Annotated in this window: 48 protein-coding genes and 1 pseudogene (1 of these 49 running past the window's edge); 38 read left to right on the top strand and 11 right to left on the bottom strand. The window is 72.1% G+C overall.

Annotated features, from left to right (window positions below; all coding sequences use genetic code 11):
- Positions 1 to 33, top strand: partial view of a carbohydrate-binding protein gene (locus JFN87_RS04400; protein WP_209338521.1) — the final stretch only. It extends 1,254 nt beyond the left edge of the window; only the last 33 of its 1,287 coding nucleotides appear in the window; its start codon lies beyond the left edge, outside the window; it ends in the stop codon at positions 31 to 33.
- Between the two features lie 95 nt (positions 34 to 128).
- On the opposite strand, the gene JFN87_RS34480 is transcribed toward JFN87_RS04400, so the two are convergent.
- Positions 129 to 707: a DMT family transporter gene (locus tag JFN87_RS34480; RefSeq protein WP_372449178.1), complete on the bottom strand. Its 579-nt coding sequence runs from the start codon at positions 705 to 707 to the stop codon at positions 129 to 131.
- A gap of 85 nt (positions 708 to 792) precedes the next feature.
- Positions 793 to 1,068: pseudogene (locus JFN87_RS34475) on the bottom strand (EamA family transporter); the annotation flags it as partial.
- Positions 1,069 to 1,149: 81 nt separating this feature from the next.
- Between JFN87_RS34475 and JFN87_RS04390 the strand changes: the two are divergent.
- From JFN87_RS04390 to dxs, 12 genes are all read left to right on the top strand, one after another.
- Complete coding sequence (locus JFN87_RS04390) at positions 1,150 to 2,085, top strand: LysR family transcriptional regulator (RefSeq protein WP_209338520.1); 936 nt, start codon at positions 1,150 to 1,152, stop codon at positions 2,083 to 2,085.
- Between the two features lie 173 nt (positions 2,086 to 2,258).
- On the top strand, positions 2,259 to 5,051 hold the full coding sequence (locus JFN87_RS04385; protein WP_209338519.1) for an aconitate hydratase: 2,793 nt from the start codon (positions 2,259 to 2,261) through the stop codon (positions 5,049 to 5,051).
- 204 nt (positions 5,052 to 5,255) lie between these two features.
- Positions 5,256 to 6,866, top strand: a complete 1,611-nt coding sequence (locus tag JFN87_RS04380) for an MFS transporter (RefSeq protein ID WP_209338518.1) — start codon at positions 5,256 to 5,258, stop codon at positions 6,864 to 6,866.
- A 5-nt stretch (positions 6,867 to 6,871) separates the two neighbouring features.
- Positions 6,872 to 7,414 carry a TetR/AcrR family transcriptional regulator gene (locus JFN87_RS04375; protein WP_307865297.1) on the top strand — a complete coding sequence of 181 codons (543 nt, stop codon included), beginning with the start codon at positions 6,872 to 6,874 and terminating at the stop codon, positions 7,412 to 7,414.
- Between the two features lie 1,075 nt (positions 7,415 to 8,489).
- A complete protein-coding gene (ngcE, locus tag JFN87_RS04370) occupies positions 8,490 to 9,941 on the top strand; it encodes an N-acetylglucosamine/diacetylchitobiose ABC transporter substrate-binding protein (protein WP_209338517.1) in 1,452 nt (483 codons plus the stop codon).
- Positions 9,942 to 10,084: 143 nt separating this feature from the next.
- Positions 10,085 to 11,008, top strand: a complete 924-nt coding sequence (locus JFN87_RS04365; protein WP_209338516.1) for a carbohydrate ABC transporter permease — start codon at positions 10,085 to 10,087, stop codon at positions 11,006 to 11,008.
- Positions 11,008 to 11,928, top strand: coding sequence for a carbohydrate ABC transporter permease (locus JFN87_RS04360; protein WP_209338515.1), 921 nt, complete (start codon positions 11,008 to 11,010; stop codon positions 11,926 to 11,928). The genes JFN87_RS04365 and JFN87_RS04360 overlap by 1 nt, the downstream gene beginning before the upstream one ends.
- Positions 11,929 to 12,156: 228 nt before the next feature.
- The gene (locus JFN87_RS04355) at positions 12,157 to 13,356 is read left to right on the top strand and encodes an ROK family transcriptional regulator (RefSeq protein WP_209338514.1); all 1,200 of its coding nucleotides are present in this window, start codon (positions 12,157 to 12,159) and stop codon (positions 13,354 to 13,356) included.
- 122 nt (positions 13,357 to 13,478) lie between these two features.
- Positions 13,479 to 14,603 carry a sugar ABC transporter substrate-binding protein gene (locus JFN87_RS04350; RefSeq protein ID WP_209338513.1) on the top strand — a complete coding sequence of 375 codons (1,125 nt, stop codon included), beginning with the start codon at positions 13,479 to 13,481 and terminating at the stop codon, positions 14,601 to 14,603.
- A 217-nt stretch (positions 14,604 to 14,820) separates the two neighbouring features.
- Positions 14,821 to 15,612 (top strand): ATP-binding cassette domain-containing protein, encoded by a 792-nt coding sequence (locus tag JFN87_RS04345; RefSeq protein WP_209338512.1) that lies wholly within the window; start codon positions 14,821 to 14,823, stop codon positions 15,610 to 15,612.
- Complete coding sequence (locus JFN87_RS04340) at positions 15,609 to 16,898, top strand: sugar ABC transporter permease (RefSeq protein WP_209338511.1); 1,290 nt, start codon at positions 15,609 to 15,611, stop codon at positions 16,896 to 16,898. Before JFN87_RS04345 ends, JFN87_RS04340 begins: the two co-directional genes overlap by 4 nt.
- A 368-nt stretch (positions 16,899 to 17,266) precedes the next feature.
- Positions 17,267 to 19,180 (top strand): 1-deoxy-D-xylulose-5-phosphate synthase, encoded by a 1,914-nt coding sequence (dxs, locus tag JFN87_RS04335; RefSeq protein ID WP_209338510.1) that lies wholly within the window; start codon positions 17,267 to 17,269, stop codon positions 19,178 to 19,180.
- Positions 19,181 to 19,512: 332 nt separating this feature from the next.
- On the opposite strand, the gene JFN87_RS04330 is transcribed toward dxs, so the two are convergent.
- Together JFN87_RS04330 and JFN87_RS04325 are read right to left on the bottom strand one after the other, a co-directional pair.
- A complete protein-coding gene (locus JFN87_RS04330; protein ID WP_209338509.1) occupies positions 19,513 to 20,304 on the bottom strand; it encodes an RluA family pseudouridine synthase in 792 nt (263 codons plus the stop codon).
- A gap of 2 nt (positions 20,305 to 20,306) precedes the next feature.
- Positions 20,307 to 20,684: a PIN domain-containing protein gene (locus tag JFN87_RS04325; protein ID WP_209338541.1), complete on the bottom strand. Its 378-nt coding sequence runs from the start codon at positions 20,682 to 20,684 to the stop codon at positions 20,307 to 20,309.
- A gap of 108 nt (positions 20,685 to 20,792) precedes the next feature.
- Here JFN87_RS04325 and JFN87_RS04320 point away from each other — a divergent pair, with 108 nt between their 5' ends.
- Together JFN87_RS04320 and JFN87_RS04315 are read left to right on the top strand one after the other, a co-directional pair.
- Complete coding sequence (locus JFN87_RS04320) at positions 20,793 to 21,965, top strand: PLL family lectin (protein ID WP_245178713.1); 1,173 nt, start codon at positions 20,793 to 20,795, stop codon at positions 21,963 to 21,965.
- Between the two features lie 430 nt (positions 21,966 to 22,395).
- Complete coding sequence (locus JFN87_RS04315) at positions 22,396 to 24,132, top strand: alpha/beta hydrolase (protein ID WP_209338508.1); 1,737 nt, start codon at positions 22,396 to 22,398, stop codon at positions 24,130 to 24,132.
- Positions 24,133 to 24,164: 32 nt separating this feature from the next.
- Here the strand turns inward: JFN87_RS04315 and JFN87_RS04310 are convergent, their stop codons facing one another.
- The 3 genes from JFN87_RS04310 to hemG all read right to left on the bottom strand — a co-directional run bounded on the left by JFN87_RS04310 (position 24,165) and on the right by hemG (position 27,452).
- Positions 24,165 to 25,064: an SURF1 family cytochrome oxidase biogenesis protein gene (locus JFN87_RS04310; RefSeq protein ID WP_209338507.1), complete on the bottom strand. Its 900-nt coding sequence runs from the start codon at positions 25,062 to 25,064 to the stop codon at positions 24,165 to 24,167.
- 147 nt (positions 25,065 to 25,211) lie between these two features.
- Positions 25,212 to 25,943: a hydrogen peroxide-dependent heme synthase gene (gene hemQ / locus JFN87_RS04305; RefSeq protein ID WP_372449177.1), complete on the bottom strand. Its 732-nt coding sequence runs from the start codon at positions 25,941 to 25,943 to the stop codon at positions 25,212 to 25,214.
- Between the two features lie 57 nt (positions 25,944 to 26,000).
- A complete protein-coding gene (hemG, locus tag JFN87_RS04300) occupies positions 26,001 to 27,452 on the bottom strand; it encodes a protoporphyrinogen oxidase (RefSeq protein WP_209338505.1) in 1,452 nt (483 codons plus the stop codon).
- 85 nt (positions 27,453 to 27,537) lie between these two features.
- On the opposite strand from hemG, the gene JFN87_RS04295 reads away from it, so the two are divergent.
- Both JFN87_RS04295 and JFN87_RS04290 read left to right on the top strand, forming a co-directional pair.
- The gene (locus JFN87_RS04295; protein WP_209338504.1) at positions 27,538 to 28,914 is read left to right on the top strand and encodes an FAD-dependent oxidoreductase; all 1,377 of its coding nucleotides are present in this window, start codon (positions 27,538 to 27,540) and stop codon (positions 28,912 to 28,914) included.
- A 208-nt stretch (positions 28,915 to 29,122) separates the two neighbouring features.
- Positions 29,123 to 30,094: a chitinase gene (locus JFN87_RS04290; RefSeq protein WP_209338503.1), complete on the top strand. Its 972-nt coding sequence runs from the start codon at positions 29,123 to 29,125 to the stop codon at positions 30,092 to 30,094.
- Between the two features lie 98 nt (positions 30,095 to 30,192).
- Here the strand turns inward: JFN87_RS04290 and hemE are convergent, their stop codons facing one another.
- On the bottom strand, positions 30,193 to 31,266 hold the full coding sequence (gene hemE, locus JFN87_RS04285; protein ID WP_307865296.1) for a uroporphyrinogen decarboxylase: 1,074 nt from the start codon (positions 31,264 to 31,266) through the stop codon (positions 30,193 to 30,195).
- A gap of 91 nt (positions 31,267 to 31,357) precedes the next feature.
- Here hemE and JFN87_RS04280 point away from each other — a divergent pair, with 91 nt between their 5' ends.
- From JFN87_RS04280 to JFN87_RS04230, 11 genes are all read left to right on the top strand, one after another.
- Entirely contained in the window at positions 31,358 to 32,053 is a 696-nt protein-coding gene (locus JFN87_RS04280) for a DUF3000 domain-containing protein (RefSeq protein ID WP_209338501.1), read from the top strand.
- 544 nt (positions 32,054 to 32,597) lie between these two features.
- Positions 32,598 to 33,266 carry a response regulator transcription factor gene (locus JFN87_RS04275; protein ID WP_030901040.1) on the top strand — a complete coding sequence of 223 codons (669 nt, stop codon included), beginning with the start codon at positions 32,598 to 32,600 and terminating at the stop codon, positions 33,264 to 33,266.
- 91 nt (positions 33,267 to 33,357) lie between these two features.
- Positions 33,358 to 34,653, top strand: a complete 1,296-nt coding sequence (locus JFN87_RS04270; RefSeq protein ID WP_209338500.1) for an HRDC domain-containing protein — start codon at positions 33,358 to 33,360, stop codon at positions 34,651 to 34,653.
- 196 nt (positions 34,654 to 34,849) lie between these two features.
- Positions 34,850 to 36,070, top strand: a complete 1,221-nt coding sequence (locus JFN87_RS04265) for a thiolase family protein (RefSeq protein WP_209338499.1) — start codon at positions 34,850 to 34,852, stop codon at positions 36,068 to 36,070.
- A complete protein-coding gene (locus JFN87_RS04260; RefSeq protein ID WP_209338498.1) occupies positions 36,067 to 38,202 on the top strand; it encodes a 3-hydroxyacyl-CoA dehydrogenase NAD-binding domain-containing protein in 2,136 nt (711 codons plus the stop codon). The genes JFN87_RS04265 and JFN87_RS04260 overlap by 4 nt, the downstream gene beginning before the upstream one ends.
- Positions 38,203 to 38,373: 171 nt before the next feature.
- Positions 38,374 to 39,201 (top strand): SGNH/GDSL hydrolase family protein, encoded by an 828-nt coding sequence (locus JFN87_RS04255; protein WP_209338497.1) that lies wholly within the window; start codon positions 38,374 to 38,376, stop codon positions 39,199 to 39,201.
- Between the two features lie 3 nt (positions 39,202 to 39,204).
- On the top strand, positions 39,205 to 40,449 hold the full coding sequence (locus tag JFN87_RS04250; RefSeq protein WP_209338496.1) for an acyltransferase family protein: 1,245 nt from the start codon (positions 39,205 to 39,207) through the stop codon (positions 40,447 to 40,449).
- A gap of 62 nt (positions 40,450 to 40,511) precedes the next feature.
- Positions 40,512 to 41,069, top strand: coding sequence for a GerMN domain-containing protein (locus JFN87_RS04245; protein ID WP_209338495.1), 558 nt, complete (start codon positions 40,512 to 40,514; stop codon positions 41,067 to 41,069).
- Between the two features lie 37 nt (positions 41,070 to 41,106).
- Complete coding sequence (locus tag JFN87_RS04240; protein WP_209338494.1) at positions 41,107 to 41,799, top strand: response regulator; 693 nt, start codon at positions 41,107 to 41,109, stop codon at positions 41,797 to 41,799.
- Positions 41,796 to 43,232 carry an ATP-binding protein gene (locus tag JFN87_RS04235; RefSeq protein ID WP_209338493.1) on the top strand — a complete coding sequence of 479 codons (1,437 nt, stop codon included), beginning with the start codon at positions 41,796 to 41,798 and terminating at the stop codon, positions 43,230 to 43,232. Before JFN87_RS04240 ends, JFN87_RS04235 begins: the two co-directional genes overlap by 4 nt.
- Positions 43,229 to 43,735 carry a hypothetical protein gene (locus tag JFN87_RS04230; protein WP_209338492.1) on the top strand — a complete coding sequence of 169 codons (507 nt, stop codon included), beginning with the start codon at positions 43,229 to 43,231 and terminating at the stop codon, positions 43,733 to 43,735. Before JFN87_RS04235 ends, JFN87_RS04230 begins: the two co-directional genes overlap by 4 nt.
- Positions 43,736 to 43,753: 18 nt before the next feature.
- On the opposite strand, the gene JFN87_RS04225 is transcribed toward JFN87_RS04230, so the two are convergent.
- Positions 43,754 to 44,470: a peptidyl-tRNA hydrolase gene (locus JFN87_RS04225; protein WP_209338539.1), complete on the bottom strand. Its 717-nt coding sequence runs from the start codon at positions 44,468 to 44,470 to the stop codon at positions 43,754 to 43,756.
- Between the two features lie 81 nt (positions 44,471 to 44,551).
- On the opposite strand from JFN87_RS04225, the gene JFN87_RS04220 reads away from it, so the two are divergent.
- Both JFN87_RS04220 and JFN87_RS04215 read left to right on the top strand, forming a co-directional pair.
- On the top strand, positions 44,552 to 45,229 hold the full coding sequence (locus tag JFN87_RS04220; protein ID WP_209338491.1) for an AIM24 family protein: 678 nt from the start codon (positions 44,552 to 44,554) through the stop codon (positions 45,227 to 45,229).
- 28 nt (positions 45,230 to 45,257) lie between these two features.
- Positions 45,258 to 45,428, top strand: coding sequence for a hypothetical protein (locus tag JFN87_RS04215; RefSeq protein WP_209338490.1), 171 nt, complete (start codon positions 45,258 to 45,260; stop codon positions 45,426 to 45,428).
- A 41-nt stretch (positions 45,429 to 45,469) separates the two neighbouring features.
- Here the strand turns inward: JFN87_RS04215 and JFN87_RS04210 are convergent, their stop codons facing one another.
- Together JFN87_RS04210 and zapE are read right to left on the bottom strand one after the other, a co-directional pair.
- Positions 45,470 to 45,895 carry an OsmC family protein gene (locus JFN87_RS04210; RefSeq protein WP_030901007.1) on the bottom strand — a complete coding sequence of 142 codons (426 nt, stop codon included), beginning with the start codon at positions 45,893 to 45,895 and terminating at the stop codon, positions 45,470 to 45,472.
- Positions 45,896 to 45,970: 75 nt separating this feature from the next.
- Positions 45,971 to 47,053 carry a cell division protein ZapE gene (gene zapE, locus JFN87_RS04205; RefSeq protein WP_209338538.1) on the bottom strand — a complete coding sequence of 361 codons (1,083 nt, stop codon included), beginning with the start codon at positions 47,051 to 47,053 and terminating at the stop codon, positions 45,971 to 45,973.
- A 37-nt stretch (positions 47,054 to 47,090) separates the two neighbouring features.
- On the opposite strand from zapE, the gene JFN87_RS04200 reads away from it, so the two are divergent.
- The 8 genes from JFN87_RS04200 to narI all read left to right on the top strand — a co-directional run.
- On the top strand, positions 47,091 to 47,903 hold the full coding sequence (locus tag JFN87_RS04200) for a pyrimidine reductase family protein (RefSeq protein WP_209338489.1): 813 nt from the start codon (positions 47,091 to 47,093) through the stop codon (positions 47,901 to 47,903).
- Between the two features lie 210 nt (positions 47,904 to 48,113).
- Positions 48,114 to 48,566: an indole-3-glycerol phosphate synthase gene (locus tag JFN87_RS04195; RefSeq protein ID WP_209338537.1), complete on the top strand. Its 453-nt coding sequence runs from the start codon at positions 48,114 to 48,116 to the stop codon at positions 48,564 to 48,566.
- Positions 48,567 to 48,629: 63 nt separating this feature from the next.
- Positions 48,630 to 50,054, top strand: coding sequence for a UDP-N-acetylmuramate--L-alanine ligase (murC, locus tag JFN87_RS04190; protein ID WP_209338488.1), 1,425 nt, complete (start codon positions 48,630 to 48,632; stop codon positions 50,052 to 50,054).
- A gap of 11 nt (positions 50,055 to 50,065) precedes the next feature.
- Entirely contained in the window at positions 50,066 to 50,491 is a 426-nt protein-coding gene (gene msrB, locus JFN87_RS04185; RefSeq protein ID WP_307865295.1) for a peptide-methionine (R)-S-oxide reductase MsrB, read from the top strand.
- Positions 50,492 to 50,737: 246 nt separating this feature from the next.
- Positions 50,738 to 54,469, top strand: a complete 3,732-nt coding sequence (locus JFN87_RS04180; RefSeq protein WP_307865294.1) for a nitrate reductase subunit alpha — start codon at positions 50,738 to 50,740, stop codon at positions 54,467 to 54,469.
- A 1-nt stretch (position 54,470) separates the two neighbouring features.
- On the top strand, positions 54,471 to 56,282 hold the full coding sequence (narH, locus tag JFN87_RS04175; RefSeq protein WP_372449176.1) for a nitrate reductase subunit beta: 1,812 nt from the start codon (positions 54,471 to 54,473) through the stop codon (positions 56,280 to 56,282).
- On the top strand, positions 56,279 to 56,923 hold the full coding sequence (gene narJ / locus JFN87_RS04170; RefSeq protein ID WP_209338486.1) for a nitrate reductase molybdenum cofactor assembly chaperone: 645 nt from the start codon (positions 56,279 to 56,281) through the stop codon (positions 56,921 to 56,923). The genes narH and narJ overlap by 4 nt, the downstream gene beginning before the upstream one ends.
- Positions 56,920 to 57,671: respiratory nitrate reductase subunit gamma (gene narI / locus JFN87_RS04165; RefSeq protein WP_209338485.1), on the top strand; the 752-nt coding region annotated here is incomplete at its 3' end. The genes narJ and narI, both read left to right, overlap by 4 nt.

Genomic DNA, 57,671 nt, shown 5'->3' with positions numbered 1-57,671 from the left:
TGGGGCGTCTGGCAGGACGAGGGGGCCTGCTGACCCGCGTCACCCGGCCGCGCGCTGACCGGCACTGTGCCCCGTACGCCCGAGCAGGGCGTACGGGGCACACGCCTGTTGCCCGGCGGGGCGGCGGGTCAGGTGCCGGCGGGTGTCGTGACCGTACGTCTGCCGCTCTCTGCCTTCTCGTGGACCGTGGCGCGGTGCCCGCGCTCGATCGCCTGGCCCCAGTAGGTCCCGGCGAGCATCAGCAGCGCACCGGCGGCGGCGACGGCGGTGAGGCGCTCGCCTCCCAGGACGACGCCGATGGCGGCGGCCCACACGGGCTCGGTGCCCAGCAGGAGACTGGCCCTGCTCGCCGAGGTGCGCTGGACGGCCCAGGTCTGGGCGAGGAACGCGAAGACGCTGCACCCGAGGGCGAGATAGGCCAGTTCACCCCAGGTGGCGGCGGACGCGTGGGCAAGAGCCGGCAGCCCGCCGGCGGGCGTCAGGCACAGCAGAGTCCCGACGGCGGTCTGTACGGAGGTCAATTGCAGGGGCCGCAGGGAACGGTCCGCGGTGAGCCGGCCGACGAGCGCCACGTGGCCCGCCCTGACCACGGCGGCGGCCAGCATCAGGGCATCGCCCGTCCCGGGGGCGTGCAGGCCGTTGCCGGAGGTGAGCAGTCCGACCGCCACGACGCACACGCCCGCGGCGAGGAAGAAACGGGGCGGCACCGTGCCTCGGCCCCCCCGAGCGGTCGAGCAGCGGCGTGATCACCAGGGTCAGGCTGATGAGCAGCCCCGCGTTCGCCGCGCTGGTGTGTGCGACGCCGTACATCTCGAGCACCAGCACGGCGGCCTGCGTCAGCCCGAGGGCGCCACCCACGCGGACCTCCCGCCGCGTCCACCGCTCCCGCCGCCCGCGTGCGGCGGCGAGGACGAGGGGGATGCACGCCAGCGCGGAGATCAGGTAGCGGATGAACAGCACGGTCATCACCGGGGCCGCTGCCGTGGCGGTCTTCGCCGTCAGATAGCTCGAACCCCAGACCAGGGCGACCAGCAGGAGCACCAGATCGGTGCGGCGTGTGTCGGGCATGTGTCCCACCGTGCCCGAGCAGCCCGATGAAGCCAAGCACCACTTACTCAACCAACTCTTAAGGGAAGCTACACTGATGCGATGGACGAGAGGCAGTTGCGGGTCCTTCGCGAACTGGGCGAACTGGGCAGCGTCACCGCGGCCGCCGAGGCGCTGCGGGTCACGCCGTCGGCGGTCTCGCAGCAGCTGAGGCTGTTGCAGCGCTCGGTGCCGGTGCCGCTCACCGTGCGGGAGGGCAGGCGGCTGGTGCTCACCCCGGCGGGGCAGGCCCTGGCCTCGGCCGCGATCGGCGTCGAGACCGCGCTGGCACGGGCGCGTCGCAGCGTCGACGAGTTCGTCGGGCAGGCCGACGGCCTCGTGTCGGTGGCGGCCTTCCACAGCGCCGCCGCGGCCTTCTGGCCACACCTGCTGCGTGCGCTGGCGGCGCCCGGCTCCCCGCGGCTCGCCCTGGCCGACGAGGACGTCGCGCAGAGCGGCTTCCCGCCGCTGACCCGCGACCACGACATCGTGCTCGCTCACCGGCTCGACCACGCCGCGCCGTGGCCGCGCACCGTGTCCGTCACCCCGCTGCTGCACGAACCCCTCGACGTCGCACTGCCGGCCGGGCACCCGCTGACCGCCAGGGCGAGCCTGACGCCCGGCGACGTGGCGGAGGAGCCCTGGATCACCGTCCATGACGGCTTCCCGCTGATGGCCACCATCGACGCCGTCTCGGCCGCGGCCGGCCGCCGCCTCCATCTCGCCCACCGGATCAACGAGTTCGCCGTGGTGGCCGAGGTGGTGGCCGCCGGCGGCGGTATCGCCCTGATGCCGCGCTGGACGGCCCGCCCGCACCCTCAGGTGGTCCTCAGGCCACTGACCGGCGTGCACGCGCGGCGCCATGTCGACGCACTCCACCGCCCCGAACGCACGGCACGCACGGCCGTCGAATCCGTGCTCGGCCACCTGCGGACAGCGGCGGCGTCCATCAGCAGCCAGAACGCACCACCGGTCGCGCGCCGGGCCGCGCGCGCATGACCATCGCGCGGTCATGTACTAGAGTTATCTCGACATCGAGATACTTATACAAGGCGTACCGCGGCCCGGCGTTACAGGTGAGGCGACCCTAAGTAAGTCTTACCTCAGCGGATCGGTGACGACTCGTGGCGGCAGCATGGCGGAGGTACGCGCACATCAAGAAGGAGACTGTCGTGTCGGCCAACAGTTTCGACGCCCGCAGCACGCTGCGCGTGGGCGACGAGTCGTACGAGATCTTCCGGCTGGACAAGGTCGAGGGCTCCGCGCGCCTCCCTTACAGCCTGAAGGTCCTCCTGGAGAACCTGCTTCGCACCGAGGACGGGGCGAACATCACCGCGGACCACATCCGCGCGATCGGCGGCTGGGACTCCCAGGCCCAGCCCAGCCAGGAGATCCAGTTCACGCCCGCCCGTGTGATCATGCAGGACTTCACGGGCGTGCCCTGCGTCGTCGACCTCGCCACCATGCGCGAGGCCGTCAAGGAACTGGGCGGCGACCCGGCGAAGATCAATCCGCTGGCCCCCGCGGAGCTGGTCATCGACCACTCCGTGATCGCCGACAAGTTCGGCACGCCCGACTCCTTCGCGCGCAACGTCGAGCTCGAGTACGGGCGCAACCGTGAGCGCTACCAGTTCCTGCGCTGGGGCCAGACCGCGTTCGACGAGTTCAAGGTCGTCCCGCCCGGCACCGGCATCGTGCACCAGGTCAACATCGAGCACCTGGCCCGTACGGTCATGGTCAGGAACGGCCAGGCGTACCCCGACACCCTCGTCGGCACCGACTCGCACACCACCATGGTCAACGGCCTCGGCGTGCTCGGCTGGGGCGTCGGCGGCATCGAGGCCGAGGCCGCGATGCTCGGCCAGCCCGTGTCGATGCTCATCCCGCGCGTCGTCGGCTTCAAGCTGACCGGTGAGCTGCCCGCGGGCACGACCGCGACCGACCTGGTCCTCACCATCACCGAGATGCTGCGCGAGCACGGCGTGGTCGGCAAGTTCGTCGAGTTCTACGGTGAGGGCGTCGGCGCCACCACGCTCGCGAACCGCGCCACCATCGGCAACATGTCGCCCGAGTTCGGCTCCACGGCGGCGATCTTCCCGATCGACGCGGAGACCATCAACTACCTGACGCTGACGGGCCGCAGCGAGGAGCAGATCGCGCTGGTCGAGGCGTACGCCAAGGAGCAGGGCCTGTGGCTCGACCCCGCGGCCGAGCCCGACTACTCCGAGAAGCTCGAACTCGACCTCGCCACCGTCGTCCCGTCCATCGCGGGCCCGAAGCGCCCCCAGGACCGCATCGTCCTCTCCGAGGCGGCCAAGCAGTTCGGCTGCGACGTGCGCGCGTACGTCGAGGACGACGAGCAGGCGCCGCAGGACGCCGTCTCCCCGGTGGACGAGGCGAGCGCCGAGTCCTTCCCTGCCAGCGACTCGCCGGCCTACTTCGACGGCGACAACGGCGAGGGCGCCGCGCGCCACGCCGGCGCGTCCGACCGCCCGGGGCCCTCCAAGCCGACGACGGTCACCGCGCCCGACGGCTCGACGTACGAGATCGACCACGGCGCCGTGACGGTCGCCGCGATCACCTCCTGCACCAACACCTCGAACCCGACGGTGATGGTCGCCGCCGCGCTCGTCGCGAAGAAGGCCGTCGAGAAGGGCCTGACCCGCAAGCCGTGGGTCAAGACGACGCTGGCGCCCGGGTCCAAGGTCGTCATGGACTACTACGACCGCGCCGGCCTCACCCCGTACCTCGACAAGATGGGCTTCAATCTCGTCGGATACGGCTGCACCACCTGCATCGGCAACTCGGGGCCGCTGCCCGAGGAGGTCTCCAAGGCGGTCAACGAGGCCGACCTCGCGGTCGCCGCGGTGCTGTCCGGCAACCGCAACTTCGAGGGCCGGATCAACCCCGACGTCAAGATGAACTACCTGGCCTCCCCGCCGCTGGTCGTCGCCTACGCCATCGCGGGCTCCATGAAGGTGGACATCACCCGCGACGCGCTCGGCGTCGACAAGGAGGGCAAGCCCGTCCACCTCGCGGACATCTGGCCCACCGAGGCGGAGGTCAACGAGGTCGTCGCGGGCGCCATCGGCCAGGACATGTTCAAGGACTCCTACAAGGACGTCTTCGCGGGCGACCAGCAGTGGACCTCGCTGCCGATCCCGACCGGCGACACATTCGAGTGGGACGCCGAGTCCACCTACGTGCGCAAGCCCCCCTACTTCGACGGCATGGGCGAGGAGCCCGAGCCGGTCGAGGACGTCACGGGCGCGCGCGTGCTGGCGAAGCTGGGCGACTCGGTCACCACGGACCACATCTCCCCGGCGGGCGCCATCAAGGCCGACTCGCCCGCGGGCAAGTACCTCACGGAGCACGGCATCGAGCGCCGCGACTTCAACTCGTACGGCTCGCGCCGCGGCAACCACGAGGTGATGATCCGCGGGACGTTCGCCAACATCCGCCTGCGCAACCAGATCGCGCCGGGCACGGAGGGCGGCTACACCCGCGACTTCACGAAGGAGGACGGCCCCGTCTCCTTCATCTACGACGCGTCGCGCAACTACATCGAGCAGGGCGTCCCGCTGGTCGTGCTGGCCGGCAAGGAGTACGGCTCCGGCTCGTCGCGCGACTGGGCGGCCAAGGGCACGGTGCTGCTCGGCGTGCAGGTCGTCATCGCCGAGTCCTATGAGCGCATCCACCGCTCGAACCTGATCGGCATGGGCGTCCTGCCGCTCCAGTTCCCCGAGGGCCAGAGCGCCGACTCGCTCGGCCTGACCGGCGAGGAGACGTTCTCGTTCACGGGCGTGACGGGGCTGAACGACTCCATCCCGAGCACGGTCAAGGTCACCACGGACACGGGCGTCGAGTTCGACGCGGTCCTGCGCATCGACACACCGGGAGAGGCCGACTACTACCGCAACGGCGGCATCCTCCAGTACGTCCTGCGCAGCCTGCTGCGCAAGTAACGCGGGCCGGCCGCGCACGGCGCGGATCCCCACGACGGCGCCCCCGCACTCGGCGAGTGCGGGGGCGCCGTCCGCGTCCCCGGCCACGGCGTTCCGGCCACGGTGGTCCAGGTCACGGTGTTCCGGCCACCAAGCGTGCACGGTCACCGGGCGTAGACATCGCCCGTAGACATCGCCTGTAGACATCGGGCGTAGACTGACAATATGACCCACGCACGGCCCCTTCCCGAGCCCACCCCTGCGCCCGCACCCCACCGCTTCCTCGTGCCGGGGCTGGTGTTCATGGGGATGGTCGTCGCCGTGGTCAGCAGCCTGGGCGCGCCCCTCATACCGACGATCGCGCAGAGCGACCACATATCCGTGGGCGACGCCCAGTGGGCGCTCACCGTGACGTTCCTGGTCGCCGCCGTCGCCACGCCGCTGACCGGCCGGCTCGGGGACGGGCCGCACCGGCGGCGCGTCATCATCGCCTCGCTCGTCGCCGTCACCGCCGGCGCCGTGCTCGCCGCGCTCCCGCTCGGCTTCCCGTTCCTCCTGGTCGGCAGGGCCATGCAGGGCATCGGGCTCGGCCTCACCCCGCTCGGCATCACCGCAGTGCGCGACGCGCTGCCTCCCGAGCGCTCCCGGCCCGCCGCCGCGGTCCTGTCCGTCACCACCGTCGCCGGCGTCGGGCTCGGCTACCCGATCACCGGGCTCGTCGCCCAGTTCGGCGGGCTGCACGCCGCCTTCTGGTTCGGCGCCGTCGTCAGCGCCCTCGGACTCGTCGTGGCCGCGATCGTCGTGCCCTCCTCCGCGCACCGCCCGGCCCGCCCCCTCGACCTGCCGGGATCCGTCCTGCTCGGCGTCGCGCTCGTCGGCCTGCTGCTCTCGCTCAGCGAGGGCGAGAGCTGGGGCTGGACGTCACCGCTGCTGTGCTGCGTCGTCGGGGGATCGGTCCTCGTGCTCGCCGGGTGGGTCGTACGGGAGCTGCTCGCCGCGCACCCGCTGGTCGACCTGCGGCTGCTCCGGCTGCCCTCGGTCCTGACCGCCGACGTCACCGCCCTGCTCGCGGGCGTCGGCATGTACCTCCTCATCTCACTCGTGACGCGCTTCGTGCAGACGCCCGTCAGCAGCGGCTACGGGCTCGGCGCCTCCGTGTTCGTCGCCGGCCTCGTCCTCACGCCGTTCTCCGCCGCGAGCGTCGTCTCCACCCGGGTCACCCGCGCCCTCGTCACCCGGATCCCCGTCGGCGTGGCCCTCGGCCTCGGCGCGTTCGTGATGCTGCTCTCGATGGTGATGTTCAGCTACGCGCGGGGCGCCATGTGGGAGGTCCTCGTGGTGATGGCGCTCGCGGGCCTCGGCGTCGGCGCGATCTTCGCGGTGATGCCCGGCCTCATCGTCGGCTCGGTCCCGCCCGAGGAGACGGGCAGTGCCACGAGCTTCAACCAGGTCATCAGGTACGTCGGCTACGCGGCGGGAAGTACCATGAGCGCCGTGGTGCTCGAAGCTCACACCTCGGCCGGCAAGGCCCTGCCCACCGACGGCGGTTACACGGACGCGGGGCTCATCGCGTGCGCCATGTGGATCGCCACGGCCGTCGCGGCCGTCCTGCTGCCCAGGGTGCGTACGCGCCGGGCAGCGGGTGGCTCGATCGCGGGACCGGCCGCCGCCGGGTCGCCGCGCCTGCCGGAACAACGGGTTCAGCGGGCCGCCGCCGACCGGGTGCTGGCCGACGAGGGCCTCGCCGACGCGGTGCCCGCCACCCCGGCCGCCCCGGCGGGACCTGCCGCCTCCGCCGCCGGTCGCCGCCCCTCGCGCGACGACGCCGGGAACTGACCGCCGTGCCCGAGCCCAGGCGCCGTGACGCCGCTGCGAGCAAGGAGCGGCTGCTGCGGGCGGCCGCCGAACTCTTCGCCGAGCGCGGCTACGACAGGACCACCTCCCGCGACATCGGCGAGCACGCGGGCGTCGACCCGGCCATGATCGCCCGGTACTTCGGCGGCAAGGCGCAACTGTTCGTCGCGGTGCTGCGCGCGGAGAGCGACGCGGAGACCTTCGCCGACCTGTTCGACGCCGAGCGGCTCGGCGGCCTGCTGCGCCGCTTCGACCGGCAGGGGCCGGGCCCTGTCGCGCAGGTGGCCGTCCGCCCCTACGACGACCCGGAGGCGCACGCCGCGGCCGCGGCCGAGCTGGAGCGCCGCATCGTGGGGCCGCTGCGGGAGCACTTCGTACGGGAGGGCGACGACCGCCCGGAGCTGCGCGCCGAGCTGCTCACGGCCGCGTTCGTGGGGGTCGTGCTGGCGCGCCGGACGGGCACGCTGGAGCACCTGGCATCAGCGGACCAGGACGACCTGCTGCCCCTCGTCCGGCGCCTGCTCGGCTGACGCGTCAGGAAGCGCCGCCGCGACCGCTCACGTTCCACGCCCAAAGGACGCAGGCGATGCCGATCAGCGCCAGGAGCGCGCAGAGGACGGTGTACGTCTCTTGGATCACCTTGGCTCGCCCCCTGGGTGCGACGGCCGGCCGATCTGACGGCCGGTGGACGTGACGGTCTGCTGAACGGTACGCCGCCACGTCACCCGTGTCCCCATCCTCGCCAGGTCTACACATCGTCCGGACGTACTCACCGCACGTTTCGCACCGCCGTGCCACCCGTCCAAGCCCGTCCAAGGCCGTCCATCGCCCGTTCACCGGGCGTTCGGCGCGCCGAACCGCCGCGTCACGGCTCCCGGCACCGCGCCGGTCACCACGGCGGCCCCCGGCGCGCACCGGCTTTACCCGGAACGTCGGCGTCACCTCGGGCAGTAACGGCGCTTTTCGGGCTGTTCCGTACGTCGCCGCTTCCTTTTCGCGGCCTTTTGCCGTTCGGGAGAAGGGGACGGGAAACCGCCCGCCCGGGCGCGACCGGCACACGCTGTGACCCCGCTTTGATCCCGCTTTGCGCCGTTGAGGCGGGGTCCACGGCGTTCGGCGCGACGTCCGCCCGAGGAGCGGCCCGCGACCGTGTGTGCGCGCGACTTCGGCATGATCGGCGACCGAAGAGGCCCGCCTGTCAAGGGTGTTGCACAGGAGAAATTCGCGGAATTATTCATTCCGATCGGCGAGTACGCACCAAATCGTTCGGCAATGGGGCTACATTTCCGCGAGGTCTCAACTAGGGAAAGAGTGGCGACCAAGTTTGCTTTCGATCTTGCTCCTTCGGCGGGAAGTGGACTATACCTGTCGGCGTCCGTCCTGGAGCTTTCGGTGCAGGCCGGGCCAAGGGGGGACGGCGGGAGGACTCTGCCCGTATCCGTTCGTAAGGCCGGGCCGCTCTCCTTTGTGATCCGTACGCGAACACTTGACGACCACTCTGTACGACCAGCTTCATAGACCCGCGGTGGCGGGGCCTTCGCCTCAGACGAGAAGGACGGCCGGCCGACACACCGCCTGAGTCCTGGAGAAGGCGAGGACTTGAGCATGGGATCCACCTCCGCTCAGAACAACGGGGGCCTCGGCCGCCGCGATGTGATCAAGCGGTCAGCGGCCCTCGGCCTGGTCGGCGTGCCGGCGGTGAGCTTCCTGAGCGCCTGCGCGAGCGGCGGCGGGGACAGCAACGGCACGCCCAAGCCGAACAAGGGCAGGACCAGCGCCAAGAACCCGCTGGGAGTGAACGCGACCGCCCCGCTCGACTTCGTCATCTTCGACGGAGGCTTCGGCACGCAGTACGCGAAGGACGCCAACGTCCTGTACAACAAGACCTTCCCCAAGGCGAAGGTCACGCTCACCCCGACGCAGAAGATCCAGACGACGCTCCAGCCCCGCTTCAACGGCGGCACTCCGCCCGACCTCATCGACAACTCGGGCGCCGAGCAGATGGACATGGGCGTCCTCGTCGGCCAGAAGCAGCTGGCCGACCTGACCCCGCTGATGGACGCCCCCTCCTACGACGACCCGAACAAGAAGGTCCGCGACACGCTGCGGCCGGGCGTCCTGGAGATGGGCCAGTACAACGGCAAGCCCGTCTACGTCATGAACTACGCGTACACCGTGTACGGCGTGTGGTACTCGCAGAAGGCGCTCGACCGCTTCGACGCGAAGTACCCGGAGAACTGGGACGACATGCTGGCGCTGTGCGCCAAGGCCAAGAAGAAGGGCGTCGCGGGCTGGACGTACGCGGGCAAGTACCCGTACTACATCCCGTTCTCGCTGTACCCCTTCATCGGCAAGATCGGCGGCCGCGAGGTCCTGGACGCCATCGACAACCTGGAGCCGAACTGCTGGAAGGCGCCCGCCGTCAAGGCCGCCTTCGACGCGTACTACGAGCTCTACAAGAAGGGCTACATCCTCCAGGGCACGCCGGGCCTCGACCACATCCAGTCGCAGACCGCGTGGACGCAGTACAAGGCGCTCTTCATCCCCGACGGCTCCTGGGTGGAGAACGAGGCGGCGAAGACCACGCCGAAGGACTTCCAGATGAAGGTCTCGGCGCCCTCCAGCCTCGACTCGAGCGACAAGCTGCCGTTCGGCACCATCTGGGCCTCGGGCGGTGAGCCGTACATCGTGCCGGCCAAGGCGAAGAACCCGCTGGGCGCCATGGAGCAGCTGCGCATCATGCTCAGCGAGGAGTCCTCGAAGAACTTCATCCAGAAGGTGAAGTCCCTCAGCTCCTACAACGGCGGCACCGACGGCATCACGCTCACGAGCGCCCTCCAGTCGGGTGCCGACGCGCTGAAGCTGGCCGGCGGCAACGTACTCAACCCGCGCCTGCAGGACTGGTACGTCGACCTGCAGAAGCAGAAGATCGGCGTGGGCGCGCTCGGCGAGATGATGGCCGGCCGCATGACCCCGGCCGAATGCGTCAAGAAGTGCCAGCAGTACTCCGACGCGGCGGCCAAGGACTCGTCCATCACGCACTACAAGCACCAGTAGGGCGGTGCGGACGGCCGGAGGCGCCCGGGCACACCGGGCCTCCGGCCGCTCGTGCCGGTCCGCACCTCGCCGGCCGGCACGCGCCAAGTCGGCACGGCGGCACGCCATGGGGCGGCGCCGTCGAGGATTCGGGGTCGGGAGACATGCAGCACGGCAAGTACCGGTTCATCGTGGGGTTCCTGATCGTCCCCCTGGCGTTCTACGCCATCTTCGTCATCTGGCCGTTCATCCAGTCGATCTACTACTCGTTCACCAACTGGACGGGGCTCAGTCCCCAGTTCTCGGTGACCGGGCTCGACAACTACCGGCGGATGATGAACGACCCGACCTTCTGGGCGTCCTTCCGGCACAGCGTGATCTACGTCCTGGTGCTGCCCGTGGTGGTGCTGGCCATCGCGCTGTTCCTGTCGTTCATGCTGAACGTGGGCGGACGCAGGAAGAAGGGCGCCGCGGTCGCGGGCGTCCAGGGCTCCTCGTTCTACAAGATCGTCTACTTCTTCCCGCAGGTGCTGTCCATCGCGATCGTCGCCCTGCTCTTCCAGTTCCTCTACAACCCGGACAGCGGGGCGCTCAATGCCTTCCTGGACGCCATCGGGCTCGGCGGCGTGCAGCCGGAGTGGCTCGGCGACCCGGGGCTCGCGCTGTGGTGCGTGATGGCCGTCCTGATGTGGAGCCAGGTCGGCTTCTTCGTGGTGCTGTTCTCCGCGGGCATGGCGTCCATCCCCAAGGACTTCTACGAGGCCGCCCTGCTCGACGGGGCGTCCCGCGCCACCACCTTCTTCCGGATCACGCTGCCCCTGCTGTGGGACACCGTGCAGTCCGGCTGGGTCTACATGGGCGTGCTCTCACTCGGAGCCGAGTCCTTCGCCGTCACCCAGATCATGACCGTCGGCCCCGGCGGACCCGCCGATTCCACCAACGTCCTGAGCCTGTACGTCTACCAGAAGGCGTTCCACAGTGGCCAGGCCGGCTACGCGACCGCCATCGGCGTCGCCCTCCTCCTCGTCACCCTGGTGTTCGCCGCCGGGGTGCTGCGTATGGGCCGGCGCGAACGGCTGGAGTTCTGATGAGCACTGACACCTCACCGCAGCCCGCCGAGACCGTGCCCCCGCGCGTACCGGCCGCCAAGAACGGCCCGGGCCGCGAGCACGGCGAGAAGAAGACCGGCGGGGTACTCAACGTCTTCTCCCACGGCGTCCTGGTGATCTGGGCGATCCTGGTGGTGATGCCGCTGCTGTGGGCGGTCATGACCTCCTTCAAGGACGACAAGTCGATCTTCACCTCGCCGTGGTCGTTCCCCAGCCACCTGCACTTCGAGAACTGGTCGCGCGCCTGGAGCCAGGCGCACATGAGCGACTACTTCCTCAACACGATCATCGTGGTGGCGTTCTCGCTCTTCGGCACGCTGCTGCTCGGCTCGATGGCCGCGTACGTGCTGGCCCGGTTCGAGTTTCCCGGCAACAGGTTCATCTACTTCCTGTTCATCGGAGGAATGAGCTTCCCGATCATCCTGGCGCTCGTCCCGCTGTTCTACGTGATGCAGAACCTGTCGCTGCTCAACACGATCCCCGGGTTGATCATCGTCTACATCGCGTACTCGCTGCCGTTCACCGTCTTCTTCCTCACCTCGTTCTTCAAAACGCTGCCGACCTCGGTGGCGGAGGCGGCGATCATCGACGGTGCGTCACACACCCGCACCTTCTTCCAGGTCATGCTCCCCATGGCGAAGCCCGGCCTGATCAGCGTCGGGATCTTCAACTTCCTCGGCCAGTGGAACCAGTACCTGCTGCCGACGGTGCTCAACACCGACCCGAACCACAAGGTGCTCTCCCAGGGCCTGGTGGCCCTCGCCACCAGCCAGGGATACAAGGGGGACTGGTCGGGCCTGTTCGCGGGGCTCGTGATGGCGATGCTGCCCGTGCTGGCCGCGTACATCATCTTCCAGCGCCAGGTCGTCGCGGGGCTCACCGCGGGAGCGCTGAAGTAACGTCAGCGAAAACATCGGATCAGGGGTTGCCCGTCGACAATTGTCGGCGGGCATTTCCATTTAATTCGGACCTTTTGCCCGTGGTGGCATCGCTCAAGGTCTTGACGGGAGGTGGCCCCAAAGGCTGAGCTTAGGGTTCACAAGTTGGAGAAACGTCGGGGTCTCAGTGACGCGGCCCCACCGGCAGGCGGTCGTCGTGCCGCCCGCCAGGGCAGGAGTGGATGATCCGTGCAGACTCCGGGGTCGCAGTCGTCCCTGCACCGGGCAAACCTGGAACGGGTGGTACGCGCCGTGCGTATGGCCGGTTCGCTCACGCAGGCCGAGATCGCCAGGAGTACGGGACTCTCCGCCGCCACGGTCTCCAACATCGTCCGGGAACTCAAGGACGGCGGCACGGTCGAGGTCACCCCGACCTCCGCCGGCGGCCGCAGGGCCCGCAGTGTCTCGCTCAGCCCCGACGCCGGCATCGTGCTCGGAGTCGATTTCGGCCACACGCACCTGCGGGTGGCCGTGGGGAACCTGGCCCACCAGGTGCTCGCCGAGGAGTCCGAGCCGCTGGACGTCGACGCGTCGTACGCGGACGGCTTCGGCCGGGCCGAGACGCTGGTGGAGCGGCTCATCGTGACCACCGGGATCGACCGCCAGAAGGTCATCGGCGTGGGGCTCGGCGTGCCGGGCCCCATCGACGTCGAGTCCGGCACGCTCGGCTCCACGGCGATCCTCCCGGGCTGGGGCGGGATCAACCCGGGCGACGAGCTCGCCGCGCGCCTCGGCGTACCGGTCTACGTCGACAACGACGCCAACCTCGGCGCCCTGGGCGAGATGGTCTGGGGCAGCGGCCGCGGGGTCAGGGACCTCGCCTACATCAAGGTGGCGAGCGGCGTCGGGGCGGGCCTCGTCATCGCGGGGCAGATCTACCGCGGCCCGGGCGGCACGGCCGGCGAGATCGGCCACATCACGCTGGACGAGGCGGGCCCGGTGTGCCGCTGCGGCAACCGCGGCTGCCTGGAGACGTTCGCCGCGGCGCGGTACGTGCTGCCGCTCCTCCAGCCCAGCCACGGCTCCGAGTTGACCATGGAACGGGTCGTGCAACTGGCGCGCGAGGGCGACCCGGGATGCCGTAGGGTCGTCGGCGATGTCGGCCGCCACGTCGGCAGCGGAGTGGCCAATCTGTGCAACCTCCTGAACCCCTCCAGAGTCGTCCTGGGGGGCGATCTCGCGGAGGCGGGGGAACTGGTGCTCGCGCCCATCAGGGAGTCCGTCTCGCGCTACGCCATCCCCAGCGCGGGGCGCCAGTTGTCGGTGCTCCCCGGTGCGCTCGGGGGGCGTGCCGAGGTGCTCGGCGCGCTGGCGCTCGTACTCAACGAAATGGGTGATTCGACCCTGCTCGAGAGCACACATCCGGCCACGACTCCCGCCTTCACTTAGATAACGAATGGCACCGTTGTCATCTCGTTAAGGATTTACTCCTTGACGTCGCCCGTTTGGCCGAGTTGACTTCCAGCCACCTCGGCCGCAGCGACGCGGCCTCGTCAGGGAGGTTTTTCGAAGTGAACGCTCAGATGCGTCGTGCTGCGATGGCCGCGTCCGCCACCGCAATGGCTGTCCTCCTCGCCGCCTGCGGCAGCGCCAAGCAGTCCGGTGGCAGCGGCGGCGGCGACTCCGCCAGCAAGAAGGCGAAGGGGGACGACATCACGGTCGGCCTGCTGCTGCCGGAGAACAAGACCGCTCGTTACGAGTCCCTCGACAGGCCGCTGATCACCAAGCGGATATCGGACCTCACCAACGGCAAGGGCAAGGTCGTCTACGAGAACGCCCAGCAGGACGCGACGACCCAGACCCAGCAGATGCAGACGCTGATCACCCGCAAGGTCGACGTGATCATCCTCGACTCCGTGGACTCGAAGTCGATCGCCTCCTCGGTCCAGAAGGCCAAGGACGCCGGCATCCCGGTGGTGGCCTACGACCGCCTCGCGGACGGCCCGATCGACGCCTACACCTCCTTCGACAACACCGAAGTCGGTCGGGTGCAGGCCAACGCCCTGGTCAAGAAGCTGGGGCCGAAGGCGAAGAGCGGCAAGATCGTGATGGTGAACGGCTCCGTCACGGACCCGAACGCCAAGATGTTCAAGGACGGCGCCCTGCCGATCCTGCAGAAGGCCACGACCATCGCCAAGAAGTACGACACGCCGGACTGGGACCCGAACAACGCCAACAGCGAGATGGCCGCGGCGATCCAGGCCGTCGGCAAGAACAACATCGTCGGTGTCTACTCCGCCAACGACGACATGGCCGGCGCCATCATCCAGGCCATGAAGACGGCCGGCATGGACCCGAAGAAGATCCCGGTCACGGGCCAGGACTCCACGCTCACCGGCGTCCAGCGGATCCTCGCCGGCACGCAGTTCATGAGCATCTTCAAGTCCTACCCGCAGGAGGCGTCCATCGCCGGCCAGATGGCCGTCGACCTCGCCCAGGGCAAGTCCGTGGACTCCGTCGCTCCCGACAAGAGCAACAGCAACACCACGAAGAACATCCCCACCAAGATCGTCCCGGTGGTCGCCCTGACCAAGGACAACATCAAGGACACGGTCGTCAAGGACAACTACTACAAGCTCTCCGACATCTGCACCGCGAACTACAAGGCCGCGTGCAAGGCCGCCGGTCTGATGTGACCGGTCCGGGAGCCGGGGGACACCTCCCCGCGGCTCCCGCGTGAAGCCTGTCCGGCGCCCCGCTCGACCACCGCCCCGCAAGCAGAAGCGACGGGGCGCCGGACGGAACTCTTCACCTCCCCTGCCGCCGACCCCCGGCGGCAGGTTCGCGCATGTTCTGCTCGACCTCCGCGCCACACCCCGGCGCGGCATCCCCGCCGGTCAGGCGGCGAAGGAGATGGTTCACGTGACCGCTACGCCCGTGCTGGCGTTGCGAGGGGTCTCCAAGCGATTCGGTGCCGTCCAGGCGCTCACCGACGTCGACCTTGAGATCCACGCCGGTGAGGTGGTCGCCCTCGTGGGCGACAACGGAGCCGGAAAGTCCACGCTGGTCAAGACGATCGCCGGCGTGCACCCCATCGACGAGGGCGTCATCGAGTGGCAGGGCCGGCAGGTCTCCGTCAACCGGCCGCAGGACGCCCAGCACCTGGGCATCGCGACCGTGTACCAGGACCTCGCGCTCGCCGACAACATCGACGTTGTGGGCAACCTCTTCCTCGGCCGCGAGATCCGCCGCTACGGCATCGTGCTCAACGAGGTCGAGATGGAGCGCCGCTCACGCGAGCTCCTCGACTCGCTCTCCATCCGCATCCCGAGCGTGCGCATCCCGATCGCGTCGCTCTCCGGAGGCCAGCGCCAGGTCGTGGCGATCGCCCGCTCCATGCTGGGCGAGCCCAAGCTCGTCATCCTCGACGAGCCGACGGCCGCCCTCGGCGTCGAGCAGACCGCACAGGTGCTCGACCTCGTCGAGCGGCTGCGGGCCCGCGGCCTCGCGGTCCTGCTCATCAGCCACAACATGGCCGACGTCAAGGCCGTGGCCGACCGGGTCGCGGTGCTGCGCCTGGGCGGCAACAACGGCGTCTTCGACGTCAGGACCACCTCGCAGGAAGAGATCATCGCCGCCATCACCGGCGCCACGGACAACGCCGTCACCCGGCGCGCGTCCCGTACCGCGGAGGTTCAGAAGTGAGCATCGACAAGACCTCCTCGGCGCGCCACGCCGCGGTCGACGCGCCGGGGGCGGCGGAGGGCGCCGTCGCAGCCGTCGACCCGCGTCTGCTCGTGCAGCAGGAGGGCATCGCCGGCTACGTCACCGAGTTCAAGCGCAAGATCAAGGCCGGTGAGCTGGGCTCCATACCGGTCATCGTCGGTCTGATCCTGATCGCCGCGATCTTCACCAGCCTGAACTCCAACTTCCTCGGCCCCGGCAACATCACCAACATCCTGGTGCAGATGGCTGGAACCGGCCTGATAGCCACCGGCATCGTCTTCGTGCTGCTGCTCGGCGAGATCGACCTCTCCGTCGGCTCCGTCAGTGGTCTGTCGAGCGCCATCTTCGCGGTGCTCGCCATCACGCACGGCATGAACAACATCCTGGCCCTCGTGCTGGCCCTGGCCTCCGGCGCGGTGGCCGGCGCGATCCACGGCTTCTTCTTCGCACGTGTCGGCGTTCCGGCCTTCGCCGTCACCCTGGCCGGCCTGCTGTTCTGGAACGGCCTGATGCTCCAGGTGCTCGGCCCGGACGGCACCATCAACATCCCCAGCGACAACGTCGTCTACAAGCTCGAGGGCTACTACTTCAGTGATGTCGCCGCGGCGTACATCCTGGCCCTCGTGGCCGTCGTCATCTACTTCTGGACGGCGTTCTCGCAGAACCGCCGCAGGCAGCAGGCCGGCGTGCCGGCCCGTCCGGTGAGCGACATCCTCATGCGGACGGTGCTGATCGCCATCGTGGCCTTCGGCGTGGCGATCATCTTCAACCAGTACAAGGGCCTGCCGCTGGCCGTGGTGATCTTCGTCGGCCTGCTGGTGATCACCGACTTCGTGCTCCGCAGGACGACGTACGGCCGCAAGGTCTTCTCGCTCGGCGGCAGCGTCGAGGCGTCGCGCCGTGCCGGTATCAACGTGACCGTGATCCGTATCACGGTCTTCATGATCGCGGGCTTCTTCGCCGCGCTCGGCGGTCTCTTCCTGGCCTCGCAGATCGCGGCGGCCAACCAGGGGGCCGGCGCCGGCAACCTGCTGATGAACTCCATCGCGGCGGCCGTCATCGGCGGCACCAGCCTCTTCGGTGGCCGGGGCCGCACGTGGAACGCGCTGCTCGGCGTGCTGGTGATCATCTCGATCCAGGTGGGTCTTGGCATCCAGGGCGTGGCCGCGCCCATCGTGTCCATGGTCACCGGTGCAGTCCTCCTGGCCACCGTCGTCATCGACGCCATCACCAGGAAGACCCAGAGGAGCGCGGGTCGCGCCTGACCGCGTTCCCGCAGACCGTGCCCGGCGCCTTCGCAGGTGCCGGGCACGGCCGCGTTGCCGGCGGGGCAGCCGGGCGCGGCACGGCGGGCGGGCCGCCGCGACACTCGGGCAGCAGTTCGAATCGGGGTCGTGACCGGCGCGCACACGCTGCCCTCCGGCGACCCCGAGTGCCCCACAAGACGCTGAAAACCCCTGCGTATCGAAGGGGGATGACCATGCATAACGGTCGCAAGGGCGCAAGAGGTTCAATTCGTTTGCAGCCGATGGTGTGACACACAAACGCGCCGCCCGACGAACGCCGTCGCGGGCGGAACATTAGAATCAGCGGATCGGCAGAGCTCGACCGGCTCAATCGCAAGGAGGCACGGGTGCCGTTGCTGACCCACATCAAGGGACCGCGGGATCTGGACCGCCTCGACCCCGAGCAGCTCACGCAGCTCGCGGGCGAGATCAGGACGTTCCTCGTCGACGCGGTCTCCAAGACCGGCGGCCACCTCGGACCCAACCTGGGCGTGGTGGAGCTGACGATCGCACTCCACCGGGTGTACGACTCGCCGAACGACAAGATCCTCTTCGACACGGGCCACCAGTCGTACGTCCACAAGCTCCTCACGGGCCGCCAGGACTTCGGCAAGCTCAAGGGCAAGGGGGGACTGTCCGGCTACCCCTCGCGCGCCGAGTCCGACCACGACGTCATCGAGAACTCCCACGCGTCCACGGTCCTCGGCTGGGCCGACGGCCTCGCCAAGGCCAACCGCGTCCTGCGGAAGGACGACAGCGTGGTCGCCGTCATCGGCGACGGGGCGCTGACGGGCGGCATGGCCTGGGAGGCGCTGAACAACATCGCCGCCGCCAAGGACCGTCCGCTCGTCATCGTCGTCAACGACAACGAGTGGTCGTACGCGCGCACCACGGGCGGGCTGGCCAACCACCTCGCCACCCTGCGCATCTCCGACGGCTACGAGCGCTTCCTCGCCCGCGGCAAGGACCTGCTCGAACGCACGCCGGTCCTCGGCAGGCCGCTCTACGAGACGCTGCACGGGGCCAAGAAGGGCCTGAAGGACTTCGTCGCGCCGCAGGGCATGTTCGAGGACCTCGGCCTGAAGTACATGGGACCCATCGACGGGCACGACGTGGAGGCCGTGGAATCGGCGCTCCTGCGGGCGAAGCGCTTCGGCGGCCCCGTCATCGTGCACTGCATCACCGAGAAGGGCCGCGGCTACACCCCCGCCGAGCAGGACCCCACGGACCGCTTCCACGGCATCGGGCCGATCCACCCCGACACCGGCCTGCCCATCTCGGCGGGCGGCGCGGACTGGACGTCGGTGTTCGGCGAGGAGATGCTCAAGCTGGGCCACGAGCGCGACGACATCGTCGCGATCACCGCCTCGATGCTGCACCCCGTCGGCCTCACCAAGTTCGCCGAGGCGTTCCCCGAGCGCGTGTACGACGTCGGCATCGCAGAGCAGCACGGAGCGGTCTCCGCCGCCGGCCTCGCCACCGCCGGACTGCACCCCGTCTTCGCCGTCTACGCGACGTTCCTCAACCGCGCCTTCGACCAGGTCCTCATGGACGTGGCGCTGCACCGCTGCGGTGTCACGTTCGCCCTGGACCGGGCCGGCATCACCGGCACGGACGGCCCCTCGCACAACGGCATGTGGGACATGTCGATGCTCCAGGTCGTCCCCGGCATCAGGATCGCGGCGCCCCGCGACGCCGACCAGGTGCGAGCCCAGCTGCGCGAGGCCGTCCAGGTCGAGGACGCGCCCACGGTGGTGCGGTACTCGAAGGGCGCGGTCGGCCCCGCGGTGGCGGCCGTGGGCCGCGTCGGCGGCATGGACGTCCTGCACAGGCCGGACGCCACGGGCACGGCGGACGTGCTCCTCGTCTCCGTCGGCGCGCTCGCCCCGATGTGCCTCGAGGTCGCCGACCTGCTGGGCAAGCAGGGCATCTCCACGACGGTCGTCGACCCGCGGTGGGTCAAGCCCGTCGACGAGGAGATGGTGCCGCTCGCCGAGCGCCACCGCGTCGTCGTCACCGTCGAGGACAACATCCGCACCGGCGGGGTCGGCGCAGCCGTCGCCCAGGCGCTCAGGGACGCCGGGGTGGACGTGCCGCTGCGCGACTTCGGCATCCCCGAGCGGTTCCTGCCGCACGCGTCGCGCAAGGAGATCATGGCCGAGATCGGCCTGACGGCGCCGGACATCGCCCGCCAGGTCACCGGCCTCGTGGCGCGGCTCGACGGGAAGTTCGTGGACGCGGGCGAGATCGCGCGCGACTGAGCGCGCCCGCGGGGGCCAGTGCCGTCCTGACGGCCCGTCCCCGCGGCCCGGGGCGGCCGGCCCCCGCGCGGGCTCGGCCGGCCCTGGCGTCTGTGCGCTCCCCGGCGGGGGCGACGCACTGCCGGCCCGTTGGGCGTCGGGCGGCCCTGCCCGTTGGGCGTCGGGCGGCCCTGGCGTCCGTGCGCTCCCCGGCCGGAGCGACGCACGGACCGGGTTCGTCGGGCGGCGGGCGTCCGGTGTCGGGCGGCGCTGGAGAACCGCCGCTGGAGCACGGCCGGGCGTTGGCCGCGGCGTCCGGCGAGCGCGGGAGGCCGATCACCCCGGCCGTCGGGTCAGGGCACCCGGGCCGCGGACAGCAGCGCCGCCGCCTCCTCGGCCGGCTGCTCGCCCGCCAGCGGCGCGAAGAAGCCGGCCGACGGCGCCGCCTCGAGCGTCACCCGCTCACCGCCGAGCCAGTCGGCGTCGAACCCCAGGCGCCACGAGTGCAGGTGTGTACGCGTGCCCGCCTGTGCCGCGGCCTTGTCGAACAGCGGGTCCCCCAGGATCGGATGGCCGATCCACGCGAGGTGCACCCGGATCTGGTGGCGCCGCCCGGTGACCGGCCTGGCGACCAGCAGCGTGTGCCGCGTCCCCTCGTACAGCGTGTCGAAGACGGTCGTCGACGGATACCTGCGCGTGTCCAGCAGGTCCTCGTCCGCAACCGACCAGCGGCCCTCGTCCGCCTCGCGCTCCGCACGGATGGACTCACGCGGCGCCGCGATGCGGACGCGCCCCTTCCGCCCGGCGCTCAGGGGCAGTTCGATGGTCCCGTGCCGGGGCAGCCCGACCGTCTCCGTGAGGACGAGATACGCCTTGTCGACGGTCCGCTCGCTGAACTGCCGCGTCAGACCGCCGTGCCGGTCCAGCTCCTTGGCGAAGAGGATGACGCCCGACGTGGCCTTGTCGATCCGGTGCACGGGATAGAGCTGTTCGCCCGCATCCTGCGCCAGCTCCACGATGTCCGTGCCGTGCCGCTCGCCCATCACGGAGATCCCGGACGGCTTGTCGAGAGCGAGGATCGCGGAGTCCTCCAGGAGGAGCGACGCATCGCGCAGATCGCGCCAGTTCCAGTCGGTCGTGCCCATGCTCAGTAGCGTACGCTGCGCGGACCCACCCTCCCCGCGCCGTGGACGGCCGTTCTGCGCAGCAGCTCGCGGTCCGCCGTGGCGACGAGGCAGGGCCGCCCCCGCGCCCCCGCCTCCGCCGCCAGTTCCACGATCAGATCGTCGCCGCTGCCGGAAGCCGACGCGACCCGCACACCGGGCACCGACTCCACGCCACGTGCCGCTCCCTCCACCACCAGGACCGTCTCCAGGGGCCCCGCGTGACCCGGCACGCCGCGCCCCTCGGCCGCCGCCACCGCCAAGGCGTCACGCAGGCGCTCGGCCGCGCCGCGGCGGTCCCGCCACCACCCGTCGGGGACGGAACCGACCACGTTCGCGCCGTCGACGATCAGAAGAGTCAGCACAGCCGCAGCCTCGCACACGACCGCGTTCGGCCCCCGGGTTAGGATCGGCTGTTCGTAACCTCCGCGGGTGGAGCGGGGGACACGGGAAGGTGGTGGCGGCGGGTCATGGCGCTGCGGTCCGCGCGGGCACGGAAGAAGTCCGAAGACCCCGGCCGGGGTGCGCCGGCCCCCGGCCCCGCCGCGAAGAAGCGTGGCAAAGCAGTACCGGACGGCGCCGTTCCGAGGCCCACCGCCGGACGCTGGCTGCTGCGGGGGAAGGACGGCAGGCTCTCCGCGTACGCGCAGGTCGACGACGCGGCCGTGTGGTGGACCGAGACGGTGGCCGGTGGACCGTACTTCACCGGCCCGCAGCGGCTGCCCGCCGGCGGCACGGCGATCAGCATGACCACCGCCCAGAGCGCCGAGGGCTACGCGCACCTGGTGGCCCTGCGCAGACGTCCGGCGCCCGACGACGGCGACCCGCTCATCGACCTGGTCCACGCGATCCAGTACCAGTCCGGGCGGCCGCTGCGCACGTGGCAGTCCATCCCGAGTCCCTACCGCACCCGGGCCAAGTCGGCGAAGATGGGCGTTCCCGCCGTGCTGCTCGACGGGCACGGCGGACTCCACGTGTACCTGCAGAACGCCGAGGGCCGCCTCTCGTTCCGCAGGCAGACGCCGAAGGGCCGCTTCAACGACTGGGAGCGGGCGAGCGTCGAGGGCACACCCATCAAGGCCGAGGCGTACGCGGTGCTCGGCGACGACGGCGTGATCGACGTGCTCGGCCCCGCCGCGGGCCGCGTGCTGCACTGGCGTCTGCGGGGGCACGAGGGCGAGGCCGAGCGCGTCAGCGAACTGGAGCTCGACGCGGCGGTCGCACCCGGCACGCTCTCGTCCGAGCGCACCTCGCCCTCCCACCGCACCTACTTCTGGCGCGACGCGGGAAGCGCCGGGGTGCGCGCCTGGCGACCGGGGAGCGACCCGGCCGACCTCGGCGGTCCCGGCAGCGGCCCCGTGTCCGTCCTGCGCACGCCCGTGGACGGCGTGGACTGCACGATCCTCGCGGGCCGGGGGCAGGACGGCCGTCCGGCACTCGCCGCCTACCCGACGGAGGACGAGGAGGCGGGCCTGACGTGGGTTCCCTCCGGCGAACCGTGCCGGGGAGCGCCGGCACTCGCACTGGACGGCGCGGGCAGGGTGACGCTGGCCGCCATCGGCGCGGACGGCTCCCTGCGGATCGCCCGGCAGAAGGCGGAGACCGGCCTGGCTTTGGAGGCCTGGACGCGACCGGCTGGCTGACGCCCGTGGCGCCCTGGCGCCCGCCTCACGGCTTGCGCCCCCTACGGGAAACTCCCGCCGGGGCGGCCCTCGCGCGGCGACGCGGACCCTGACGCCGTATCCGGGCAACGGGGCTGCGCACCCTGACTTCACCCCCGAACGCCGTGCCATCGCGTTTCTGCCACGTCCCGGCCGGTGATGCCCCCTTCGGAAACGCGGAGCAGCGCATCGACGGGGGCACACCATGACAACGCCGGCAATCACGCCATCGCACCACCTCGGGGGCGGCACCGGGCGCGAGCACACATCGGGGTGGTCCGCATCCGGGGCGGCGCCCGCCGGGTGGCACCTGTGCGCATCGGGGTCACGGCCCACGACACCGGGCCCACCTCCTTGGGAAAGGGAGACCCGGCTGTTCATGATCGCTGCCCCACCGCCCGAAGGGAACGCGATGAGAGCAGCACTGAGGTACGGCGCGCTGGCGGCGCTCGGCTCCCTGACCCTCTCGACGGCCGTCGCCGCCCCTGCACACGGCGCGGACGCCGCGGGTACGGCGAGGCCGCCCTACGAGCGCTTCGACCCCTTCGCCGGCGGCCGGGCCGTGACGGCGCACGAGCTCGCCGCGGGGCCCGCGGCACGCGGTGTCGCGCTCGCCGCACGCCGGGCGGCGGCCGCGGGCATCGCGTTCGGGCCGTGCCCCAAGGAGGAGATGCTGCCTGACCCCGTGACCTGCGGCACCGTCCAGGTCCCGCTCGACTACGCGCACCCGGAAGGCCGCGAGATCGCGCTGACCGTCAGTCACGTCAAGGCTCGTGGCAAGCCATCCGAGCGGCAAGGCGCCCTCGTCTACAACCCGGGCGGCCCCGGCGCCTCCAGCATGTCGTTCCCCATGGTGGCGGACCTGCCCGAGTGGAAGAAGATCGCGGCGGCCTACGACATCGTCGGCTACGCGCCGCGCGGCGTGGGACACTCGGCGCCGCTGTCCTGCGAGAGCCCGCAGGACTTCGCGAAGGCGCCGACAGCGGCGCCCGAGCACCCCTCACGGGCCTACAAGCGCCAGCGGGTCAAGGAGGCCAAGGCGTACGCGCGCGCCTGCGCGGCGAAGGCGGGCGACGCGCTGCCCCACTACACGTCGATCAACAACGCGCGCGACCTCGACGTGCTGCGGGCCGCGCTCGGCGAGAAGAAGCTGACGTTCATGGGCGCCTCCTACGGCACCTACTTCGGCGCCGTGTACGCGACGCTGTTCCCCTCCCACGTGCGGCGCATGGTGTTCGACTCGGCAGTCGACCCCGACCCGTCACAGGTCTGGTACGGCGACAACATGGAGCAGTCGGCGGCGTTCGAACGCCGCTGGGCCGACTTCCGCACCTGGGTCGCCCGGCACGACGCCGTCTACCACCTGGGCACCACGGCGGCGGGCGTCGAGCGCAGCTACGAGGAGGTCAGGGCACGCGTCGCGCGCCGGCCGGCGGGCGGCACCGTCGGCACCGCCCAGCTCCAGGCCGCGATGCTCTCCGCGGGCTACTACGACGACTACTGGGCGATGCGGGCGACGGCGCTCTCGGAGTACCTCAAGGGCGACGAGAAGCCGCTCGTCGAGCAGGCCTCACCCCTGACGCTCCCAGAAGCCGAGCGGGAGGCGGAGAACGCCAACGCGGTCTACACGGCGGTGGAGTGCAACGACGCGCCCTGGCCGGGTGACTGGCGCGACTGGGACCGCGACAACACGGCCCTCGCGCGCACGGCACCCTTCGAGACGTGGGACAACGTCTGGCAGAACCTGCCCTGCGCCTACTGGCCCGCGCCGCACCGGCGCCCGGTCGACGTGCGGACCGCCCCCGGCGCCCTGCCACCGACACTGATCCTCGCCGCCGAGCGCGACGCGGCCACGCCGTACGAGGGAGCGCTCGAGCTCCAGCGCAGGCTGGCCGGTTCCTCGCTGGTGACCGAGCGCGACGCGGGCACCCACGGCATCGCGGGCGGACCCAACGCGTGCGTGAACGCCTACATGACCGACTACCTGCTGACGGGACGGACGCCGGGGACCGCGGCGAGCTGCGCGCCGCACAAGGCCCCGAACCCGGTGTCCCTGGCGCGCGCGAAGGCGCCTCGCCGGGAAACGTCCGGCTCGCGGGCGCTCAGCACGCGGGCACTCCGCACGAGCGTGCTGCCGGGGCCGGCATGACGGCGTGCGGGAACGCGCCCGCGGAGGGCCGTTCAGCCGCCGGTCGCGGCGGTCGGCGCCGAGGCCGCGGCACCCTGGCCGCCATCGCCATCGCCATCGCCATCGCCGTCCGGGCCGTCGCCGCCCGCTGCCTTCGCCTTCGCCTCGGCCGCCTCGCGCTCGTCGCGAACGTCCCGGCGGAACAGCACCCACCAGCCCACCGGCACGCCCGCGGCGAAGAGCCACCACTGGATGGCGTAGGGCAGGTGCACGCCCTTGCCGACGACCGCCATGGAGCCGCTGTCGGCGTTGGGGCCCGGCACGAGCTCCGCCTCCTCCGACGCGGGCGGAGTGGGCTTGGTGGACTCCAGCTCCATGTAGCCCGCGACCACGGGCTCCGGCAGGTTCTTGGCCTGCTCCTCGCTGTTGATGATCATGTACTGCTTGGGCGGCAGCCCGACCCTGTGGTGGATGCCCGTGGACGCGTACGTCTCGTCCGGGCGCAACCGCCCGACCACCTTGACGGTGCCCTGCGGCGCCTTCGGGACGGGCGGGTAGGCGGTGCCGCTGTTGTTCGCCGGCTTCACCCAGCCGCGATTGACCAGGATCGCGTCACCCGAGGCGGTGATGAGCGGGGTGATCACGTGGAAGCCGACCGTCTCGCCATGGGCGTCGGTGCGCTGGCGGATCACGAACTGGTGCGCCGGGTCGTAGTGGCCGGTGGCGCTGACCGTCCGGTACAGGTCTCTGAACGGCACGGTGCCGCCCGGCTTCGACAGCGAGGTCATCGCAACCGTCGGCGCGCTCAGGTTTCCGTTGATCAGCGCGTTGTTCCTGTTCGTCTCCTCGTACCGGTGGTACTGCCACAGGCCCAGCCGGTAGAAGGTCGGGATCAGGGCGGCGAACACCAGAGTAAGGATCACCCAGCGCCGGGTCAGCAGGGTACGCAACACCTCACGACCGTACCTCCACGCCCCGGCGGCCCAGCAGCCGCCCCGCCTTCGGCGGCATGTCCGACATGCGCCGGCCGGCCCCGGACGGCACGCGCGCCCGGACGCCGGGCGGCATCCAACGGCAGCGGGCCGCCCGGCCCCCGGTTCTCAGGCGAGCCCTGCGACCAGGTCCGCCACCGACTTGCGGCGGCCCGTGAAGAACGGCACCTCGATGCGGACGTGGCGGCGCGTCTCCGAGCCCCGCAGGTGACGCATCAGGTCGACGATGCGGTGCAGCTCGTCGGCCTCGAACGCGAGGATCCACTCGTAGTCGCCGAGCGCGAACGACGAGACCGTGTTGGCCCGCACGTCCGGGTAGTCGCGCGCCATCATGCCGTGCTCGGCGAGGAGCCTGCGCCGCTCCGCGTCCTCCAGCAGGTACCACTCGTACGAGCGCACGAACGGGTACACGGCGACGTAGTCGCGCGGCGTCTCCTCCGCGAGGAACGCGGGCACGTGCGACTTGTTGAACTCGGCGGGCCGGTGCAGCGCCATGTTCGACCACACGGGCTTCAGGGCGCGTCCGAGGCGTGTGCGGCGGAAGCGGTTGTAGGCGTCCTGGAGCTCGTCGGCGGTCTCCGCGTGCCACCAGATCATCACGTCCGCCTCGGCCTTCAGGCCGGAGACGTCGTACGTGCCCCGGATGGTGATGCCCTTGGCGGCCAGCTGGTCGAACAGGTCCTGGACCTCGTCGGCGTAGCCCGACCTGTCCTCGGGCAGCACGTCGCGCAGCTGGAAGACGGACCACAGGGTGTAGCGGACGACGTCGTTGAGGTCCCGGGCCTTCTTGCCCGCGTGCGGGGTCTTGTCCGGAGAGGGTGCAGCAGTCATGGGACCCATTCTCGCGCGCCCCGGCCACTGCTCCCGCCCGGGGTCACCCCCGTTTCCCGCTTCCGCTCACCGCGCGCCCGAACCGGCGATCTCGTCCGCCGCCCGCGTGGCGGAGGCGATGGTGGCGGGGATGCCGACCCCGTCGTACGCCGCCCCGCACACCCGCAGTCCCGGCAGCGCCGCGACGGCCTCCCGGATGCGCGCCACGCGCGCCAGGTGGCCCACCGGGTACTGCGGCAGCCCGCCGATCCACCGGGTCACGCGCGTGGCCACCGGCCGCGCGGAGATGCCCACCGCGTCCCCGAGGTCGCTCAGCGACGCGCGCACCAGGTCGGCGTCCTCGCGCTGCACCTGCTCCTGCTCGCCGTACCTGCCCACCGACGTGCGCAGCACGAACAGGCCGGGAGCCGCGTCGTCGACCCATCCCCACTTGCGGGAGGAGAACGTCGCCGCCTTGATCGTGCGCCCGTCGACCGGCGGTACGAGGAAGCCGCTGCTGTCCTGCGGCAGCGCGGCGACGTCCGCGCGGCGGAACGCCATCGTGATCAGCGCCATCGAGGCGTACTCGACCTCGGCGAGCTCGGCGGAGGCCTTCGGAGCCACATCGGCCAGCAGCGCGGAGCTCGACCAGGCGGGCGTGGCGAGCACGATGGCGTCAGCGGTCAGCACCTCCTGATCGGTGCGGACGTGCCAGCTGTCGGTGGCGCGGGACAGGCCGAGCACGGGCGCCTTGGTGCGCACCTCACCGCCCGCCGCGCGCACCGCGTCGGCCACGGCGCCCGGGAGGCGCCCGATGCCCCCGTCGACGCCGTTGAACACCGGCCCGCCGGACGGTGCGGGCCCGCCGGTGGCGGGCGCGGACGGCGCGGCCTGGAGCGAGCGGACGGCGTCGAGCAGCGACCCGTGGCGCCGGGCCGCCGCGTACAGCCCCGGCACCGCGGCGCGCATCGAGATGCGGTACGCGTCGCCGGCGTACACCCCGCCGAGCAGCGGCTCGACCAGCCGGTCGACCACCTCGCGGCCGAAACGCTCCGCCACGTACGCGCCGATGGCGACGTCCTCGCCCACCTCGGCCGGCGGCAGCGCGCGTTCCCCGGAGATCCTGTCGAGGCCCTCCTGCGACAGCAGTCCGGCGAGCGCGGCCGGGTCGCCGGGCACGCCCATCACGTGGCCCTTCGGCATCGGCCGCAGCGCGCCGCGCGTCCACACCGAGGACGTCGTCGCCCTGGGCGGCTGGAGCCGGCCGCCCAGGCCGACCGCGCCGGCCAGGTCGGAGCCCTCGGGGCGGCGCGCCAGCATCGACTCGGCGCCGAGGTCGATCGGCGCGCCCTCGATCTCGCCGGCGTGCAGCTTCCCGCCGACCCGGTCGCTGCCCTCGAGGACGGTGACGGTGGCGCCCGACGCGAGCAGCCGGTGCGCGGCGGCGAGACCCGCGATGCCGCCCCCGATGACCACCACACGCCCGGGTGAGGCCCCCGCGGGACGCGCGCTGAGTGTGTGCTGCGTGCTCGGCTCCATGGCTCTCACTCTCTCAAACCGGCGCGTGGTGCCGTCCGCCGCGTAGCGTTCCGGCAGCGGGATGGCCGATGCGAAGGGGAGTGCGATGGCGGCGGAGCGCATGGTGGTCGTCGGGGGTGACGCGGCGGGCATGTCCGCCGCCTCCCAGGCGCGCAGGCTGAGGGGCCGTGACGAGCTGGAGATCGTCGCCTTCGAGCGGACCCGCTTCACCTCGTACTCCGCCTGCGGCATTCCCTACTGGATCGCCGGGGACGTGCGAGAGCGCGACGCGCTGGTGGCGCGCACGCCGCGCGAGCACGCGGAGCGCGGCATCGACCTGCGCACGGGCACCGAGGTCGTCGAGCTCGACGTGCCGGGGCAGCGGGTGCTCGCGCGCGACCTGGAGAGCGGTGAGGAGGGCTGGACGGGCTACGACAAGCTGGTGCTGGCGACCGGCGCGAGCCCCGTGCGGCCGCCACTGCCCGGCATCGACGCGCCGAACGTGCACGGCGTCCAGACGCTCGACGACGGCCAGGCCCTCATCGACACGCTGGCCCGTACCGAGGGGCGGCGCGCCGTGGTCGTCGGCGCCGGGTACATCGGCGTCGAGATGGCGGAGGCGCTGCTGCGCCACGGGTACGAGGTCACCGTCGTGCACCGGGGCGAGCAGCCCATGTCGACACTCGACCCCGACATGGGGCGCATGGTCCGCGACGCGATGACCGGCATGGGCATCACGGTGGTGGACGGCGCCGCCGTCACGGGGATCGTCACGGGCGCGGACGGACGGGCGTGCGCCGTCGCCACGGACGACGCCGAGTACCCGGCGGACGTCGTCGTCCTCGGCATCGGCGTCCGGCCGCGTACGGAGCTCGCCGAGGCGGCGGGGCTGCCGCGCGGCACGTCCGGGGGACTGCTCACGGACCTGTCGATGCGGGTGCGCGGCCATGAGGACATCTGGGCGGGTGGCGACTGCGTCGAGGTGCTCGATCTGGTGTCGGGCCGCACGCGCCACATCGCGCTCGGCACCCACGCGAACAAGCACGGCCAGGTCATCGGCGCGAACGTGGGCGGCGGCTACGCTACGTTCCCCGGCGTCGTGGGCACGGCCGTGAGCAAGGTGTGCGACCTGGAGATCGCCCGCACGGGATTGCGCGAGAAGGACGCCCACGCGGTGGGGCTGCGGTTCGACACCGTGACGATCCGCTCCACCAGCCGGGCCGGCTACTTTCCCGGCGCGGCGGAGATGACGGTGAAGATGACCGCGGAGCGGCGCACCGGCCGGCTGCTCGGCGTGCAGATCGTGGGGCGCGAGGGAGCCGGCAAGCGGGTGGACGTGGCGGCCGTCGCCCTGACCGCCGGCATGACGGTGGAACAGATGACGTCACTCGACCTCGGGTACGCGCCGCCCTTCTCGCCGGTCTGGGACCCGGTCCTGGTGGCGGCGCGCAAGGCCACAGCTAAGCAGCGCGCGGGCGGTTGAGCCAGGGGCGCCCGGGTACGTGGGCGCGTCCCCCCGGCGCGCCGCCGTCAACCGCGCCTCTCAAACGAACAGTTGGTGCACCACCCCTTGACGCCCTCTTTGGTCTAGTCCAACTATGAGGGTGCGTGTCAGCGCGCCGCCGGACGGCCCCACCCTCCGGCCGGCGCGCCGTACCGGCTTCCCCACAGCCACCGAAAGGGCATCACCCATGCGCAGAATTCGCCATGCGACCGCCGGCCTCGCCACCGCGGCCCTCGCCGCGTCCGCCGCCCTCGCGTCCGGCGGTACCGCGTCCGCCGCGCCGGCCGCGGGCGCCACCACGTTCGCCCCGTACACGGACATGTCGAACGGTCAGGAGGGCCTGCTCGACACGGCGATCACCCAGCACGGCGTGAAGACCTTCACCGCGGCCTTCGTCATCGGCTCGGGCTGCAACGCCATCTGGGGCGACACGCTGCCCGTCGGCGGCGACTCGTACACGGACCCGCTCATCAAGAAGGCCCAGTCCGAGGGCGCTTCGGTCATCGTGTCGAACGGCGGCGCCGCGGGCTACCCGCTCGGCTGGACGTGCACGGACCAGAGCGCCATCAAGGCCGGCTACCAGAAGATCATCAGCGCCTACGGCGTGAAGTCCCTCGACTTCGACATCGAGGGCGGAGCCGTCGCGGACCAGACCTCGGCCGTCCGCAACTGGACGGTGATGAAGCAGCTCAAGGACGCCAACCCAGGCCTGACCGTGTCGGCGACGCTGCCCGTCCTGCCCAGCGGGCTCACCCAGGACGGCGTGAACATCCTCAAGTCCGCCAAGTCGGCGGGCCTGAAACTCGACGTCGTCAACGCCATGACCATGGACTACTACCAGGGCAACCAGGACATGGGCCAGGCCGCCATCAAGGCCGGCCAGGCGACGCTCGCCCAGATGAAGTCCGTCGACTCCTCGTACACCTACGCCAATCTCGGCATCACGCCCATGGCCGGCACCAACGACGACGGCTCGACCTTCACGCTCGCCGACGCGGCCACCGTGAAGAACTGGGCGGCCTCCAACGGCGTGGGCCGGTTGTCCATGTGGTCCGTCAACCGCGACCAGAGCTGCGGGGGCTCGTTCGCGCTCGCGGCCTCGTCCACCTGCAGCGGCGTCTCGCAGGCCAAGCTCGCCTTCACCGACGCCCTGAAGTAGGCGCAGCCGCCCGCACAGCCCGGGGCCGGCCGGAGGAAACGCCCCTGCCGGTCCCGGCTCGGCGAGCCGTCCGCTCGGCGAGCGGTCCGCTCGCCGGGTCAGCGAGCCGTTCGCTCGTGCACGAACTCGACGAGGCGGGTCAGCGCGTCCGGGTCCGTCGCCGGCATGACCCCGTGGCCCAGGTTGAACACATGCCCTTCGAGGCCGGACGCCGCTTCCAGCGCGGCCGCCGCCTTCGCCTCCACGGCCTCCCGCGGCGCGAACAGCACCGCCGGGTCCAGGTTGCCCTGGAGGGCCTTGCCGGGGCCGACCCTGCGCGCCGCCTCGTCCAGCGGCACGCGCCAGTCGACGCCGACGACGTCCGCGCCGGCCTCACCCATCAGGCCGAGCAGCTCGCCCGTGCCGACGCCGAAGTGGATGCGCGGCACGCCGTACGGGGCCGCCTCGGCGAACACCTTCGACGACGCCGGCATCACGTAGCGACGGTAGTCGTCGGGCGCCAGCGCCCCCGCCCACGAGTCGAACAGCTGGACCGCGCTCGCGCCCGCCTCGATCTGCACCTTCAAAAACGCCCCGGTGATCGCGGCGAGCCGGTCGACCAGGTCGGACCACAGGTCCGGCTCGCCGTACATCATGGCCTTGGTCCGCTCGTACGTGCGCGAGGGCCCGCCCTCGATCAGGTAGCTCGCGAGGGTGAACGGCGCACCCGCGAACCCGATCAGCGGGGTGGCGCCGAGTTCGGCCGTGAGCAGGCCGACGGCCTCGGTGACGTAGGGCACGTCGTCGGGCGTGAGCGGCCGCAGCCGGTCCAGGTCGGCGCGCGTGCGCACCGGGTCGGCGATCACGGGACCGACGCCCGGCTTGATGTCGAGATCGATGCCGATCGCCCTGAGCGGCACCACGATGTCGCTGAAGTAGACCGCCGCGTCCACCTTGTGCCGGCGCACCGGCTGCATCGTGATCTCGGTGATCAACTCGGGGCGCGTGCAGGACTCCAGCATCGGCACGCCCTCGCGCACCTTCAGGTACTCGGGCAGCGACCGTCCCGCCTGGCGCATGAACCACACCGGGGTGTGCGGCACCTCCTCGCGTCTGCAGGCGCGCAGGAAGGCCGAGTCGTGCGTGGCGGTGTTCGTGGTCGGCTGGCCCGTGGGGCGGTGCTGGTTGCTCACGTCCGGAATCTTCGCATGTGTGGCCGAGAGGCAGGCCCCGCACGGGTGTCCCTCCCTGCGCGCGGGCCGTGTTCGGCCTACTCTTCCCCGCATGGCCGCGGCTCAGGGACAGTTCTCCGATCATTCGAACGACGCAGGTGGGAAGGAAAACGCGCCGGGCGCTCCACTACCGCCCGCCTTCCTCGCCGCGGTGGAGGCGCTGCGCGCTGCGCGGCCGGGTCAGGAGATCGAGATCGAGCCGACGCGGGCGCCGCAGCGGCTCGCGCCGCACGCGTACGCGCTGGAGGCGACCGTCGTCGACGGCGAGGACGACCTCGCGGACGGCCGCCTCGTCCTCCTGCACGACCCGGCGGGCCACGAGGGATGGCACGGAACGTTCCGCCTGGTCACTCTCGTACGGGCGGAGCTGGAGCCGGAGATGGCGAGCGATCCGCTGCTGCCCGACGTGTCCTGGTCGTGGCTGACCGGCGCGCTGGAGGCGCGCGGGCTCGGTTACGGCGAGCCGAGCGGCACGGTCACACGCGCGGGCTCGCACTACTTCGGCGGTCTCGCGGAGCGCCGTCCGAGCAACCAGATCGAGATCAGGGCGTCGTGGACGCCGCGCGAGGGGCACGGAGGCGTTCCCGACACGGCGGCGCACCTGGCCGCCTGGTGCGACCTGCTGCGCCAGATCGCGGGCCTGCCTCCGGCCACCCCCGGCTACGGCCCGCAGCCGTCGTCCGCGGAGGCGGGACCCGGCGGGGGAGTGGTCTCCCTGCCGCAGCGCCGCGGCCCCCAGGCGACCTGACGCCGACGGGGGGCGCTGGGCGGGCGCGTTCGTTGCCCCGCCCGCCCGGTGGGCATTCCCCGCCCGCCGGGCCACCCGTCCGGGCGCGAGGGCGTCCGTCCCGTCCGGTGCTCAGCCGCACTGGTTGACCGGACGCCAGGCAGCACTCACGACGGCCCGGTGACTGTCATCTTCCGGCGGGCCCGCCGCCTCCGGCTGATCTCCGCGCGTGACCCGTTCCACTCAGGGCCACGCGCCCCGGCCCGGCACGCGACGTCCCCGTCTGCACCGGACACCGCTGCGGCACTCACGACGGCTTCGGCGTGGACGCTCGGTGTCGCGTCAAGTCCTCCGGCAGGTTGATCGCCGGACCCCAGGCGGAGCGTCCATGCAGGGCAAAGTCGAGTGAGTGTCCGAATTGCCCCAATTGTTACTCACTAGATCGTGATCTTTCCCTAAAGGCGGGCGGGATAGCTGCCGAAGAGGTCAGTGACCCTGTCACACACGGTTCCCCCCGGCTCAATCCCCCCAGCCGGCCCCGTCCGCACCTTCCCCAGGAGGCCTGGTGTCCGTTCTCCTCGAGCAGCCCGCAAGCCTGGTCGCCTACCGCCCGAACAAGCCGACGGCCATGGTCGTCGTGGCCGATCCGCGCGTCCGCTCCACCGTCACACGCCACCTGTGGGCGCTCGGAGTCCGTGACGTCATCGAGGCGTCGTCCATCGCGGAGGCACGTCCCCGCGTGGGCAGCCCGCGCGACATCTGCGTGGCCGACGTCCACCTGCCCGACGGCTCGGGTCTCACCCTGTTGTCCGAGACCCGCGCGGCGGGCTGGCCCAACGGCCTCGCCCTCTCCGCGGCGGACGACATCGGCGCGGTACGCAACGCACTCGCAGGCGGCGTGAAGGGCTACGTCGTCACCGGTACACGCACGAACATCGGCCACCCCAGCCGCCCGGGCGCCGCGCCGATCGGCGCCGGCGCCCGTATGCACCGCCGCCCGCCGGGCGCCCCAGGCGCCCCGAGCCACCCCGGTGGCTACCGCGAGCTGTCCGGCCGTGAGGTCGAGGTGCTCAGGCTCGTCGCCGAGGGTCAGTCCAACAAGGCCATCGGCGTCTCGATGGGCCTGTCGGCGCTGACCGTCAAGAGCCACCTCGCCCGCATCGCGCGCAAGCTCGGCACGGGCGACCGCGCCGGCATGGTCGCCGTCGCGCTGCGGACCGGCATCATCCACTGACCGCGTCGTCCGAGGTCCCGCGGGGCCCGCACCGCCCGTCGACGGAACGTTCCGTCGACGGGCGTCCCGCGTTCACGGATACCCTTGACGGGTGACCGACGCCCAAGAGACCGCAGCAGACCCGGAACTGCGCACCACGGGGGGCCCGCGGCGAGAACCGTGGGTGTCGCAGCCGGCACCAGACGTCGCCCCGGCGCCGATCCCCTTGCTGGAGCCACGCGAGGGCATCCCGCCCGTCGTCGCCACCGAAGCGGCGCTCGCCGAGGTGGTCGCGGCCTTCGCGGCGGGTCGCGGTCCCGTGGCCGTCGACGCGGAGCGTGCCTCCGGGTACCGGTACGGGCAGCGCGCCTACCTCGTCCAGCTGCGTCGTGAGGGTGCGGGCACGGCGCTGGTCGACCCCGTCGGCTGCCCCGACCTCTCCGGGCTCGGCGAGGCGATCGCCGGTGCCGAGTGGATCCTGCACGCAGCCACCCAGGACCTGCCGTGCCTGCGCGACATAGGCATGCGGCCCACCAGGCTCTTCGACACGGAACTCGCGGGACGGCTCGCCGGCTACCCGCGCGTGGGGCTGGGCGCCATGGTCGAGACGGTCCTCGGCTTCTCGCTGGAGAAGGGCCACTCCGCCGTCGACTGGTCGAGCCGCCCGCTGCCCGAGCCCTGGCTCAGGTACGCGGCGCTCGACGTCGAACTGCTCGTGGACCTGCGCGACGCGCTGGAGAAGGAGCTCGACCGGCAGGGCAAGCTGGAGTGGGCGCTCCAGGAGTTCGACGCCATCGCCACGGCCCCGCCGGCGCCGCCGCGCAAGGACCCCTGGCGGCGCACGTCCGGGATGCACAAAGTCCGCAGGCGCCGGCAGATGGCCGTCGTGCGCGAGCTGTGGAACACCCGCGACCAGATCGCGCGGCGGCGTGATGTCTCGCCCGGCAAGGTGCTCGGCGACGCGGCGATCGTCGAGGCGGCGCTCGCGCTGCCGCAGAACGTGCACGCGCTCGGCGCCCTGCCCGGATTCGGGCACCGGGTCGGCAGGCGCCAGCTCGAGCAGTGGCAGGCCGCGGTGGACCGCGCACGCGCCCTGTCCGAGCCCGACCTGCCGCAGCCGGGGCAGGCGCTCCAGGGGCCGCCGCCCCCGCGCTCCTGGGCCGACAAGGACCCGCGGGCGGCAGCCCGGCTCTCGGCCGCGCGCGCCGCGGTGACGTCCCTCGCGGAGGAGCTGCACATGCCGCAGGAGAACCTGATCACGCCGGACACCGTCCGCCGCGTCTGCTGGGAGCCGCCCACCGAGCCCACGCGGGAGGCCGTGGCGGAGGCGCTGCGCGGGCACGGCGCCCGGCCGTGGCAGGTCGAGCAGGTGACCGGGCTGCTGACCGAGGCGCTGTCGGCCGCGTAGCGGCGCGGCGCTGGGCGCCGGCCGCGCCCGGGCGGGGCCCTGTCGGGTCCCACCGGGTGCGGCGGTGCCGGGTGTGAGGTTGAACGCTCGCCATGATGGGGGTGGGCAGGCTAATTACTCGCGAGTAGCATTGGCGGCAGCGCGCCACCGTGCGCGCCGCAGCTGTGCCACCCCGCACCCTGGAGGAGAGCCAATCGTGCCTCGTACCGTCAGGGACGTCGTCTTCGTCGACGGCGTCCGCACCCCGTTCGGCAAGGCGGGCCCGAAGGGCATCTACCACGAGACCCGCGCGGACGATCTCGTCGTCAAGTCGATCCGGGAGCTGCTGCGGCGCAACCCGGACCTGGACCCGGCCCGCATCGACGAGGTCGCCGTCGCCGCGACCACGCAGATCGGCGACCAGGGCCTGACCATCGGCCGCACCGCGGGCATCCTCGCCGGCCTGCCCACGTCCGTGCCCGGCTACGCGATCGACCGCATGTGCGCCGGCGCGCTGACCGCCGTCACCACCACGGCGGGCTCCATCGCCTTCGGCGCGTACGACGTCGTCGTCGCCGGCGGCGTCGAACACATGGGCCGCCACCCGATGGGCGAGGGCGTCGACCCCAACCCGCGGTTCGTGTCCGAGAAGCTCGTCGACGAGTCCGCCCTGTTCATGGGCATGACCGCGGAGAACCTGCACGACCGGTTCCCGCACCTCACCAAGCAGCGCGCCGACGAGTACGCCGTGCGCTCCCAGGAGCGCGCGGCCAAGGCGTACGCGAACGGCAGGATCCAGCAGGACCTGGTGCCGATCTCGGTCCGCCGCACCTCGCCCGAGGCGGGGGAGACCGGCTGGGGCCTCGTGACGGCCGACGAGCCGATGCGCCCCGGCACCACGCTGGAGATGCTGGCCGGCCTCAAGACGCCGTTCCGTCCGCACGGCCGGGTCACCGCGGGCAACGCGGCCGGCCTCAACGACGGCGCCACCGCCTCCATCATCGCCGCCGAGGACTTCGCGCGCGAGCAGGGCCTGCCGGTGCGGATGCGCCTCGTCGGCTACGCCTTCGCAGGCGTGGAGCCCGAGGTCATGGGCTACGGACCGATCCCGGCGACCGAGAAGGCCCTCGCCAAGACGGGTCTTTCGATCTCCGACATCGGGCTGTTCGAGATCAACGAGGCGTTCGCGGTGCAGGTGCTCGCGTTCCTCGATCACTACGGCATCGCGGACGACGACGAGCGCGTCAACCAGTACGGCGGCGCCATCGCCTTCGGCCACCCGCTCGCCTCGTCCGGGGTACGGCTGATGACGCAGCTCTCCCGGCAGTTCGAGGAGAACCCGCACGTCCGCTACGGCCTGACGACGATGTGCGTCGGCTTCGGCATGGGCGCGACGGTCGTCTGGGAGAACCCGCACTTCGACGGAGGCAGCAAGTGAGCAACATCGCCGAACTGCTGAAGGGCGCGGCCGAGGTCTTCCCGGACGAGGTCGTCACCCAGGCGCACGTGCGCCACCTCGACCTGCCGGCCGACGCCGGGCGCTTCGCGCTGATCACGCTGGACAACGGGTTCGACCACACGAAGCCCACCAGCTTCGGGCCGCAGTCGCTCGCGAACATCGACGCGGCGATCGACCAGGTCGAGCGCGAGGCCGCGGACGGCACCATCGTGGGCGTCGGCGTCACGGGCAAGCCGTTCGTCTTCGCCGTCGGCGCCGACCTCAAGGGCGTCGGGCTGCTGCGCAGCAGGGACGAGGCGGCCGCCATCGGCCAGGCGGGCCACGACGTGTTCGCGCGGCTCGGCGCCATCGCCGTCCCGGCGTTCGCGTACTACAACGGCGCGGCGATGGGCGGCGGCGTCGAGATCGGCCTGCACTGCCAGTACCGCACGGTCTCCTCCTCGATCGCGGCGTTCTCCTTCCCCGAGGTGTTCCTCGGCCTGGTGCCCGGCTGGGGCGGCTGCACGCTGCTGCCCAACCTGATCGGCGCGGGACCCGCGGTCAACGTCATCATCGAGAACGCCCTCAACCAGAACCGCCAGCTCAAGGGCGAGCAGGTCTTCGAGCTCGGCATCGCCGACGCGATCTTCGAGGCCGCGGACTTCCTGGAGCAGTCCCTCGTGTGGACCGCCGCCGTGCTCAAGGGCGAACTGCAGGTCGTACGCCCGGAGATCGACCGCGGTGAGGCGTGGGACCAGGCCGTCGAGTGGGGCAGGGCCGTCGCCGACTCCAAGGTGCACGGCGCGGCCCCCGGTGCCTACCGGGCGCTCGACATCATCGCCCGCGCCAAGGACGGCGATGTGGCGGCCGGGTTCGAGGCGGAGACCGAGGCGCTCGCCGACCTCGTGATGAGCGGCGAGCTGCGCTCCGGCATCTACGCCTTCAACCTCGTCCAGGGACGCGCCAAGCGGCCGGCCGGCGCGCCGGACAAGAACCTCGCGCGCCCCGTCAACAAGGTCGGCGTGGTCGGCGCGGGCCTGATGGCGTCCCAGCTGGCGCTGCTGTTCGTGCGCCGCCTCCAGGTGCCCGTCGTCCTCACGGACGTCGACCAGGAGCGCGTCGACAAGGGCGTCGGCTACGTGCACGCCGAGGTCGACAAGCTGCTCGGCAGGGGCAGGATCGACCAGGACACGGCCAACCGCCTCAAGGGCCTCGTCACCGGCGTGCTCGACAAGGCCGAAGGGTTCTCCGACGCGGACTTCGTCATCGAGGCCGTGTTCGAGGAGATGGGCGTCAAGCGGCAGGTGTTCGCCGAGGTCGAGGCCGTCGTCCCCGAGACGGCGATCCTCGCCACCAACACGTCGTCCCTGTCGGTCGGCGAGATGGCGGCGAACCTCGCCCACCCCGAGCGGGTCGTCGGCTTCCACTTCTTCAACCCGGTCGCCGTGCTGCCGCTGCTCGAGGTCGTACGCGGCGAGCGCACGGACGACGCGTCGCTCGCGACTGCGTTCGCCGTGGCGAAGAAGCTGCGCAAGACGGCCGTGCTGGTCAAGGACGCTCCGGCGTTCGTCGTCAACCGGGTGCTGACCCGCTTCATGGGCGAGATCCAGAACGTCATCGACGAGGGCACGCCGGTCGAGGTCGCGGAGCGTGCCGTCGAGCCGCTCGGCCTGCCGATGTCGCCGCTCGTCCTGCTCGAACTGGTCGGCCCCGCGATCGGCCTGCACGTCTCCGAGACGCTGCACGCGGCCTTCCCCGGCCGGTTCACCGTGTCGCAGAACCTGCGGGCGGTCGTGGAGGCCGGCAAGCGCGGCTTCTACGTCCACGACTCGGGCAAGCCCGAGCTCGACCCCGACGTCCTCGCCCTGATGCGCCAGGGGGACACGGTCCTGACGGAGGAGCAGGTCCGTGACCGTGTACTCGACGCGGTCGCCGAGGAGATCGGGCTGATGCTCGACGACGGCGTGGTCGCGGAGGCGCAGGACATCGACCTGTGCCTGATCACCGGCGCCGGATGGCCCTTCCATCTGGGCGGCGTGACGCCCTACCTGGACCGGGAGGGCGTCTCCGAGCGGGTTCTCGGACGGCGCTTCCTGCCGCCGGGCGTCGCGAGCGTGCCGGCGACGGCGTAGCCGCCGAAAAGGGCGGGGCACGGGCGCGGCAGCCCGTACCCCGCCCTTTTCCGTGCCCGGTGGTGCCGAGGTGGTGCCGAGGTGGTGCCGAGCATGACGGCCGCTGTCCCGTTGTGTGATGAGCGTATGACGGCGGGGCCCGGTGGCGATTTCCGCTGGTGTGCTGGGGCCATGCAGAACGAAACCAAGCCCCGTCGCACCCTGATCCGCCCTCGCCAGCGCCGTCCTGCCGCCGCCGTGGCCGCACTCACCATGGCCGCTGGTGCCGTCCTGGCCGGGTGCGGCGGCTCCGCCGGAACCGGCGTGCGGTCCGAACCCGCGCCGTCCGCATCGGCCCATGCCAAGGACAAGAAGGTCCTGTGGCTGGGTGACTCCATAGCCGGCGTCGAGGCGCTGCCCCTCGGCGCGGCGCTGAAGGCGAGCGGCGTCGGGTTCAGGAACGACTCCTCCGACGGCGGCGGCACGATCGTCGAGGGCGACAAGATGTCGCTTCCGATCGCGCGGTCGACGTGGAAGCGACTTCGCAAGGATCTCGCCTCCTACCGGCCCGACGTGCTCGCCTACCAGATCACCACCTACGACTGGGGCACGCCCCAGCAGCAGCGCGCCTCGTACGAGAAGCTGGCCAAGGCGGCCGGGAACGCCGGCGCCGACCTCGTCATCGTCTCCGCGCCGCCGTTCAAGGTGGACGACTTCTACAAGAAGCACGCGGCGGACATCGAGAGCGCGCCGAAGGCGGCCGCCAAGGTTGCCGATGCCGACGGCGCGAAGGTGGCGTTCGCCGACGCGTCGGCGCTGTGGGGCACGGACGCCGGCGCCGCCAAGGCCCAGCGGTCGGCGGACGGCATTCACTCGTGCCAGCAGGGGTCCGCGGCCTTCGCCAAGTGGTTCACCGAGCGGCTCGGCAAGCGGTACGGATTCGCCCCCGCCCCGCCGGACGAGTGGGCCACGGGGCCGTGGGTGTCGAACCAGAGGTACGCCAAGCTCGGCTGCAAGTGACCGATGGCCCAGCACAGTGCGGCTCCGCGCCGCTCACAGCCCTCACCCGCCCCACGCGCCACGCCCCGCGCGGGCCGCCCGCATCTCGCCCCGCTCGACGGTCTGCGAGGACTGGCCGTCGCGGCGGTGCTGCTCTTCCACGCCGGCTACCTGCGCGGCGGCTTCCTCGGCGTCGACCTGTTCTTCGTGCTGTCGGGCTTCCTGATCACCGGGCTGCTGCTTTCCGAGACGGGGAGAGCGGGCAGGATCGACCTGGCCGCCTTCTGGGCACGCAGGGCACGGCGCCTGCTCCCGGCCCTGGTCGTCATGGGCGTGGCCACCCTGCTCCTGGCCTGGGCGTTCGGCTCCCCGAGCCTGCTCGCCTTCGCCCTCGACGATGCGCCATGGGCCGCCGCGCAGGCGGTGAACTGGCACTTCATCGCCGAACAGGTCGGCTACTGGAACGCCTCGGACACGCGCCTGTTCTCCCATCTGTGGAGCATCGCCGTGGAGTGGCAGTTCTACCTGGCCTGGCCGCTGGTGGTCCTGGCGGCCGGCCGCGGACGCCGCGGCGAGCACCGGGTGGCAGGCCTCGCCGTGGTGGGTGCCGTCGCTTCCCTCGCGTTGATGATCATGTTTGACAACGCGGTGGACACCACGCGGGTCTACGAGGGCACCGACACGCGGGCGTTCTCGCTGCTGCTGGGGGCCGCGGCGGCCACCCGGCCGGTGAGGGCACGGCTCGCCCGCGTACCGCGGCAGGCGGGGCATGTGTTGTGCGCCGTCCTGGCGTGCGGCCTGGTGGCGTCCTGGGCGCTGACCGACGGGCAGCACGCGCCGGGACTGTTCGAAGGCGGGATGTTCCTGCACTCGCTCGCCGCCGCCGTGCTGATCGCGGCGCTGGCCGCGGCGCCCGACGGACATGCCGGGCGGGTGCTGGGAAGCGTGGTGCCACGCGGGCTGGGAGAGCTCTCGTACGGCCTGTACCTGTGGCACTGGCCGGTGTACCTGCTGCTTCCCCCGGACGTCCTCGGCTTCGGGGGCCTGCCCCGTACGGCCGTGCTGATCGCGGTGTCCCTCGCCGCGGCCGCCCTGTCGAAGAGGCTGGTCGAGGACCCGGTACGGTTCCGGGCCCGGTGGGCCACCGGGCGCCGCGGGCTGGCCGTGCTCGCCGCCACCGCCGTGGTGGCGGCCGGGGTGTGGGTGGCGATACCGCAGCCCCGGCTGGGCGCCGGGACGGTGGACGTGCACCGGCTGATGGAACCGTAGCCCCCGCTCGGCACCTCCAGGACAGCAGAGACCGGGCAGTCGCGGTGAAGGAGGGCGGGCCCATGAGACGTCTTCCGCGGCGCCGGGCCGCCCTGGCCCTGTGGCTGCCCGCGGCCGCCCTGCTCGCCGGCTGCGGGGTCACGGCCACCGGCCCCGAGAGGGCCGGCCCGCCGGCCGAGGGCCGGCGGGTCGAGGTGCGGGCGCACGTGTTCCGCGTGTACTTCCTCACGTCGCGCGGCATCTGGCCCGTCGCCCGTACCGCACCGGAGGACGCCGGGCCGCAAGGCGCCCTCGACGCGCTCCTGGCCGGGCCCACGCCCTCGGAGCACGCACGCGGGCTGCTCACCGCGCTGCCCCCGGGCACGCACCGGGTCAAGGCCCGGGCCTCGCGGGGAGCGGTCGACCTGTACCTGCCGTGGCTGGTGTCGGAGCTGGACAGGACGGCCGTCAGCCAGCTCGTGTGCACGGCCGCCGCCGCGCCGGGCATCCCCGGCTCGGCGAAGGTGCCCGACGTGGTCGTGCGGATCCACGAATCGGGTCTGCCGGGGGAGGTATGGCCCGTGCTGTGCGACGGCAGCGGCGCCGCCGCCCCGCTGAACACCGGCGGCCGGGCGCGCTGACGCGCCGGCGGACGACGACGAAAGCGAGACAGCGCCCATGACACGAGTCCTGCTGATCGAGGACGACCCCGCCGTCCGCAGGGGCGTCACCCTCGGGCTGCACCGCCGCGGCCACGAGACGGAGGCGGTCGGCACCGGGGAGGACGGTCTTGAGGCGCTCGCCGCCGCGCCGCCCGACATCGTGCTGCTCGACCTGATGCTGCCCGGCATGAGCGGCCTCGAGGTCTGCCGGCGTGTCCGCGCGACCAGTCAGGTGCCCCTTGTCATCCTCTCCGCACGCAGCGACGACGTCGACGTGGTCGTCGGCCTGGAGGCGGGCGCCGACGACTACATCGTCAAACCCGCGAGCGACGAGGTCATCGAGGCCCGCATGCGCGCCGTCCTGCGCCGCCTGGCCCCCTCGCAGCCCGATGCCCGCGCGGGGGACGAGCGCGCCACCTACGCGGACCTGGAGATCGACCGCGCGGCGCTGACCGTGCGCAAGCGCGGCGAAGACCTCGCGCTCGCGCCCTCCGAACTCAAGCTGCTGCTGTTCCTGTCGGCCTGGCCCGAGCGGACCTTCGGCCGCCAGCAACTGCTCGAAGAGGTCTGGGAACACAGCTACTACGGCGACTTCAGGCTCGTGGACGCCTGCGTGACGCGCCTGCGGGCCAAGATCGAGGACGACCCGCGCCGGCCGCGCTACGTCCAGACCGTGCGGGGCTTCGGCTACCGCTTCGGCCCGCTGTGAGGCGCCGCCTCCTGCCGCACGGCCTGCGCGCCCGGCTGGTCGTCACCTTCGTCCTGCTCTCCGCGCTCTCCGCCCTGACCACCGCGGCGCTGACGTTCCACCAGGCACGCGACGCGATACTCGGGCGCGCCCAGGACAGCGCGGTGCACGACCTGCGGGCCCAGGTCGACTCGCTCGCCCCCGACCTGCCGGCCCACCCCGCCGCTTCGGACCTGCGCAACCTCGCCGTGCAGCTCGACCGCGCGGGCGGCGCCCGCGACTGGCGCACCGCGGCCGCCTACCGCGGTGGCCCGCCGACGGCCGCTCACACCCCCGGCCCCGTGCTGCCCGCCTCTCTGCGAGCCTCCGCCGCGTCGGCCACCATGGCGCTGGCGCAGCGCTTCCACGACCAGGGGCGGCCCCGCCTCGCCATCGCCCTGCCCGTCACCTCCGCGGGCCGGCCGTCAACGTCCTCGGGGCTCGTCGTCTACGCGACCTTCTCCCTGGAGCCGCAGCAGCAGGACGTCGCCTCGCTGATCGCCGCCGCCCGCGCCGGTGCCCTGCCCGTCGTCGCCGCGTCCGCCGTGCTCGCCCTGCTGGCCGCCCGCCGCTTCCTGCGCCCGGTCAGCAGGCTGCGCGCGGCCGCCGAGACCATGGCCACCGGCGCACTCTCCACCCGCATCGACGTCACAGGACACGACGAGATCGCCGAGCTGGGCCGTACCTTCAACACCATGGCCGCGACGCTGCAGGCCGACGCCGCCGCCCTGCGCGGCATGGAGGCCAAGGCCCGCAGGTTCGCCGCCGACGTCTCCCACGAACTGCGCACCCCGCTCGCGGCGATGACCGCCGTCACCGGCATCGTCGACCACGACGCCGCGTCCGGCCGGCTCGCGCCGGAGACCGCGGAAGCCCTCGCCCTGGTCGCCGGCGAGACACGCAAACTCGCCCGCATGGTCGAGGACCTGATGGAGATCTCCCGGTTCGACGCGGGAGCCGCACGGCTCAACACCGACGAGATCGACATCGGCGAACTCGTCCGCAAGACACTCGCCCTGCGTCAGTGGCAGGGCCGGGTGGACGTCGACACGCCCGAGGGGCTGCGCGCCCGCCTCGACCCGCGCCGGATCGACGTCGTCCTCGCCAACCTCGTCGGCAACGCCCTGCGCCACGGCGGGCCGCAGCCGCGGGTGAGCATCCACGCCCACGCGTCGTCGGGCGCCCTCACGATCACCGTTCGCGACGACGGACCCGGCATTCGCGGCGAGGTACTGCCGCACGTCTTCGACCGCTTCACCAAGGGGGACGGCGCCCGCACGCGCAGCGGCGGCAGCGGCCTCGGACTGGCCATCGCCGCCGAGAACGCCCGTCTGCACGGAGGCACCCTCATCGCCGCCAACGCGCCGGAAGGCGGAGCGGTCTTCACCCTCACCATGCCGCACGGGCCGGAATGAAACGCCACTACAGACCCCTGGTCGCCGTTGTCGCGCTGCTCCTGGCGCCGCTGACCGCGTGCTCCGTCGGCGACGCGGGCCCGGCGCCGGCCGGATCGCCGGCCGCGGGAGTGCCCGGCACCCCGTCCCGCCCGGCGGCCGCCGTCCACGTCTACTTCTACTCGCCGCAGGGGCTCGAACCCGTCTCGCGGCCCTACCGGGGCCCCGATCCCGCCGGTGCCGCTCTCCGGCAGCTCGCCCAGGGGCCCGACCCGGCCGAACGCGCCCGCGGCCTGATCAGCTACGCCCCCGCCAGGCCACCCGTCGTCATGGCCCGCGGGGAGGGCTCGGTCCAGGTGTTCGCGCCGCTCGGGTACTGGGAGTCACGGGCCGCCATGCGCCAGCTGGTGTGCACCGCCGCCGGCGCGGTGAGCGCGGCGGACGGGACGAGCCTGCGGTCGGTCAAGGTGACCGTCCACCGCGCCACGAGCGCCGGCTCCGTCACCGGCGCGTGCACCCCGTAGCGACCGGACGCGACGGCCTCAGCGGCCCCGGGGCGCGCCGGCGGCGGCCTCCAGGGCCGGGTGGTCGGCGATCACCGTCGCGCTGCCCGGGGCGATCTCCGTGAAACCGGCGTCCTCGACCAGCGGCAGCCCGCTCGCGTGCAGGTCCCGCCACTTCTCCCGCGAGGCGACCCGCGCGGCCAGGGCGAAGCCGCTCTCGTGCCATGCCGTCCTGCCCGCCTCGGACAGCGCCCACCAGGCCAGCTGCGCGCCGTGCCCCGCCTGGGCGCACGCCTTGCCCGCCGACATCTCCAGGTCCGGGTTGAACCAGAGCACCGGCACACCGGGCGCAAGCGGCGCGAGCGGCTCGGCGTCCGGCAGCTCCGTGCCCGAGACCTGGAGGCGCGCGAGCTCCTTCGGCCAGCCGTCCAGCGGCACGGGCGGGTGCACCCGCACCTCGGCCGGGTTCTCGGCGCGCGTGCCGGTCACCGTGATGCCGGGCAGTGCCGCCGCCCTGCGCCACTCCGCGCCGCGCGCCCTGCGCACCACCTTCCTGATGCGCGCGTCCTGCCAGTCCCGCATGCGGGCGGCCCACTCGCCCCCGTCGAGCGACCGCTCGTCGGAGAGGATCGTCAGCACGGCGCGCGCCGCCGTCTCCAGCGCGTCCGTGCGGGACGGCGGCGCCGTCCGTTCCAGGCGCAGCACCAGCGGCAGGACGAACTGCGGGGCCTCGTCCCTCGGGTCGTCGCGCGGCATGTCGTTCGGCTCAGTGGTCACCGCGCAAGTCTCTCAGGCCGCTTCTTGGCGGAATCCAACGCTCCGGGTGAATATGCGTGCATGAAAAGCGACCTCTTCGCCACCGAGCACCTCGCCCAGCAGCCCGCCGCACCCGGAATGACCCTCCAGAACGCCAAGTCGGTCAAGTACGTCGTCAACGGCGAGATGCACGCGCGCCAAGGGGCCATGATCGCCTTCCGCGGCAATCTCCAGTTCGAACGCAAGGGCCAGGGCGTCGGCGGCATGCTCAAGCGCGCCATCACGGGCGAGGGGCTGCCGCTCATGGCCGTCAGGGGCCAGGGCGAGGCGTGGTTCGCGCACGAGGCGGCGAACTGCTTCATCGTCGAGATCGAGCAGGGCGACGCCCTGACCATAAACGGCCGCAACGTCCTGTGCTTCGACCCGACCCTCAGCTACGAGATCAAGATGGTCAAGGGCGCGGGCATGACCGGCGGCGGCCTCTTCAACAGCCTCTTCACCGGCTACGGCAAGCTCGCCGTGATCTGCGAGGGCAACCCGATCGTCATCCCCGTCTCCACGCAGCAGCCCGTGTACGTGGACACCGACGCGGTCGTCGGCTGGAGCGCCCAGCTCGAGACGACGCTGCACCGCTCCCAGTCCGTCGGCTCGATGATCCGCGGCGGTTCGGGTGAGGCCGTCCAGCTCATGCTCCGCGGCGAGGGCTTCGTCATCGTCAGGCCCAGCGAAGCCACCCCCGCGCAGAACGGCGCACACTGAGCGCGGCAGCGGCCGTAGCCTGGGCGGCATGACCGACTCCACGCACGCAAGCGACTCCACCGACGCCACCGGCTCCGAGGCCCGCGCGGACTGCGTGCTGTGCGGGGAGCCGACCGAGTATCCGGAGTCCATCAGGGGCGCCACGTACTGCCCCGTCTGCGAGTGGCAGGAGGCCCAGCGCCAGGCCTGTTCGGGCTGACCCCGCACGGACGGTGCCCGTGCGGGGCCGGCTCGGCGTGTTCAGGCGAGCGACGCGCTCAGCGTGATCGTCGTGCCGGAGAGCGCCTGGCTCACCGGGCAGTTGGCCTTGGCGTCCTCGGCGGCCTTCACGAAGCCGGCCTCGTCGAGACCGGGGACCTCGCCCTGCACGGTGAGGTGCACGCCGGTGATGCCGGTGCCGGGCTGGAAGGTGACCTCGGCCTGCGTGGTGAGCTTGGTCGGCGGGGTGCCGGCCTTGTCGAGGCCGTTCGACAGCGCCATCGAGAAGCAGCTGGAGTGGGCGGCGGCGATCAGCTCCTCGGGGCTGGTCTTGCCGTTCGCCTCCTCCGCGCGGGAGGCCCAGGTGACCGCCTGCTGAGGGATGCCGGAGGAGTCGAACGTGACGTTCCCTGCACCCTTGGGGAGGTTGCCCTCCCAGACGGTGTGTGCCTGGCGCGTGGTGGCCATGGTGGATCCCTTTCTCTGGTTGCGTACGGCTCCGGACGGTTACGTACGGCTTCAGAACCTATCCGGTGCCGGAACCTACCCGATCAACCCCTCCGCCTCCCTGGCCAGTGCGGTGAGCCGGGAGATGGCGCGGAAGTACTTCTTGCGGTAGCCGCCGTTCAGCATCTCCTCGCCGAACAGCCGGTCGAACGGCACGCCCGACGCCAGGACCGGTATCTCCCGGTCGTAGAGCCGGTCGGCGAGCACGACCAGCCGCAGCGCCTTCGACTGGTCGCTCACCGGGCGCACGTCCGTCAGGCAGACCGCGCGCAGCCCGTCGGTCAGGGCGCCGTACCGGCTCGGGTGGACCGTGGCCAGGTGGTCGAGCAGGTCGGGGAAGGCGTCCAGGCTCGCGCCCGCGGTGGCCCCGGCCGCGGCGGTGACGCGCTCCGCCGGGTACGGCCGCGGCGCCTCGGGCAGCCCGCGGTGGCGGTAGTCGTCGCCGTCGATGCGCACCGGCCTGAAGTGCGCGGACAGACCCTGGATCTCGCGGAGGAAGTCGACCGCGGCGAACCTCCCCTCGCCGAGCTTGCCGGGCAGCGTGTTGGAGGTCGCGGCGAGCGCCACGCCCGCCTCGACCAGCCTGCCGAGCAGCGTGGAGACGAGGACGGTGTCGCCGGGGTCGTCCAGTTCGAACTCGTCGATGCACAGCAGACGGTGGCCGCTGAGCGTGCGGACGGTCTGCTGGAAGCCGAGCGCGCCCACCAGGTTCGTCAGCTCCACGAACGTGCCGAACGCCTTGCGGTCGGCCGGCGCGGGCGCCGCGTGCCAGAGCGAGGCGAGCAGGTGGGTCTTGCCGACGCCGTAGCCGCCGTCCAGGTAGACCCCGCGCGGCCCCGCCTGCGCGGCAGGCCTGCGGGCGAACCAGCGGCGTTTGCCGCCCGCCGCCCCGGCGTCGTCGCCGATCCCCGCGGCGAAGGCGCGCAGCACCTCGACCGCCTCGGCCTGGCTCGGCTGCGCGGGGTCGGGCACGTACGTGTCGAAGCGCACGGAGTCGAAGCGCGGCGGCGGCACCATCTCGGCCACGAGCCGGTCGGCGGGTACCCGGGGTTCGCGTGCGCACAGGGAGAGGGGGGCGGCGGTGCTGGAGCCGCCGGCCGCGGCGGTCGAGGAGGTCACATTGCCCAACTCTAGGAGTTTGACCAGACTGCTTCGCATGCGACGCCTGTTCCCTGTGACCTATCCGACACCCGAGGGGCCGCCGCCCGGCGGCGACCGCACGTGGACGCTGGAGGAGCTGGCCGACGCCTACGCGTACCCGGCCCTGGCGGGCGGGCGGCCCTGGCTGCGGGCGAACATGGTGTCGACGCTGGACGGGGCGGCCCAGCACGAGGGCCGTTCGCAGACGATCTCGTCCGCCGGCGACATGCGGATCTTCGGGGTGCTGCGCGCGCTCGCCGACGTCGTCGTGGTGGGCGCGGAGACCGTACGGCAGGTGGACTACCTGCCCGCGCGGGCCAGGGAGGCGTTCGCGGCGCGGCGTGCCGCCTCGGGGCAGGGCCCCGCGGCCGCCATCGCCGTGGTGTCGGCGAGCCTGGCGCTGGACTTCTCGCGGCCGCTGTTCACCGCACCGCGCGTGCCGACGCTGCTGCTCACGGGGGCCGCGGCGCCGCCGGAGCGCGTGCGGGAGGCGGAGAAGGCCGGCGCCGAGGTGGTGGTCGCCGGCGACGGCCCCGGAGTGGATCCGGTGCGCGCGGTGGACGCCCTGGCGGAGCGCGGCCTGACCAGGCTGCTGACGGAGGGCGGGCCCCGGCTGCTCGGCCAGTTCGTGGCGAGCCGCCTGCTCGACGAGCTGTGCCTCACGGTGTCGCCGCTGCTCACGGCGGGGTCCGCGCAGCGTGTGGCGGGCGGACCCGAGGTCGCCGTCCCCGAGCGGTTCGAGCCGGTGTCGCTGCTGAGCGAGGACGGTTTCCTGTTCTGCCGCTACGCGCGCGCCGGCGCCGAGTGGATCTCCGGCGATCAGGGGTAGCCGAGAGACCGAGGACCGGGACGAGCGGAGGTACGGCCGTGAACGGATTTTCGAGCCCACCTGACGGAATCTCTCGTTCCGGTTAGCTTCGGCTGGGCAGACTAGTCGCGACCCCGTGCGAGCGCGGGGAAGGATGGTTTCAGCAGTGGGCCGCGGCTGCGGCCCGCCAGGACGGACGGAAGGGCGCCTGTCGTGTTCACGAGCGTACTGATGATCGAGAAGGCCCTGACGCCCGAGGACGTGGAGTTCGTGACGACGCTCCACGGCGACCAGAAGGTGTCTTTCGTGGTGCTCATGCAGCCACGCGGTGACCAGGCCGACGTGCTGCTGCGCGCGATCGACGACGTGGCCTACGGCGAGCTGAAGGAGGCCTCCCAGGAGGCCGAGGAGCCGGAGGGCGAGGAGGCCAGACACCCCGCGCGCGTGGCACTCGCCCACTCGCTCACCGCCCTGCGCGGCGCGGGCACCGAGGCCACCGGGCAGGTCGTCGAGAAGCACCCGCTCGACCGGCTCAAGTCGGCCGTCGAGGAGTCGGGGGCCGACGAGGTCATCGTGCTGACCGAACCCCACTACGTGGAGGAGTTCTTCCACCGCGACTGGGCGTCGCGGGCGCGGCACCAGGTCGGCGTACCGGTGCTCAAACTCTTCGCGCACAGCGAATAGGGTGAGGCGCGACCCACGGCCTGACATGTCAGGCTCCCGCGCGAGCCCCCACTGGAGACACGTATGGCATCCGCCACCGGCATCCCCGCCGCCATGGAGCGGCCGCACTTCATCGGCATCGGCGGCGCGGGCATGTCGGGCATCGCCAAGATCCTCGCCCAGCGCGGCGCGAAGGTCGCGGGCAGCGACGCCAGGGAGTCGGCCACGGCCGAGGCGCTGCGGACGGTCGGGGTCGGCGTCCACGTCGGGCACGACGCCGCGCACCTCGCCGACGACGCCACGTGCGTCGTCGTCTCCAGCGCCATCCGGGCGGACAACCCCGAGCTGGTGCGGGCCGAGGAGCTCTCCATTCCCGTGGTGCACAGGTCGGACGCGCTCGCCTCGCTGATGCGCGGCGGGCGCGGCCTGGCCGTCGCCGGCACGCACGGCAAGACGACCACCACGTCGATGCTGGCGGTCGCACTCGGCGAGCTGGGCCTCGCGCCCTCGTACGCCATCGGCGGCGACCTCGCGGGCCCCGGCACCAACGCGAGCCACGGCGACGGCGACATCTTCGTGGCCGAGGCCGACGAGAGCGACCGCAGCTTCCAGAAGTACGACCCCGAGGTCGCGATCGTCCTCAACGTCGAGCTCGACCACCACGCGAACTACGCGTCGATGGACGAGATCCACGAGTCGTTCGAGAAGTTCGCGGCCAAGATCGTGCCCGGCGGCACGCTCGTCGTCTCCGCCGACCAGGCCGGGGCCGTCGAGCTGACGGAGCGGGTGCGGCGCGCGCGGCGAGCGCGTAAAGACACCGACGCGCCGCGGATCGTCACCTACGGGCTCGCGCCGGACGCGGACGTCCGCATCCTTGCCATCGAGCCGAACGGGCTGACCAGCCAGGTGACCGTCGTGCTCGACGGCGTGGAGGTCGCCTTCGAGGTGTCCGTGCCGGGCCGCCACTACGCCACCAACGCGGTCGCCGCGCTCGTCGCCGGCGTGGCGCTCGGCGTGCCCGCGGGCGACCTGGCGGCGGCGCTCGGCTCGTACACCGGGGTCGGCCGCCGCCTCCAGCTCAAGGGCGAGGCCGGCGGCGTGCGGGTCGTCGACTCGTACGCGCACCACCCGACGGAGATGACCGCCGACCTGGAGGCCATGCGGGCGGCGCTGCCCGGCGAGTCCAAGCTGGTCGTCGTCTTCCAGCCGCACCTGTTCTCCCGCACGCGGGAACTCGGCCGCGAGATGGGCGAGGCGCTGGCCCTCGCCGACGCGTCGGCCGTCCTCGACATCTACCCCGCGCGTGAGGACCCGCTGCCCGGCGTCACCAGCGAGCTGATCATCGACGCCGCGCGGAGCGCGGGCGCCCGGGTCACGCCCGTGCACGACAAGGACTCCGTTCCCGGCCTTGTGGCGGGAATGGTCGGGGGTGGTGACCTCGTTCTCACCATGGGGGCGGGTGACGTCACGGACCTCGGCCCGCTGATCCTCGCCCGCCTGGGCGACTGAGAGGAGTTCGCGTGGCATCCGGAATCAAGAAGGCATACGACGTCGTCAAGACCGACGACCAGTGGCGTGCCGATCTGTCCGACAAGGAGTACGCGGTTCTGCGCGAGGCGGCCACCGAGCCGGCCTTCACCGGCGAGTACACCGACACCAAGACGGCGGGTGTGTACGCGTGCCGCGCGTGCGGCGCCGAGCTCTTCCGCTCGGACACCAAGTTCGAGTCGCACTGCGGCTGGCCGTCGTTCTTCGACCCGAAGGACAGCGACGCGGTGGAGCTGATCGAGGACCGCTCGTTCGGCATGGCCCGCACGGAGGTCCGGTGCGCGGCCTGCGGCTCGCACCTCGGCCACGTCTTCAGGGGTGAGGGCTACCCCACCCCGACGGACGAGCGCTACTGCATCAACAGCATCTCGCTGAAGCTCACGCCCGACGAGGCCTGAGCCCTACCCGGCGGCCCGGCCGCAGCGGCGACGTCCGCTGCGGCCGGGCCGTTTCGCGTGCGCACCCGACGGCAGTCGTATCGTCCGACCCCGTGCATTGACGTTCCTTCAGAAAACAACGCAAAGCGGTTGAAAAGTCCTCGCTATCTCTCCACAAGTTGAGTCAAGCACCAGCAGTTACCGTAGGTAGCTGGATGAATGCTCTCCGTGTCAATCGCAGGTGGTGTGCAGCGAGGAGGGCGTGTGGTGGTGCTCGGCAGGGCGCGCGAACGGGGCGAGAGGATCGCGGGGGCGGCCGCGGACAGGCTGCTCGAAGCGGGGCGGCTGGTGCGTACCGCACCGGTCACCAGCGACGGCAGGGCGGTGTTCCGCTCCGACCAGTCCGTCAACGACAGCCCGTACCGGGAGCGCTGGTCGCACGACAAGGTCGTGCGCTCCACCCACGGAGTCAACTGCACCGGCTCGTGCTCCTGGAAGGTGTACGTCAAGGACGGCCTGATCACCTGGGAGACCCAGCAGACCGACTACCCCACGGTCGGCCCCGACCGGCCCGAGTACGAGCCACGCGGCTGCCCGCGCGGCGCGTCCTTCTCCTGGTACACCTACTCGCCGACCCGCGTACGCCACCCCCTGGCACGCGGCGTGCTTGTCGACATGTACCGGGAGGCGAAGCGCAGGCTCGGCGACCCCGTCGCCGCCTGGGCCGAGATCACGGCCGACCCCGAGAGGCGCCGCGCCTACCAGTCGGCCAGGGGCCGCGGCGGCCTCGTGCGCGTCTCGTGGGACGAGGCGCTGGAGATGGCCGCGGCCGCGCACGTCCACACCATCGGCAGGTACGGGCCCGACAGGGTCGCGGGCTTCTCGCCGATCCCGGCCATGTCCATGGCCTCGCACGCGATCGGCGCGCGGTTCATGTCGTTGATCGGTGCGCCGATGATCTCGTTCTACGACTGGTACGCGGATTTGCCGGTGGCGTCGCCGCAGGTGTTCGGGGATCAGACGGATGTGCCGGAGTCGGGGGACTGGTGGGATGCGGCGTATCTGGTGCTGTGGGGTTCGAATGTGCCGGTGACGCGGACGCCGGACGCGCACTGGATGGCGGAGGCGCGGTACCGGGGGCAGAAGGTGATCGTGGTGTCGCCGGATTACGCGGATGCCACGAAGTTCGCCGACGAGTGGCTGCATCCGCACCCGGGCACGGACGGCGCACTCGCCATGGCCATGGGCCACGTCATCCTCGCCGAGTACTTCGTGAAGCGGCAGGCGCCCTACTTCGCCGACTACGTCAAACGCTTCACCGACCTGCCGTTCCTCGTCTCGCTCGACAGGCGTGAGGACGGCAGGTACGTGCCGGGCAAGTTCGTCACGGCCGCCGACCTCGGGCTCGCCCAGGACGCCGACGCGGAGGCCCGCCGCTGGATGCCGGTGCTCGTCGACTCGGACACCGACGAGATCGTCGCCCCGAAGGGCACGCTCGGCCACCGCTGGTCCAAGAGCGGCGCGGGCAACTGGAATCTCGACCTCGGCGGCGTCGACCCGCTGCTCTCCTTCCACCACCACGGCGGCACGGGCGTGGAGACGGTGCTGCCGCGGTTCGACACCGCACCGGGCGGTCACGACGCGCCCACCGTCGCCCGGGGTGTGCCCGCCCACGAGGTCGGGGGTCACCTCGTCACCACCGTCTTCGACCTGCTGCTCGCGCAGTACGCGGTCGGCAGGCCGGGACTGCCCGGGCAGTGGCCCGCCGGGTACGACGACGCGGCGACGCCCGGCACCCCCGCCTGGCAGGAGGAGATCACCTCCGTGCCGGCGGCCGCCGCGATCCGGGTGGCGCGCGAGTTCGCCGACACGGCCGAGAAGACCCGCGGCCGCTCCATGATCGTGATGGGAGCGGGCACCAACCACTGGTTCCACTCCGACACCATCTACCGCTCGTTCCTCTCGCTGCTGATCCTCACCGGCTGCCAGGGCGTCAACGGCGGCGGCTGGGCCCACTACGTCGGCCAGGAGAAGGTGCGCCCGTACACCGGCTGGCAGCAGCTGTCGACCGCCGCCGACTGGGTGCGCCCCTCGCGCCAGATGGCCGGGACCCCGTACTGGTACCTGCACACCGGCCAGTGGCGCTACGAGGCGTACGGCGCCGACGCCCTCGCGTCCCCCACAGGACGCGGCACCTTCACCGGGCGGCACACCGCCGACCTGGTAGCCCAGTCGGCCCGGCTCGGCTGGATGCCCTCGTACCCCACCTTCGACGGCAACCCGCTCGACCTCGGGCGGCAGGTGCGCGACAGTGGTGAGGAGGCCGGCGACTGGGTCGCCGACCGGCTCGCCGACGGGCGGCTCCGCTTCGCCTGCGAGGACCCCGACGCGCCCGCCAACTGGCCGCGCGTGCTCACCGTGTGGCGCGCCAACCTCATCGGCTCGTCCGCCAAGGGCAACGAGTACTTCCTGCGCCACCTGCTCGGCGCGCGGGACAACGCGAGCGCCGAAGCGGCCCCCGAGGGCAGCCGCCCCCGCGACGTCACCTGGCGCGACGAGGCGCCGCGCGGCAAGCTCGACCTGCTGCTCTCGCTCGACTTCCGCATGACGTCGACCACGCTCTTCTCCGACCTGGTGCTGCCCGCCGCCACCTGGTACGAGAAGCACGACCTGTCCAGCACGGACATGCACCCCTACGTGCACGCCTTCAGCCCCGCCATCACCCCGCCCTGGCAGGCGCGCACGGACTTCGAGATCTTCCACGGGCTCGCCCGCGAGGTCGCCGAACTGGCCGAGGGACGCCTCGGCACCGCCTACGACCTCGTCGCGACGGCGCTCCAGCACGACTCCGAGGACGAGACCGCCCAGCCGGGCGGCACGGTGACCGACTGGGCGGCCGGCGGGCCACCGCCGCAGCCGGGGCACACCACCCAGCGGGTGACCCTGGTCGAGCGTGACTACACGGCCGTCGCCGACAAGCTCGCCGCGTTCGGGCCGCTGGCCGAGGAGCACGGCATGACCGTCAAGGGCGTCACCGTGCAGCCGCACGCGGAGGCGGTGCGGCTCGCCGAGCGGTGCGGCACGTCCGCGGCCGAGGGCCCCGCGCTCGGCCGGCCGTCACTCGACACCGACGTCAAGCTGTGCGAGGCGATCCTCGCCCTGTCCGGCACGACCAACGGCCGCATCGCCGCCGAGGGGTTCAGGCGCCTGGCGGACCGCTGCGGAGCGGACACCGGGCTCGGCGAGCTCGCGGACTCCGTCGCCGAACGGCGCGTGGTCTTCTCCGACACGCAGGAGCGGCCCGTACAGGTGGGCGCCAGCTTCGAGTGGTCGGGCAAGGAGGCCCCCGACCGCAGGTACTCGCCCTTCACCGTCAACACCGAGCACAACAAGCCCTGGCACACCCTCACCGGACGGCAGCACTTCTACCTCGACCACGACTGGATGGCCGAGCTGGGCGAGCAACTGCCCGTGTTCCGCCCGCCGCTCGACCTCGCGGCGCTGAACGAACCCACCGGCGAACCGGGCGCGGCCGGAGAGCGGGCCGTGACGGTGCGTTATGTCACACCGCACTCGAAGTGGTCGATCCACTCCGAGTACCAGGAGAACCTGCTGATGCAGACACTCGCACGGGGCGGACCCGTCATCTGGATGAGCCCCGCCGACGCCGCCGCCATCGGCGCGGCCGACAACGAGTGGGTCGAGGCCGTCAACGCCAACGGCGTGGTCGCGGCGCGCGCCATCGTCTCCCACCGCATGCCGCAAGGCACCGTGTTCATGTACCACGTCCAGGAACGCCTCGTGAACGTGCCGCGCACCGAGGCGACCGGACGCCGCGGCGGTGTGCACAACGCCCTCACCAAGCTGCTCATCAAACCGACCCATCTCATCGGCGGATACGGCCAGTTGTCGTTCTCGCCCAACTACTACGGACCGACCGGCAGCCAGCGCGACACGGTCACCACCATCCGCCGCCGTTCCCAGCACGTGGAGTACTGACATGCCTCGCAGCAAGAGCCGGCGCACCCAGCGGCACACCGGGCGCCCCGCACGGCCGCGCCGGGTCATGGCCCAGGTCGCCATGGTGATGAACCTCGACAAGTGCATCGGCTGCCACACCTGCTCCGTCACCTGCAAGCAGACGTGGACCAACCGCACCGGCACCGAGTACGCGTGGTTCAACAACGTCGAGACCCGCCCAGGACAGGGCTACCCACGCGGACACGAGGACCAGGACAGGTGGCGCGGCGGCTGGCAGCTCAAGCACGGCCGCCTCGTGCCGCGCACCGGCGGCAGGGCCCGCCGCCTCGCGCGCCTGTTCGCCAACCCCGAACTGCCCACCCTCGACGACTACTACCAGCCCTGGACGTACGACTACGAGAACCTGACCACCGCCCCACTCGGCGACGACCTGCCCACCGCGCGCCCGCGCTCCCTGATCGACGGCTCGCCCACCGACGTCACCTGGGGGCCCAACTGGGACGACGACCTCGGCGGCGGCCCCGAGCAGCTCGCCGCCGACCCGGTGCTGCGGAAGATGAGCGACAAGGTCCGCCTTGAGTACGAGCAGGCGTTCATGTTCTACCTGCCGCGCATCTGCGAGCACTGCCTCAACCCCGCCTGCGTCGCGGTGTGTCCCTCCGGCGCGCTGTACAAGCGCGTCGAGGACGGCATCGTCCTCGTCGACCAGGACCGCTGCCGCGGCTGGCGGATGTGCGTCAGCGGCTGTCCCTACAAGAAGGTGTACTTCAACCACGCCACCGGCAAGGCCGAGAAGTGCACCTTCTGCTACCCGCGCATCGAGGCGGGGGAGCCCACCGTCTGCTCCGAGACCTGCGTCGGCAGGCTCCGCTACCTCGGTGTGATGCTCTACGACCCCGACAAGGTCGGCGAGGCGGCGGCCACCACCGACGAGCAGGACCTGTACGAGGCGCAGCTCGGCTGCTTCCTCGATCCCGACGACCCCGAAGTGGCGCGCGACGCCGAGGAGTCCGGCATCCCGCACGACTGGGTCGAGGCCGCACGCCGCTCGCCCGTACGCGCCCTCATCACCGACTACCGCGTCGCGCTGCCGCTGCACCCCGAGTACCGCACGATGCCGATGGTCTGGTACGTGCCGCCGCTGTCGCCCGTGGTCGACGCGCTCACCTCGTCCGGGCACGACGGCGAGGACCCGGCCAGCCTGTTCGGCGCCATCGGCTCCCTGCGCATCCCGCTCGAATACCTCGCCGAGCTGTTCACGGCGGGCGACACCGCGCCCGTGGAGGCCGCGCTGTGCCGGCTCGCCGCGATGCGCTCCCACATGCGGCGCGTCAACCTCGGCGAGGAGCAGGACCCGGAGATCGCCCGCTCGGTCGGCATGGACGAGCGGTCGATGCGTGCCATGTACCGGCTGCTGGCGCTCGCCAAGTACGAGGAGCGCTACGTGATCCCCACCGGGTACACCGACCCGGCGGGCGGCGATGCCGGGCCCGGCGGCGGGTGCAGCCTCGACGCGGCGGGCGGCCCCGGCATGATGCCCGGCGGCCCGCTCGACCCGGACACCTTCCACGCGCCACCGCTCGTGCCCGCGGGCGTGAGCGCCGCAGCGGGAGCGGGCGCCGGCGCCGGCGCGGGTGCAGGTGCGGGCTGCGGCGGTGGGCACGGCGAGCAGCAGGCCGCGGCCGGCGGGCTGCTCGGCCGCGTCAACCTCCTCAACTGGGACGGCAGGGGCCGCCCCACGGGGCTCTTCCCGCGTCCCGCGGCGGACGCCGCGCCGGGCGAGGGCACCGGCGCCTCCGGTTCCGGCACCGGCAGCGGGGAGCCGCGGTGAACCGGCCCGCCGTACTGCAGGCAGCCTCGCTGCTCCTCGGCCACCCCGACGAGGGCTGGCCCGGCCTGCTCGACACCGTGCGCGGCGCCCTCACGCCCCTCGACGCGCCGGAGGCCGTCCCTCTCCTGCGGTTCTGCGACGCCGTCGACGGCACACCCGCGCTCGAACTGTCCGCGCGCTACGTCGCGACCTTCGACCGCAGCAGGCGCCGCTGCCTCTACCTCACCTACTACACCGACGGCGACACCCGCCGCCGCGGCGCCTCGCTCGCCGCCATCAAGTCCCGCTACCGGGCCGAGGGCTGGCAACCGCCCGACGACGAGCTGCCCGACTTCCTGCCGCTCGTGCTGGAGTTCGCGGCACGCTGCCCGGGGCCCGGCACCGCCCTGCTCGTCGAGCACCGGGCCGCCGTCGAGGTGCTGCGCTACGCGCTCGGCTCGTACCTCAGCCCGTACGCCGACGTGCTGCGCGCCGTGTGCGACTGCCTGCCGGGCGCAGGGCCCTCCTGCCACGAGGAGGCACTCAGGCTCGCGCGCTCGGGGCCGCCGGCGGAGAGCGTGGGCGCCGGCCCGCAATCCGTGGCGCTCGACCCCTTCCCCGTCCGGCCCGCCGGACTCGACCCCCGAGGAGCCCGCAGGTGACCCACCTCGACATCGCCCTGTGGGGCGCGCTGCCCTACCTCGTGCTCGCGCTGCTCGTCGCGGGCACCGCATGGCGCTACCACTACGACCGGTTCGGCTTCACGACCCGCTCCAGCCAGCTCCACGAGAACCGGCTGCTGCGCGTGGGCGGCCCGCTGTTCCACTACGGGCTGTTCTTCGTCGTCGCCGGCCACGCCGGGGGCCTCCTCGTCCCCGAATGGGTCACGGACCGGCTGCACGTCAGCGAGGAGCTTTACCACGAGAACGCCCTGCTGATGGGCGGGATCGCGGGCGCCGCCACCGCGGCGGGACTCGCCGTCCTGCTGTACAGGCGGCTGCGGGTGCGCGCCGTGCGCCGGGCCACGAGCCGCAGCGACCGTATCGTCATCCCGCTGCTCGTCGCGGTCATCGCCGCCGGGCTCGCCGCGACGGCATCGGGCGCCGCGGCCCAGTCGTACGACTACCGCGAGGGCGTGTCGATCTGGTTCCGCAGCCTGTTCACGCTCGACCCGGACGTGGCCGCGATGGCGCACGCGCCCCTCGTCTACCGGCTGCACGCGCTGCTCGCCATGGCACTGTTCGCCCTCTGGCCGTTCAGCCGCCTGGTGCACGCGTTCACCGCGCCGCTCGGCTACCTCGTCCGCCCGTACGTCGTCTACCGCTCGCACGCGCGCCCCACGCCCTACCGGCACCCCGCGAAACCGGCGGTGCCCGCGCCGGGCGGGCCCCGCGACCGGCCGCTCAGGCG

The sequence above is a fragment of the Streptomyces montanisoli genome, from assembly GCF_017813245.1.
Taxonomy (GTDB): domain Bacteria; phylum Actinomycetota; class Actinomycetes; order Streptomycetales; family Streptomycetaceae; genus Streptomyces; species Streptomyces montanisoli.
The sequence above is the reverse complement of the archived record's forward strand: the minus strand, read 5'-3'. Positions and strand labels throughout refer to the sequence as shown.

What these genes read in the sequence shown, in the direction of transcription:
- JFN87_RS04330 (WP_209338509.1), bottom strand. Translation starts at nt 20,304, where the DNA reads ATGGGCACGACCGACTGGAACTGGCGCGATCTGCGCGATGCGTCGCTC.
- JFN87_RS04380 (WP_209338518.1), top strand. Translation starts at nt 5,256, where the DNA reads ATGACCCACGCACGGCCCCTTCCCGAGCCCACCCCTGCGCCCGCACCC.
- JFN87_RS04220 (WP_209338491.1), top strand. Translation starts at nt 44,552, where the DNA reads ATGAAAAGCGACCTCTTCGCCACCGAGCACCTCGCCCAGCAGCCCGCC.
- murC (WP_209338488.1), top strand. Translation starts at nt 48,630, where the DNA reads ATGGCATCCGCCACCGGCATCCCCGCCGCCATGGAGCGGCCGCACTTC.
- ngcE (WP_209338517.1), top strand. Translation starts at nt 8,490, where the DNA reads ATGGGATCCACCTCCGCTCAGAACAACGGGGGCCTCGGCCGCCGCGAT.
- JFN87_RS04360 (WP_209338515.1), top strand. Translation starts at nt 11,008, where the DNA reads ATGAGCACTGACACCTCACCGCAGCCCGCCGAGACCGTGCCCCCGCGC.
- JFN87_RS04290 (WP_209338503.1), top strand. Translation starts at nt 29,123, where the DNA reads ATGCGCAGAATTCGCCATGCGACCGCCGGCCTCGCCACCGCGGCCCTC.
- JFN87_RS04210 (WP_030901007.1), bottom strand. Translation starts at nt 45,895, where the DNA reads ATGGCCACCACGCGCCAGGCACACACCGTCTGGGAGGGCAACCTCCCC.
- JFN87_RS04195 (WP_209338537.1), top strand. Translation starts at nt 48,114, where the DNA reads ATGATCGAGAAGGCCCTGACGCCCGAGGACGTGGAGTTCGTGACGACG.
- JFN87_RS04245 (WP_209338495.1), top strand. Translation starts at nt 40,512, where the DNA reads ATGAGACGTCTTCCGCGGCGCCGGGCCGCCCTGGCCCTGTGGCTGCCC.
- hemQ (WP_372449177.1), bottom strand. Translation starts at nt 25,943, where the DNA reads ATGGGTCCCATGACTGCTGCACCCTCTCCGGACAAGACCCCGCACGCG.
- JFN87_RS04250 (WP_209338496.1), top strand. Translation starts at nt 39,205, where the DNA reads ATGGCCCAGCACAGTGCGGCTCCGCGCCGCTCACAGCCCTCACCCGCC.
- JFN87_RS04230 (WP_209338492.1), top strand. Translation starts at nt 43,229, where the DNA reads ATGAAACGCCACTACAGACCCCTGGTCGCCGTTGTCGCGCTGCTCCTG.
- JFN87_RS04215 (WP_209338490.1), top strand. Translation starts at nt 45,258, where the DNA reads ATGACCGACTCCACGCACGCAAGCGACTCCACCGACGCCACCGGCTCC.
- JFN87_RS04320 (WP_245178713.1), top strand. Translation starts at nt 20,793, where the DNA reads ATGGCGCTGCGGTCCGCGCGGGCACGGAAGAAGTCCGAAGACCCCGGC.
- JFN87_RS04295 (WP_209338504.1), top strand. Translation starts at nt 27,538, where the DNA reads ATGGCGGCGGAGCGCATGGTGGTCGTCGGGGGTGACGCGGCGGGCATG.
- JFN87_RS04315 (WP_209338508.1), top strand. Translation starts at nt 22,396, where the DNA reads ATGAGAGCAGCACTGAGGTACGGCGCGCTGGCGGCGCTCGGCTCCCTG.
- JFN87_RS04280 (WP_209338501.1), top strand. Translation starts at nt 31,358, where the DNA reads ATGGCCGCGGCTCAGGGACAGTTCTCCGATCATTCGAACGACGCAGGT.
- JFN87_RS04225 (WP_209338539.1), bottom strand. Translation starts at nt 44,470, where the DNA reads ATGCCGCGCGACGACCCGAGGGACGAGGCCCCGCAGTTCGTCCTGCCG.
- JFN87_RS04240 (WP_209338494.1), top strand. Translation starts at nt 41,107, where the DNA reads ATGACACGAGTCCTGCTGATCGAGGACGACCCCGCCGTCCGCAGGGGC.
- JFN87_RS04345 (WP_209338512.1), top strand. Translation starts at nt 14,821, where the DNA reads ATGGTTCACGTGACCGCTACGCCCGTGCTGGCGTTGCGAGGGGTCTCC.
- hemG (WP_209338505.1), bottom strand. Translation starts at nt 27,452, where the DNA reads ATGGAGCCGAGCACGCAGCACACACTCAGCGCGCGTCCCGCGGGGGCC.
- JFN87_RS04390 (WP_209338520.1), top strand. Translation starts at nt 1,150, where the DNA reads ATGGACGAGAGGCAGTTGCGGGTCCTTCGCGAACTGGGCGAACTGGGC.
- narH (WP_372449176.1), top strand. Translation starts at nt 54,471, where the DNA reads ATGCCTCGCAGCAAGAGCCGGCGCACCCAGCGGCACACCGGGCGCCCC.
- JFN87_RS04365 (WP_209338516.1), top strand. Translation starts at nt 10,085, where the DNA reads ATGCAGCACGGCAAGTACCGGTTCATCGTGGGGTTCCTGATCGTCCCC.
- JFN87_RS04200 (WP_209338489.1), top strand. Translation starts at nt 47,091, where the DNA reads ATGCGACGCCTGTTCCCTGTGACCTATCCGACACCCGAGGGGCCGCCG.
- JFN87_RS04255 (WP_209338497.1), top strand. Translation starts at nt 38,374, where the DNA reads ATGCAGAACGAAACCAAGCCCCGTCGCACCCTGATCCGCCCTCGCCAG.